This window comes from Pseudomonas moraviensis subsp. stanleyae, from assembly GCF_036283065.1.
In the GTDB taxonomy this organism is placed as follows: domain Bacteria; phylum Pseudomonadota; class Gammaproteobacteria; order Pseudomonadales; family Pseudomonadaceae; genus Aquipseudomonas; species Aquipseudomonas stanleyae.
Genome location: NZ_JAADJI010000010.1, coordinates 114677 through 170843 on the forward strand (window position 1 = coordinate 114677; position 56167 = coordinate 170843).

At 61.0% G+C, this 56167-nt stretch carries 56 protein-coding genes (2 of these 56 cut by a window edge); 30 read left to right on the plus strand and 26 right to left on the minus strand.

Annotated elements, in window-relative coordinates; all coding sequences use genetic code 11:
• Window positions 1–565 carry the 5' portion of a ferredoxin--NADP reductase gene (locus GXB78_RS19060; RefSeq protein WP_329516577.1) on the minus strand. It extends 212 nt beyond the left edge of the window, so only the first 565 of its 777 coding nucleotides appear in the window; its start codon is at window positions 563–565; the stop codon falls past the left edge of the window.
• 313 nt (window positions 566–878) lie between these two features.
• On the opposite strand from GXB78_RS19060, the gene GXB78_RS19065 reads away from it, so the two are divergent.
• Both GXB78_RS19065 and GXB78_RS19070 read left to right on the plus strand, forming a co-directional pair.
• Window positions 879–1589: an autoinducer binding domain-containing protein gene (locus GXB78_RS19065; protein ID WP_329516578.1), complete on the plus strand. Its 711-nt coding sequence runs from the start codon at window positions 879–881 to the stop codon at window positions 1587–1589.
• Window positions 1590–1763: 174 nt separating this feature from the next.
• Window positions 1764–2888, plus strand: a complete 1125-nt coding sequence (locus GXB78_RS19070) for a class I SAM-dependent methyltransferase (protein WP_329516579.1) — start codon at window positions 1764–1766, stop codon at window positions 2886–2888.
• 69 nt (window positions 2889–2957) lie between these two features.
• Here the strand turns inward: GXB78_RS19070 and GXB78_RS19075 are convergent, their stop codons facing one another.
• From GXB78_RS19075 to GXB78_RS19085, 3 genes are all read right to left on the minus strand, one after another.
• Window positions 2958–3125, minus strand: a complete 168-nt coding sequence (locus tag GXB78_RS19075) for a DUF2474 domain-containing protein (RefSeq protein ID WP_016773090.1) — start codon at window positions 3123–3125, stop codon at window positions 2958–2960.
• Between the two features lie 76 nt (window positions 3126–3201).
• Complete coding sequence (gene cydB, locus GXB78_RS19080) at window positions 3202–4209, minus strand: cytochrome d ubiquinol oxidase subunit II (protein ID WP_042610525.1); 1008 nt, start codon at window positions 4207–4209, stop codon at window positions 3202–3204.
• A 3-nt stretch (window positions 4210–4212) separates the two neighbouring features.
• Complete coding sequence (locus tag GXB78_RS19085) at window positions 4213–5658, minus strand: cytochrome ubiquinol oxidase subunit I (protein ID WP_329516580.1); 1446 nt, start codon at window positions 5656–5658, stop codon at window positions 4213–4215.
• A 392-nt stretch (window positions 5659–6050) separates the two neighbouring features.
• Between GXB78_RS19085 and GXB78_RS19090 the strand changes: the two genes are divergently transcribed.
• The 3 genes from GXB78_RS19090 (at window position 6051) to GXB78_RS19100 (ending at window position 7966) form a co-directional block, all read left to right on the plus strand.
• Window positions 6051–7286: an MFS transporter gene (locus GXB78_RS19090; RefSeq protein WP_329516581.1), complete on the plus strand. Its 1236-nt coding sequence runs from the start codon at window positions 6051–6053 to the stop codon at window positions 7284–7286.
• Window positions 7287–7385: 99 nt separating this feature from the next.
• Complete coding sequence (locus tag GXB78_RS19095; protein WP_038861219.1) at window positions 7386–7664, plus strand: type II toxin-antitoxin system RelE/ParE family toxin; 279 nt, start codon at window positions 7386–7388, stop codon at window positions 7662–7664.
• A gap of 14 nt (window positions 7665–7678) precedes the next feature.
• Window positions 7679–7966 (plus strand): HigA family addiction module antitoxin, encoded by a 288-nt coding sequence (locus GXB78_RS19100; RefSeq protein WP_016773085.1) that lies wholly within the window; start codon window positions 7679–7681, stop codon window positions 7964–7966.
• A 4-nt stretch (window positions 7967–7970) separates the two neighbouring features.
• On the opposite strand, the gene GXB78_RS19105 is transcribed toward GXB78_RS19100, so the two are convergent.
• Together GXB78_RS19105 and GXB78_RS19110 are read right to left on the minus strand one after the other, a co-directional pair.
• Window positions 7971–8522, minus strand: a complete 552-nt coding sequence (locus GXB78_RS19105) for a DJ-1 family glyoxalase III (protein WP_329516582.1) — start codon at window positions 8520–8522, stop codon at window positions 7971–7973.
• 67 nt (window positions 8523–8589) lie between these two features.
• Window positions 8590–9036 carry a DUF4879 domain-containing protein gene (locus GXB78_RS19110; RefSeq protein ID WP_329516583.1) on the minus strand — a complete coding sequence of 149 codons (447 nt, stop codon included), beginning with the start codon at window positions 9034–9036 and terminating at the stop codon, window positions 8590–8592.
• A gap of 220 nt (window positions 9037–9256) precedes the next feature.
• Here GXB78_RS19110 and GXB78_RS19115 point away from each other — a divergent pair, with 220 nt between their 5' ends.
• The 4 genes from GXB78_RS19115 to GXB78_RS19130 all read left to right on the plus strand — a co-directional run bounded on the left by GXB78_RS19115 (window position 9257) and on the right by GXB78_RS19130 (window position 13199).
• A complete protein-coding gene (locus GXB78_RS19115; RefSeq protein WP_329516584.1) occupies window positions 9257–10552 on the plus strand; it encodes an NCS2 family permease in 1296 nt (431 codons plus the stop codon).
• A complete protein-coding gene (gene trmA, locus GXB78_RS19120; RefSeq protein WP_329516585.1) occupies window positions 10549–11628 on the plus strand; it encodes a tRNA (uridine(54)-C5)-methyltransferase TrmA in 1080 nt (359 codons plus the stop codon). The genes GXB78_RS19115 and trmA overlap by 4 nt, the downstream gene beginning before the upstream one ends.
• A gap of 270 nt (window positions 11629–11898) precedes the next feature.
• Complete coding sequence (gene aroQ / locus GXB78_RS19125) at window positions 11899–12339, plus strand: type II 3-dehydroquinate dehydratase (protein WP_042610534.1); 441 nt, start codon at window positions 11899–11901, stop codon at window positions 12337–12339.
• 5 nt (window positions 12340–12344) lie between these two features.
• Window positions 12345–13199, plus strand: coding sequence for a shikimate dehydrogenase (locus GXB78_RS19130; protein ID WP_329516586.1), 855 nt, complete (start codon window positions 12345–12347; stop codon window positions 13197–13199).
• Between the two features lie 117 nt (window positions 13200–13316).
• Here GXB78_RS19130 and GXB78_RS19135 read toward each other — a convergent pair whose 3' ends face one another.
• On the minus strand, window positions 13317–13994 hold the full coding sequence (locus GXB78_RS19135) for a TetR/AcrR family transcriptional regulator (protein ID WP_042610536.1): 678 nt from the start codon (window positions 13992–13994) through the stop codon (window positions 13317–13319).
• Window positions 13995–14096: 102 nt separating this feature from the next.
• Window positions 14097–15998 carry a 3-dehydroshikimate dehydratase QuiC gene (gene quiC / locus GXB78_RS19140; protein WP_329516587.1) on the minus strand — a complete coding sequence of 634 codons (1902 nt, stop codon included), beginning with the start codon at window positions 15996–15998 and terminating at the stop codon, window positions 14097–14099.
• Between the two features lie 352 nt (window positions 15999–16350).
• On the opposite strand from quiC, the gene GXB78_RS19145 reads away from it, so the two are divergent.
• Window positions 16351–17688: an MFS transporter gene (locus GXB78_RS19145; protein ID WP_329516588.1), complete on the plus strand. Its 1338-nt coding sequence runs from the start codon at window positions 16351–16353 to the stop codon at window positions 17686–17688.
• Window positions 17689–17810: 122 nt separating this feature from the next.
• Here the strand turns inward: GXB78_RS19145 and GXB78_RS19150 are convergent, their stop codons facing one another.
• Window positions 17811–18689, minus strand: a complete 879-nt coding sequence (locus GXB78_RS19150; RefSeq protein ID WP_101160797.1) for a DMT family transporter — start codon at window positions 18687–18689, stop codon at window positions 17811–17813.
• 386 nt (window positions 18690–19075) lie between these two features.
• Here GXB78_RS19150 and ypfJ point away from each other — a divergent pair, with 386 nt between their 5' ends.
• Window positions 19076–19960, plus strand: coding sequence for a KPN_02809 family neutral zinc metallopeptidase (gene ypfJ, locus GXB78_RS19155; protein ID WP_056790569.1), 885 nt, complete (start codon window positions 19076–19078; stop codon window positions 19958–19960).
• Window positions 19961–20914, plus strand: a complete 954-nt coding sequence (locus tag GXB78_RS19160; protein WP_329516589.1) for an alpha/beta hydrolase family protein — start codon at window positions 19961–19963, stop codon at window positions 20912–20914.
• Window positions 20915–21047: 133 nt separating this feature from the next.
• Here the strand turns inward: GXB78_RS19160 and GXB78_RS19165 are convergent, their stop codons facing one another.
• From GXB78_RS19165 to GXB78_RS19175, 3 genes are all read right to left on the minus strand, one after another.
• The gene (locus tag GXB78_RS19165) at window positions 21048–21641 is read right to left on the minus strand and encodes an HAD family hydrolase (RefSeq protein WP_329516590.1); all 594 of its coding nucleotides are present in this window, start codon (window positions 21639–21641) and stop codon (window positions 21048–21050) included.
• Window positions 21638–22507, minus strand: a complete 870-nt coding sequence (tesB, locus tag GXB78_RS19170; protein WP_329516591.1) for an acyl-CoA thioesterase II — start codon at window positions 22505–22507, stop codon at window positions 21638–21640. The genes GXB78_RS19165 and tesB overlap by 4 nt, the downstream gene beginning before the upstream one ends.
• 111 nt (window positions 22508–22618) lie before the next feature.
• Window positions 22619–23188, minus strand: coding sequence for a GNAT family N-acetyltransferase (locus GXB78_RS19175; protein ID WP_329516592.1), 570 nt, complete (start codon window positions 23186–23188; stop codon window positions 22619–22621).
• A gap of 82 nt (window positions 23189–23270) precedes the next feature.
• Here GXB78_RS19175 and GXB78_RS19180 point away from each other — a divergent pair, with 82 nt between their 5' ends.
• Window positions 23271–24191 carry a histone deacetylase family protein gene (locus GXB78_RS19180; protein ID WP_329516593.1) on the plus strand — a complete coding sequence of 307 codons (921 nt, stop codon included), beginning with the start codon at window positions 23271–23273 and terminating at the stop codon, window positions 24189–24191.
• Between the two features lie 307 nt (window positions 24192–24498).
• The gene (locus tag GXB78_RS19185) at window positions 24499–25740 is read left to right on the plus strand and encodes a TIGR03862 family flavoprotein (protein WP_329516594.1); all 1242 of its coding nucleotides are present in this window, start codon (window positions 24499–24501) and stop codon (window positions 25738–25740) included.
• A 483-nt stretch (window positions 25741–26223) separates the two neighbouring features.
• Here the strand turns inward: GXB78_RS19185 and GXB78_RS19190 are convergent, their stop codons facing one another.
• Together GXB78_RS19190 and yedA are read right to left on the minus strand one after the other, a co-directional pair.
• On the minus strand, window positions 26224–27564 hold the full coding sequence (locus GXB78_RS19190) for a DEAD/DEAH box helicase (RefSeq protein ID WP_329516595.1): 1341 nt from the start codon (window positions 27562–27564) through the stop codon (window positions 26224–26226).
• 52 nt (window positions 27565–27616) lie between these two features.
• Window positions 27617–28552 (minus strand): drug/metabolite exporter YedA, encoded by a 936-nt coding sequence (gene yedA, locus GXB78_RS19195; protein WP_329516596.1) that lies wholly within the window; start codon window positions 28550–28552, stop codon window positions 27617–27619.
• Window positions 28553–28715: 163 nt separating this feature from the next.
• On the opposite strand from yedA, the gene GXB78_RS19200 reads away from it, so the two are divergent.
• Complete coding sequence (locus GXB78_RS19200; RefSeq protein WP_329516597.1) at window positions 28716–29171, plus strand: Lrp/AsnC family transcriptional regulator; 456 nt, start codon at window positions 28716–28718, stop codon at window positions 29169–29171.
• 129 nt (window positions 29172–29300) lie between these two features.
• Here GXB78_RS19200 and GXB78_RS19205 read toward each other — a convergent pair whose 3' ends face one another.
• The 3 genes from GXB78_RS19205 to GXB78_RS19215 all read right to left on the minus strand — a co-directional run bounded on the left by GXB78_RS19205 (window position 29301) and on the right by GXB78_RS19215 (window position 31391).
• Window positions 29301–29906 (minus strand): 3'-5' exonuclease, encoded by a 606-nt coding sequence (locus tag GXB78_RS19205; protein ID WP_329516598.1) that lies wholly within the window; start codon window positions 29904–29906, stop codon window positions 29301–29303.
• Between the two features lie 35 nt (window positions 29907–29941).
• The gene (locus GXB78_RS19210; RefSeq protein WP_329516599.1) at window positions 29942–30421 is read right to left on the minus strand and encodes a LabA-like NYN domain-containing protein; all 480 of its coding nucleotides are present in this window, start codon (window positions 30419–30421) and stop codon (window positions 29942–29944) included.
• A 208-nt stretch (window positions 30422–30629) separates the two neighbouring features.
• Window positions 30630–31391, minus strand: a complete 762-nt coding sequence (locus tag GXB78_RS19215; RefSeq protein WP_329516600.1) for a DUF2076 domain-containing protein — start codon at window positions 31389–31391, stop codon at window positions 30630–30632.
• 177 nt (window positions 31392–31568) lie between these two features.
• Between GXB78_RS19215 and GXB78_RS19220 the strand changes: the two genes are divergently transcribed.
• Both GXB78_RS19220 and GXB78_RS19225 read left to right on the plus strand, forming a co-directional pair.
• Entirely contained in the window at window positions 31569–32243 is a 675-nt protein-coding gene (locus GXB78_RS19220; protein WP_016773061.1) for a YciC family protein, read from the plus strand.
• Window positions 32244–32318: 75 nt separating this feature from the next.
• Window positions 32319–33398, plus strand: a complete 1080-nt coding sequence (locus GXB78_RS19225; RefSeq protein WP_329516601.1) for an endonuclease/exonuclease/phosphatase family protein — start codon at window positions 32319–32321, stop codon at window positions 33396–33398.
• Between the two features lie 11 nt (window positions 33399–33409).
• Here the strand turns inward: GXB78_RS19225 and GXB78_RS19230 are convergent, their stop codons facing one another.
• The 3 genes from GXB78_RS19230 to hrpB form a co-directional block, all read right to left on the minus strand.
• A complete protein-coding gene (locus tag GXB78_RS19230; protein WP_329516602.1) occupies window positions 33410–33835 on the minus strand; it encodes a hypothetical protein in 426 nt (141 codons plus the stop codon).
• 13 nt (window positions 33836–33848) lie between these two features.
• Window positions 33849–34421: a hypothetical protein gene (locus tag GXB78_RS19235; RefSeq protein ID WP_329516603.1), complete on the minus strand. Its 573-nt coding sequence runs from the start codon at window positions 34419–34421 to the stop codon at window positions 33849–33851.
• Window positions 34422–34552: 131 nt separating this feature from the next.
• Window positions 34553–37072 carry an ATP-dependent helicase HrpB gene (gene hrpB / locus GXB78_RS19240; protein ID WP_329516604.1) on the minus strand — a complete coding sequence of 840 codons (2520 nt, stop codon included), beginning with the start codon at window positions 37070–37072 and terminating at the stop codon, window positions 34553–34555.
• A 364-nt stretch (window positions 37073–37436) separates the two neighbouring features.
• Here hrpB and GXB78_RS19245 point away from each other — a divergent pair, with 364 nt between their 5' ends.
• Both GXB78_RS19245 and GXB78_RS19250 read left to right on the plus strand, forming a co-directional pair.
• The gene (locus tag GXB78_RS19245) at window positions 37437–37856 is read left to right on the plus strand and encodes a polyribonucleotide nucleotidyltransferase (RefSeq protein ID WP_329516605.1); all 420 of its coding nucleotides are present in this window, start codon (window positions 37437–37439) and stop codon (window positions 37854–37856) included.
• A gap of 12 nt (window positions 37857–37868) precedes the next feature.
• Window positions 37869–38777: a cation diffusion facilitator family transporter gene (locus GXB78_RS19250; RefSeq protein WP_329516606.1), complete on the plus strand. Its 909-nt coding sequence runs from the start codon at window positions 37869–37871 to the stop codon at window positions 38775–38777.
• Between the two features lie 153 nt (window positions 38778–38930).
• On the opposite strand, the gene GXB78_RS19255 is transcribed toward GXB78_RS19250, so the two are convergent.
• Entirely contained in the window at window positions 38931–39866 is a 936-nt protein-coding gene (locus GXB78_RS19255) for a DUF6515 family protein (RefSeq protein ID WP_329516607.1), read from the minus strand.
• 451 nt (window positions 39867–40317) lie between these two features.
• Between GXB78_RS19255 and GXB78_RS19260 the strand changes: the two genes are divergently transcribed.
• Together GXB78_RS19260 and GXB78_RS19265 are read left to right on the plus strand one after the other, a co-directional pair.
• The gene (locus GXB78_RS19260) at window positions 40318–40797 is read left to right on the plus strand and encodes an Lrp/AsnC family transcriptional regulator (RefSeq protein ID WP_007909658.1); all 480 of its coding nucleotides are present in this window, start codon (window positions 40318–40320) and stop codon (window positions 40795–40797) included.
• Between the two features lie 280 nt (window positions 40798–41077).
• Window positions 41078–41287, plus strand: a complete 210-nt coding sequence (locus tag GXB78_RS19265; protein ID WP_016773053.1) for a DUF2788 domain-containing protein — start codon at window positions 41078–41080, stop codon at window positions 41285–41287.
• Here GXB78_RS19265 and GXB78_RS19270 read toward each other — a convergent pair.
• From GXB78_RS19270 to GXB78_RS19290, 4 genes are all read right to left on the minus strand, one after another.
• On the minus strand, window positions 41282–41917 hold the full coding sequence (locus GXB78_RS19270; protein ID WP_329516608.1) for a pseudouridine synthase: 636 nt from the start codon (window positions 41915–41917) through the stop codon (window positions 41282–41284). The genes GXB78_RS19265 and GXB78_RS19270 overlap by 6 nt on opposite strands.
• 72 nt (window positions 41918–41989) lie before the next feature.
• Entirely contained in the window at window positions 41990–43489 is a 1500-nt protein-coding gene (gene amn / locus GXB78_RS19275) for an AMP nucleosidase (protein WP_329516609.1), read from the minus strand.
• A gap of 183 nt (window positions 43490–43672) precedes the next feature.
• On the minus strand, window positions 43673–45322 hold the full coding sequence (locus GXB78_RS19285; RefSeq protein ID WP_329516610.1) for an acyl-CoA dehydrogenase family protein: 1650 nt from the start codon (window positions 45320–45322) through the stop codon (window positions 43673–43675).
• 95 nt (window positions 45323–45417) lie between these two features.
• Window positions 45418–47769: a 7TM diverse intracellular signaling domain-containing protein gene (locus GXB78_RS19290; protein ID WP_329516611.1), complete on the minus strand. Its 2352-nt coding sequence runs from the start codon at window positions 47767–47769 to the stop codon at window positions 45418–45420.
• Between the two features lie 346 nt (window positions 47770–48115).
• On the opposite strand from GXB78_RS19290, the gene GXB78_RS19295 reads away from it, so the two are divergent.
• From GXB78_RS19295 to GXB78_RS19310, 4 genes are all read left to right on the plus strand, one after another.
• Window positions 48116–48913 carry a hydroxymethylpyrimidine/phosphomethylpyrimidine kinase gene (locus tag GXB78_RS19295; protein ID WP_129999758.1) on the plus strand — a complete coding sequence of 266 codons (798 nt, stop codon included), beginning with the start codon at window positions 48116–48118 and terminating at the stop codon, window positions 48911–48913.
• A gap of 18 nt (window positions 48914–48931) precedes the next feature.
• A complete protein-coding gene (gene thiE, locus GXB78_RS19300; RefSeq protein ID WP_329516612.1) occupies window positions 48932–49555 on the plus strand; it encodes a thiamine phosphate synthase in 624 nt (207 codons plus the stop codon).
• Between the two features lie 15 nt (window positions 49556–49570).
• Window positions 49571–50854 (plus strand): glutamate-1-semialdehyde 2,1-aminomutase, encoded by a 1284-nt coding sequence (hemL, locus tag GXB78_RS19305; protein WP_329516613.1) that lies wholly within the window; start codon window positions 49571–49573, stop codon window positions 50852–50854.
• 224 nt (window positions 50855–51078) lie between these two features.
• Window positions 51079–51633 (plus strand): tetratricopeptide repeat protein, encoded by a 555-nt coding sequence (locus GXB78_RS19310; RefSeq protein WP_101160577.1) that lies wholly within the window; start codon window positions 51079–51081, stop codon window positions 51631–51633.
• A gap of 123 nt (window positions 51634–51756) precedes the next feature.
• On the opposite strand, the gene GXB78_RS19315 is transcribed toward GXB78_RS19310, so the two are convergent.
• On the minus strand, window positions 51757–52086 hold the full coding sequence (locus GXB78_RS19315) for a DUF1820 family protein (protein ID WP_016773045.1): 330 nt from the start codon (window positions 52084–52086) through the stop codon (window positions 51757–51759).
• 132 nt (window positions 52087–52218) lie between these two features.
• Between GXB78_RS19315 and miaB the strand changes: the two genes are divergently transcribed.
• The 5 genes from miaB to lnt form a co-directional block, all read left to right on the plus strand.
• Window positions 52219–53547 (plus strand): tRNA (N6-isopentenyl adenosine(37)-C2)-methylthiotransferase MiaB, encoded by a 1329-nt coding sequence (miaB, locus tag GXB78_RS19320; protein ID WP_329516614.1) that lies wholly within the window; start codon window positions 52219–52221, stop codon window positions 53545–53547.
• A gap of 214 nt (window positions 53548–53761) precedes the next feature.
• A complete protein-coding gene (locus GXB78_RS19325; RefSeq protein WP_329516615.1) occupies window positions 53762–54760 on the plus strand; it encodes a PhoH family protein in 999 nt (332 codons plus the stop codon).
• On the plus strand, window positions 54753–55247 hold the full coding sequence (gene ybeY / locus GXB78_RS19330; protein ID WP_329516616.1) for an rRNA maturation RNase YbeY: 495 nt from the start codon (window positions 54753–54755) through the stop codon (window positions 55245–55247). Before GXB78_RS19325 ends, ybeY begins: the two co-directional genes overlap by 8 nt.
• Before the next feature lie 5 nt (window positions 55248–55252).
• Window positions 55253–56092 (plus strand): HlyC/CorC family transporter, encoded by an 840-nt coding sequence (locus GXB78_RS19335; RefSeq protein WP_007909641.1) that lies wholly within the window; start codon window positions 55253–55255, stop codon window positions 56090–56092.
• Window positions 56093–56107: 15 nt separating this feature from the next.
• Window positions 56108–56167: the 5' end (the start) of an apolipoprotein N-acyltransferase gene (gene lnt, locus GXB78_RS19340; protein WP_329516617.1), read on the plus strand. 1464 nt of this gene lie beyond the right edge of the window; only the first 60 of its 1524 coding nucleotides appear in the window; its start codon is at window positions 56108–56110; its stop codon lies off the right edge, out of view.

Consider the following 56167-nt stretch of genomic DNA (forward strand, 5'->3'; position numbering starts at 1 on the left):
AATGTGCTTCGCGGGTCACCGTCGGAATGAATTGCAGCTTGTGGACGTGTTCGCTCAGATAGTCACGTTGCGCCAACCCGGCGATCAACTGCTGATAAGCCAGCTCCCGCGCTTCGCGCACGCTGTAAACCAGAATGATGCGCTCGAATCTCTCCCAGACCTCGAAGTCCTGCAGAATCGACAGAAACGGCGCCACCCCGGTGCCGGTAGACAATAACCACAGGTCTCGGCCATCGACAAAGCGATCCAGCGTCAGATAGCCGAACGCCTGGCGCTCTACCATCAAGCTGTCGCCGACCTGGAGACGGCTCAGCTCACTGGTGAATTCGCCGCCCGGCACGACAATGGAAAAGAACTCGAGAAACTCGTCGAACGGCGATGACACCATCGAATAAGCGCGCCACACCGTGCTGCCATCGGCCTTGGTCACGCCCAGACGGGCGAACTGGCCGGCACGGAAGCGAAAGCCGGGATCGCGGCTGGTGCGCAGCGTAAACAGGTTCGGCGTCAACGGTTGCACATCGAGCAAGGTCTGGGTGGTGTACTTCTCGGCACTGGCAGTCATGAGGCACTCCTTGAAACGATTGCCGACAGTGTCCCGCAAAATCGTGTTGCCAAACACTCGTGATTGGTAATGGTATTAACGGAATCTACGTTGTGCATTCGATATGTTGTCAAGGTTGGATTTAGAGTAATAACTTAAGATGGCAATCAAAATATAACGGCTTGTATTGCTAAGAACGCTTTATGAAAAACCCCCAAGTATCAATCTCGAAATAATGTAAGGCGATTCGCAGGAAAGATCCTACACTTCGACTCGTGCCGGATCTTTTGGATCCATCAGGCGCCCCGCTATCAGGATATAGAGGCAAAAGCTCATGGAAACGTGGAAGGAATCACAACTCAAACAACTGACATTCGCCAAGGGAATAGAGGCGGCTTATCCGATATTGCTGAGATTCGCCGAAAACCTGGGATTTAACTTTTGCGCCATCGCGGTCACCTCACCCAATCGCGAAGTTCATCTGAACGCATTGCAAATCAATAACTACCCGAAAGAATGGAACGTTCAGTACAACAACGAGAACTACCGGAATATCGATCCGGTAATAGCGCATTGCAATCATTCTATATTGCCAATCGTCTGGGAAGAAAGAGTTTTCACTGATGCGCCCGAGTTGTGGCAGGCGTTGAAAAACAACGGACTGCAGCATGGCTGGTCGCAAGCGTTTCATGACGAAGCCAGCGGTTTGTGCAGCATCATCAGCCTGGCCCGGACCCACTGCCCGATCAGCCCGCTCGAACTTTATGAGCATTACGGTTATCTGTTCTTCGCCAACCGACACTTCAGCGAATTGTATGCGCGCGCCGTTCCCATACAGACCAAGCCCAGCAGGCCCAGGCTATCGTCCCGGGAGCTGGAAATCATGAAACTGTCCGCCATGGGCAAGACCGCTCACGATATTTCGCGAATCCTCAGCCTGAGCGAACGCACCGTTAACTATCACGTGCAAAACGTCATCGAAAAATTCAACGTCTGCAACAAGATTTCCGCGGTGATTGCGGCCGCCCGGGCCGGAATCATCTGACAGCTGAACGTTATCGCGCGGTAATCCTGCAAGTATTTGCGCGCAAAAAAACGTACCATTCAGGCCTTTCCGAGTGATGACGCATACCGCTTGCATCGCAGTCCACTCGGTCGGATCCCGTCGCACGACAAGCAGGCCACGGGATATCTGCCGAATATCCTGAGTCCCCGCCCCATGCCTTTGCTCGAAACGCCTTTCGCCCAACTCGACCTGATCCGCCAGCCTGAACAGCAGAATGAACCGCTGCAAGCATTCGACGCGGCAGACGAATACCTGCTCAATCATCTCGCCAGCGAACAACTGGCGAGCAGCACCCGCGTGCTGGTGCTCAATGACAGCTTTGGTGCCTTGGCGATCAGTCTGCTGGGCAAGGTCGAAGTCAGCAGCAGCGGCGACTCGTTCCTGGCTTTCGTCGGGCTGGAAAAAAACCTGCTGCGCAACGGCCAGGCGTTCGATGCAATCCGTCCGATTCCGGCCAGTGAGCCCTTGGTCGGGCCCTTTGATCGAGTGCTGATCCGCGTTCCCAAGACGCTGGCGCTACTGGAGGAGCAGTTGATCCGCCTGCAAGGGCAACTTGCTCCCGGCGCCCAGGTGATCGCCGCCGCCATGGTCAAGCATCTGCCGCGCGCTGCCGGTGATCTGCTCGAACGCTATATCGGCCCTGTGCAGGCGTCGCTGGCCGTCAAGAAAGCCCGACTGCTGATCGCTACGCCTGAAAGCAAAGTGCCCGCGACATCGCCCTACCCGACTCGTTATCGCCTCGACGAACCGGCGATCGAGCTGCTCAACCACGCCAACGTATTCTGCCGCGAAGGTCTCGACATCGGCACTCGCGCTTTTCTGCCGCATCTGCCGAAAAACCTTGGCAGCGCCCGAGTTGCCGATCTCGGTTGTGGCAACGGTGTGCTGGCAATTGCCAACGCGTTGCAAAACCCGGATGCGCATTACACGCTGGTCGATGAATCGTTCATGGCGGTGCAATCGGCGGCCGAGAACTGGCGCGCGGCATTGGCCGATCGCGAAGTCATCGTGCGCGCTGGCGATGGTCTGGCCGGGCAGGCGCCGCAGTCGCTGGACGTAGTGCTGTGCAATCCACCGTTCCATCAGCAGCAGGTAGTCGGCGATTTCCTCGCCTGGCGCATGTTCCAGCAGGCGCGCGAGGCACTGGTGGTCGGCGGTGCGCTCTACATCGTCGGCAACCGCCACCTGGGCTATCACAGCAAACTGGCGCGCCTGTTCCGCGGTGTCGAGCAAGTGGCGGCCACGCCGAAATTCGTCATCCTCAAGGCGCGCAAATAAATTCCGGGGAAAAAAACCCTCCGTGAGGAGGGTTGCAACCCGTACCCGAAGGCGCCGGGGCGGGATGTTTCAGTGGGTGGTCAAACCTGCGGCATTCATGAACATGCGCATCAGGCTGGCGGCGATGAACAACACGCCGACACTGCCGACCCAGATCAAGGCCAACCAGCCGAGCCGCTGCCACAGCGGTTTTTTTTCGGCTTCTTCAATGTCGTGCAGGGAATGTTTGCCGGTCATTTTTTCAAACCTCTTCAAAATTGATGGCGCCGCTGGCGACGCCATCGCGGGCAAGCCCGCTCCCACAGGGTTTCGCTTAGTGGTAACCATCTTCATGGGTGACCTTGCCGCGGAACACGTAGTAGCTCCAGAAGGTGTAGCCCAGGATGAACGGGATGATGAACAGTGTGCCCACCAGCATGAAGCCTTGACTTTGCGGCGGCGCGGCGGCGTCCCAGATCGAGATCGACGGCGGCACGATGTTCGGCCACAGGCTGATGCCCAGGCCGCTGTAGCCGAGGAAGATCAGCACCAGGGTCAGCAGGAACGGCGTGTAGTTGGCATTGCGTGCCACCGCACGGATCAAGCCATACAAGGTGACCAGCACCAGAATCGGCACCGGCATGAACCACAACAGATTGGGCATGCTGAACCAGCGCGAGGCAATTTCCGGGTGGGACAACGGCGTCCAGATACTGACAATGCCGATCACCGCCAACAGCACAAACGCCAGCGGCCGCGCCAGATCATGCATCTGTTCCTGCAACTTGCCTTCGGTCTTCATGATCAGCCAGGTACAGCCGAGCAAGGCATAGGCCACCACCAGCGCCGCGCCGCAGAACAGCGTGAACGGCGTCAGCCAGTCCAGAGAACCACCGGCGAACTGGCGGTTGACCACCGGCAAACCATCGATGAACGCGCCCAGCGCCACGCCCTGAAAGAACGTCGCGGCGATCGAACCACCAATGAAGGCCTTGTCCCACAGGTGACGTTTTTCATCCTTGGCCTTGAAGCGGAACTCGAAAGCCACGCCACGAAAGATCAGGCCCATCAGCATGAAAATCAGCGGCAGGTACAGCGCCGACAAAACCACCGAATACGCCAGAGGAAACGCACCGAACAACGCTGCGCCACCCAGCACCAACCAGGTTTCGTTGCCGTCCCAGACTGGCGCAACCGTGTTCATCATCACGTCGCGGTCGGTCTTGCCGGGCACGAACGGAAAAAGGATGCCGATGCCCAGATCGAAACCGTCCATGACCACGTACATCATGATGCCGAAGATGATGATCACGGCCCAGATCAGCGGAAGATCAATACCCATGAGTCAAATCTCCTTGGTCAAGCGAGTGTTGTCTTCGTGCTCGCCCTCGGCCGGATCGTCGGCTGCGGACAACGGACGCGCCGGGGTGCGTTTCTTGCCTGGACCACCGTCCGGCGTTTCGCTGCCTTCGCTGATCTTCGGCCCTTTGCGCACCAGACGCATCATGTAGCCGAGACCTGCGCCGAACAGCGCGAAATAGATCACGACGAACATGACCAGGGTGATGCTCATTTGCATGAAACTGTGGTTGGACGAAGCGTCTGCAGTGCGCATCAAGCCGTACACGACCCATGGCTGACGGCCGATTTCCGTGGTGAACCAGCCGGCAAGAATCGCGATCAGGCCGGACGGCCCCATCCACAGTGCCAGATGCAGGAACGGCCGCGAGGTGTACAGCGAGTCACGCTTGCGCAGCCACAGACTCCACAGACCGGTGAAGATCATCAGGAAACCGAGGCCGACCATGATGCGGAACGACCAGAACACGATGGTCGAATTCGGCCGGTCTTCCGGCGGGAATTCCTTCAGTGCCGGCACTTGCTTGTCCAGCGAGTGCGTGAGGATCAGGCTGCCGAGATACGGAATCTCCACGGCAAATTTGGTGCGCTCTTCTTTCATGTCCGGCCAGCCGAACAGGATCAGCGGCGTCGCTTCGTCACCATGGTTTTCCCAGTGGCCTTCGATCGCAGCGATTTTTGCCGGCTGATGCTTGAGCGTGTTGAGACCGTGGAAGTCGCCGATCACTGCCTGGATCGGCGCGACGATCAGCGCCATCCACATCGCCATTGACAGCATGGTGCGGATCGCCGGGTTGTCCCTGCCGCGCAGCAAATGCCAGGCTGCCGAAGAGCCCACGAAGAATGCCGTCGCGACGAACGCGGCGGTGGCCATGTGCATCAGGCGATAAGGGAATGACGGGTTGAAGACAATCGCCAGCCAATCGGTCGGAATCACCTGACCGTTGACGATTTCAAAGCCCTGCGGGGTCTGCATCCAGCTGTTGGAGGCGAGAATCCAGAAGGTCGAAATCAGCGTGCCGACTGCCACCATCACCGTCGAAAAGAAGTGCAGACCGCGTCCGACCTTGTTCCAGCCAAACAGCATCACGCCAAGGAAACCGGCCTCGAGAAAGAACGCTGTGAGCACTTCATAGGTCAGCAACGGCCCGGTGACGGCACCGGCGAAATCAGAGAATCGACTCCAGTTGGTGCCGAACTGATAGGCCATGACCAGACCGGAAACCACGCCCATACCGAAGTTGACGGCGAAGATCTTCGACCAGAAATGGTAGAGGTCACGGTAGGTATCGTTGCGGGTTTTCAGCCACAGGCCTTCGAGCACCGCCAGGTAACTCGCCAGGCCAATGGTGATGGCCGGGAACAGGATGTGGAACGAGATGGTGAACGCGAACTGAATTCGGGCGAGATCGAGAGCCTCTAAACCGAACATATGGCTTCCTCTGTCAGGTAGTACGGGTAGCGGACCCGGAGGCCTGCACCACTGCCCCCACGGATATGGAGTGCGGCGAATTCGGATTCGTTCTTTTTTTACAACCATCGCAACGCAGGGAGTCTGGCCAACTGGCCGTCAGATCAGTACCGGGCGGGGTCTTGATCTGGATCAAGCAACGTTGAAAGAGTAGTCCCATTTTTGCTAATGAACCGCGTGGTGGTTTGCCGCGTGACAAGTTGTCTCATTGCTCAAGAACTCTGACAGCCGCTGCGCTTGATCGTTGCTGCGCAAATAACCGTTGCCTGGCCAGACGATTTTCCTCTCGTAGCAACTTCCTGTTACAGACTGGTGATAATCTCGCCGTTCACTCGTCCAAGACCTGCCTTCAGATGCCCACTCAAGAGCCCCTGCTGTTACGTCACCATCGTCCGTTCATGGCCTTTTGGCTGGCGCGGATTTTCACCGCCAGTGGTTTCCAGATGCTCACCGTGGCGATTGGCTGGAATCTCTATCAACTGACCGGCAACGTGCTGGATCTGGGTCTGGTCGGTCTGGTCGAGTTTGCCCCGCGGGTGCTGTTCATGCTGCACACCGGGCACGTCGCTGATCGCTATGACCGGCGCAAGGTCGCCGCGCTGTGCCAGTCGTTGCAGGCACTGATTGCCTTGGCGCTGGCCATCGGCAGTGCCAGCGACAATGTCACTCGCGAGATGATTTTCATCCTCGCCTTTCTCCTGGGCGCTGCGCGCTCGTTCGAGATGCCAACGACTCAGGCGCTGCTGCCGAGCATCGTCCCCAGTGCGCTTTTCCCCCGTGCGGTTGCCGCCGCGCAATCGGCGCAACAGTCAGCAACCATCGTCGCCCCGGCTCTCGGCGGCTTGCTCTATGCATTTGGCAGCGTCTGGGTTTACGGCCCGACCGTACTTCTGTATGTGATCGCCTGCACGCTGATGCTCAATCTGCCGGCACGCCAGACGCCGCTGAACAAAGGCAAAGCCACGCTGGATTCGTTGCTGGCGGGAATCCGTTTCATCCGCAGCCGCCCGGACATCCTCGGCGCGATCTCGCTGGACCTGTTTGCCGTGCTGCTCGGCGGCGCCACGGCGTTGCTGCCGGTATTCGCCAAGGACATTCTGCTGACTGGCCCGTGGGGCCTTGGCCTGCTGCGCTCGGCGCCGGCAGTGGGCGCGTTGCTGATGTCATTGTTCCTCGCGCGATTTGCCGTGGAACGCAATGTCGGTCGGGTGATGTTCACCGCCGTCGGCATCTTCGGCGTCGCCACCATCGCCTTCGGCCTGTCGACCTCGTTCTGGTTCTCGCTGGCGGTGCTGGTGGTGCTCGGCGCAGCGGACATGATCAGCATGGTCATCCGCGCCTCGTTCGTACAACTGGAAACCCCGGACGAAATGCGCGGCCGGGTCAGCGCGGTCAACGGCCTGTTCATCGGCGCTTCTAACCAACTGGGCGAATTCGAATCCGGCCTCACCGCCCACTGGTTCGGCACCGTGCCGGCGGTGGTCATGGGCGGAATCGGCACGCTGGTGGTGACCGGGACGTGGATCAAGCTGTTCCCGACATTGGCGAACCGGGACCGGATGCATGTGCCGGTGGAGGAGAAGGTCTGAGTTTTCTGGAAAAACTCACCTGCCAGGCACATATCAAGCGACAACGTGCGGTACATAGTTACCGCACTGGGTGTAATGTATCGCCTTACACTCGCCGCCATGATCAAATCCTTTCAGCACAAAGGCCTTCGTGGCTTCTATGAAACAGGTACGACTCGTGGAATTCGTGCCGACCATGCAAAACGGCTGTCGCGCATGTTGCAGTTCATGGATCGAGCGACGCTTCCCGGGGACTTGGACTTGCCCGGCTGGCGCCTGCATCCTTTGAAAGGTGAGCTGAGCGAATATTGGTCGCTCAGCGTTTCAGGCAACTGGCGAGTGATCTTTCGTTTTGTCGGTTCGGATATCGAATTGGTCGATTATCTGGACTACCACTGACAGGAGGCAGGCTCATGCCCATGCACAACCCGCCACACCCCGGTGAAACCCTGCTGCTGGATGTCTTGCCCGAGCTTGGCATCAGCGTGAGCGAATTGGCCCGGCACCTTGGCTTTGCACGCCCGCACCTTTCGCGCGTACTGCACGGACACGCGCCAATCAGCCCGGATCTGGCAGTACGACTTGAGCGTGCAGGGATTGGCAAGGCGCGCGTGTGGCTAGGTGTTCAAACCGACTACGACCTTTGGCAAGCGGAGCACCGTGAGCAACCAATGATAGAACCCCTTGCAGCCCACGGCTGACCCTTCAGGCCATCAACTCCCCCGCCACCCTCGCCCGCAACGCCTTGCCACTGAGCTGCTCGACCAGGGTCAAGGCAAATTCCAGCGCCGCGCTCGAGCCTTGGGCGGTGATGCAGTTGCCGTCGACCACCACCGGTTGATCAACAAACGTACAGCCCGACAGCTGATGACTGGCGCCGGGCAGGCACGTCATGCGTCGCTGGCGCAGCACGCCTGACGCTTGCAGCGCGACGGCCGGGGCTTCGCCGATGGCGGCGAACAGTCGGCCGGCGCTGGCTTGGTCCTTGAGCAATTGCTGTAAGGGCTGATGCGCCGCCAGATGTTGCGAACCGACGGCGCCGCCCGGCAGGACAATCAGGTCGAAGCTCTGCGCGAGCACATCGACCAGCATGCCGTCGGCGGTGAGGCGGGTGCCGCGCGCGCAGGTCAGCATGCGCCGGCCTTCAATACTGGCGGCAACCACTTCGATGCCGGCGCGGCGCAGCACGTCGATCAGGGTCACGGTTTGCAAATCGTCGATGCCCTCGGCGAGGGCAATCAGGGCTCTGGAAGTCATGGGCGCTTTCCGCTGGGTAGTCAGTAAAGCGTAGTCAGCTTTGTCCCACCCTGTTCGAAGTCAGCCGTTACTTGATGTAAAGCTGAGTCGAGAGCGTGTTGCGCGGAGCGTTGATCGAGGTGTTGCTGAAGCTGAAGGTGCCTTCCTGTTTGCCGGCCAGATCGAAGGTATAGAGAGAACCGACGGTTTTGCTGCCAGGCGTGCATTCAGTGAGGTTGCCATTATCGAAGGCACACACCGGGCCTCGAGTGCCGTTGACCTCGAAGCCATCCAGAGTCACGTGCGGCTGGTTCTGGCCATAGCCGACTTCCAGCACGTAGACCTTGATGTTCGGCCCGCTGTGATTGCACTGGGTCTGCGGCTGGTTATCGGCAATATCTTCCAGACCGCAGGACGGTGACTGCACTTTGATCACCTTCACCTCGCTCAACGGCGGTGCCGATGCCGCGAACACCGGGACTGCCGTCAGCAGTGCTGCAATCCATCCGAAAATCCTGATCCCGCCGTTGCCCATGCCTGCCCACTCCAAAAAATCAGCGCGCAGTATGGCGCAGTTGTCGGCTGCGCAAAACTTCGCCGACGATCGACACCAACATCCGCCAAATTCCTCACGCGGCTGGTATGATGCGCGGCTTTTTCCGGCCCACGACAATTTTCCAGGCGCTTGCGACGGTCTGTGCTTTGCTGTTGAGGTCGATACATTCACGGCGCCACGCGCGCCACGGGGAGCAGACATGCTGGAAAGGCTGTTTCAACTCAAGGCACACAACACCAACGTGCGCACCGAAATTCTCGCGGGCGTCACGACTTTCCTGGCCATGGCTTACATTCTGTTCGTCAACCCGAGCATCCTCGGCGAGACCGGCATGGACAAGGGCGCGATCTTCGTCGCCACCTGTCTGGCGGCCGCCATCGGCTCGACCGTGATGGGCCTGATTGCCAACTACCCGATCGCCCTCGCTCCGGGCATGGGCCTGAATGCCTTCTTTACCTACACCGTGGTTCTGCACATGGGCCACACTTGGCAGGTGGCGCTGGGTGCGGTGTTCATTTCCGCCGTGCTGTTCTTTCTGCTGTCGATCTTCCGCATCCGTGAATGGATCATCAACGCCATCCCGCTGCCACTGCGCTCGGCGATCGCCGCCGGTATCGGCCTGTTCCTGGCACTCATCGCCCTGCACAATGCCGGCATCGTGGTCAGCAACCCGGCAACCATGGTCGGCCTCGGCGATCTGACCAAGCCGGCGCCGATTCTCGCCACCGTCGGTTTCGCCGTGATCGTCGCCCTTGAAGCATTGAAAGTGCGCGGCGCGGTGCTGATCGGCATCCTCGCGGTGACCATCGCCTCGATCGCGCTGAACGTCACCAAGTTCGGCGGCATCCTGTCGATGCCGCCGTCGCTGGCGCCGACCTTCCTGCAACTGGACATCAAAGGTGCACTGGACATCGGTCTGGTCAGCGTGATTTTCGCCTTCCTGTTCGTCGACCTGTTCGACAACTCCGGGACCCTGATCGGCGTTGCCAAGCGCGCCGGCCTGATGGGCAAGGACGGCCACATGCCGAAAATGGGCCGCGCGCTGATCGCCGACAGTACGGCGGCCATGGCCGGTTCGCTGCTGGGCACTTCGACCACCACCAGTTACATCGAATCCGCGGCCGGCGTCAGTGCCGGTGGCCGCACCGGCCTGACCGCCATCGTCGTGGCGATCCTGTTCCTGCTGGCGCTGTTCTTCTCGCCACTGGCGGCCAGCGTTCCGGCCTTCGCCACTGCGCCAGCGCTGCTGTTCGTCGCCGTGTTGATGACTTCCGGCCTTGCGGAAATAGACTGGGATGACATCACCGTCGCCGCGCCGGTCGTGGTCACCGCGCTGGCCATGCCGTTCACCTATTCGATCGCCAACGGCATCGCCTTCGGCTTCATCGCCTGGACCGCCATCAAGCTGCTGTCCGGCCGCGCCCGCGAGCTGAACCCGGCACTGGTGATCCTGTCGATTCTGTTTGTGATCAAGTTGGGTTGGTTCAACGCATGACTTTCGATTCCCAAGCCTACTCCGAACAACTCGACGCCAAGGTCACGCGCTTGCGTGAGCTGCTGGCGCCGTTCGATGCACCCGCACCGACGGTGTTTGATTCGCCGCTGCAGAACTTCCGCCTGCGCGCCGAATTCCGCCTCTGGCGCGAGGGCGGCGAACGGCATTACGCGATGTTCTCTCAGGATGACAAACGTACGCCGATCCTTATCGAAGAATTCCCGATTGCCAGTCTGCGCATCAACCGGTTGATGCCGCAGTTGAAGGCTGCGTGGCAGGCCAGTTCGGCGCTGAGCCACAAGCTGTTCCAGGTCGAATTCCTGACCACGCTGGCCGGCGACGCGATGATCACCCTGTGCTATCACCGTCCGCTGGATGAGCACTGGCACGCGGCGGCGACTCAGTTGTCAGCCGATCTAGGTGTGAGCATCATCGGCCGCTCCAAAGGCAAACGTGAAGTACTCGGCCAGGACTATGTCGTCGAGAAACTCGAAGTCGGCGGTCGCACCTTCAGCTATCGCCAGCCCGAAGGCGCGTTCACCCAGCCCAACGGCACGGTGAACCAGAAGATGCTCAATTGGGCATACGAAGCGCTCGGCGATCGCCGCGACGATCTGCTGGAGCTGTACTGCGGCAACGGCAACTTCACCCTGCCGCTGGCCACCCGCGTGCGCAAAGTGCTCGCTACCGAAATCAGCAAGACTTCGGTCAACGCGGCCCTGAGCAACCTCAGCGAAAACGCTGTGGATAACGTCACCCTGGTGCGTTTGTCCGCCGAGGAACTGACCGAAGCGCTCAACGAAGTGCGCCCGTTCCGCCGCCTGCACGGCATCGATCTGAAGAGCTATGAATTCGGCAGCGTCTTCGTCGACCCACCGCGCGCCGGCATGGACCCGGACACCTGCGAACTGACCCGGCGTTTCGACAACATCCTCTACATCTCCTGCAACCCGGAGACCCTGGCCGCCAACATCGCCCAGTTGCATGACACCCACCGCATTACCAAGTGCGCATTGTTCGACCAATTCCCGTGGACCCATCACATGGAATCCGGTGTGCTGCTGACCCGGCGTTGATTGCGGGTAGCGGATACGGAAAAGCCGTCGTGATTGACGGCTTTTTTGTGGGTGCTCAAAAAGATCGCAGCCTTCGGCAGCTCCTACAGATAACCGCGTTCCACATGTAGGCGCTGCCGAAGGCTACGATCTTTTGATCTGTGCGATCACCGAACATAAAACGCCCGTGGCATTTCTGTTCAATTGACCGATGTAACCATCTAGTACATTTTATCTCCACAGGCTGAAACCTATCGGCCCATGCCAAAAACAATAAGTGGAGTTACCCCAATGTCCCCTATCGTTCTGGTGCTCAACGGCCCGAACCTGAACCTGCTCGGCACCCGAGAGCCGGCGACTTATGGTCATGAAACCCTGGCGGACATTTCCGCGCTGTGTGGTCGCGCGGCTGACGAGTTTGGCCTGACCGTAGAGTTTCGCCAGACCAATCATGAAGGCGAGCTGCTCGACTGGATTCACGCGGCGCGCGGTCGTTGCGCCGGGATCGTGATCAACCCGGCGGCGTGGACACATACGTCGGTAGCGATTCGCGATGCCTTGGTCGCCAGCGAGCTGCCAGTGATTGAAGTGCATCTGTCCAACGTCCATGCCCGTGAGCCGTTCCGTCATCATTCGTTTGTTTCGGGCATTGCCACGGCGGTGATGTGCGGGTTCGGCAGCCATGGTTATCGCTTGGCGCTGGAACATTTCAGTCAGCGGTTGCGGGGGTGAAGGCCATGTCACGTTCCAGAGTGATACTCGCCGGGCTGATCGGCGCCGGGATTCAGGCTTCGCGCACGCCGGCACTGCATGAGCACGAAGGTGATGCGCAGGGCTTGCGTTATCTGTACCAGCTCATCGACCTCGATCAGTTGCGCCTCGACAGCGCAGCTCTGCCCGACCTGCTGCAAGCGGCCGAGCGGATGCATTACACCGGGCTGAACATCACGTTTCCGTGCAAGCAGGCAATCATCCCGCTGCTCGACGAATTGTCGCCGGAAGCCCGCGGTATCGGTGCAGTGAACACTGTGGTGCTGAAGGACGGCAAGCGTGTCGGCCACAACACCGATTGCCTCGGTTTCGCCGAGGGTTTCCGCCGGGGTCTGACGGACGCTGCCCGCGAACGAGTAGTCCAGATGGGCGCTGGTGGGGCAGGCGCGGCGGTGGCCCATGCGCTGCTCAGTGAAGGCGTACGGCAATTGACGATTTTTGATGTCGATCGCGAGCGTGCCGAGAGCCTGGCAAACAATCTCAATCAACATTTTGGCGCCGGTCGCGCGCAGGCCGGACGGGATTTGCCCTCGGCGCTGGCGCAGGCCGACGGCCTGGTCAACACCACGCCGATGGGCATGGCCAAGCTGCCAGGTACACCGGTGCCGGCCGGGTTGCTGCGCAAGGCAATGTGGGTCGCAGAGATTGTGTATTTCCCGCTGGAAACCGAACTGCTGCGCGACGCCCGGGCTCTGGGTTGCCGCACGCTGGATGGCGGCAACATGGCGGTGTTTCAGGCGGTGAAGGCGTTCGAATTGTTCAGCGGCGTGGTGCCGGATGCGCAGCGCATGCTTGAGCATTTTCAGTGCATGGATGGTTGAACATCAAAGCCGCCCCTGTGGGAGCGAGCCTGCTCGCGAAGGCGTCGATTCAGTCAACGAACAGGGCGACTGACACACCGCTTTCGCGAGCAGGCTCGCTCCCACAGACAGATCGGGTCAGGCCTGCAAGTAGCGCAACACCGATTCGCAGATCATCTCGCGGTGACGCTGCTTGATGGTTTCGTCCGGCAGGTCGATCTGGAAGATTTCCCCCAGCGTGTGGCGGTTCGACACGCGATAGAAGCAGAACGAACTGATCAGCAGGTGCACGTCCAGCGCATCGATGCCACGCCGGAACAAACCTTCGTCCGCCCCCCGTTGCAGAATCCCGCCCAAGGTGTCGAGGATCGTATTGTTCAGCGCCTTGATCGCATCGGAACGCTTCACGTACTCGGCGTTGTGGATATTTTCGATGCTGACGATGCGCACGAAATCGACGTTGCGGTCGTGGTGATCGAAGGTGAATTCCACCAGTCGACGGATCGCCAGTTCAGGCGGCAGTTCGTCCAGATGCAGGCGGTTTTCCGTGCTGCGAATATCGCCGTAAAGCTTCTCCAGCACCTCGACGTACAACTGCTCTTTACTGCCGAAGTAGTAATAGATCATGCGCTTGGAGGTGTGGATGCGCTCGGCGATCGCGTCGACGCGGGCGCCGGACAAACCCTGCTGGACGAACTCGACGATCGCCTCCTGGAGGATGTTTTCGCGGGTCTTTTCCGGGTTGTTCTTGCGACTCTTGCGCGGCACTGCGTCGGACTCGACAGCAGCGGCGGAAAGTTCTGAATTCATGGTCATCGCGGGCTCACGGCCATCACTGCACAAGCTGGCGATTATGGGCCGCGCGGGACAGTGAAGGAAGCCGCGCAGCCTGTGTTTAATCCCGCGTTTACGAATTCCCTACAACTTCGCCTGACGCACCGCGCCGCTGCGGGATTTGGCCATTGCCGCCAGCCTTACTGCAACGTTCGCCGCGCCATACCCGGCGTAACCGTTCTTGCGCTGGATGATTTCGAAGAAGAAACGCCCTTCGAACGGCTCGGTGTAGACGTGAAACAACTCGCCGCCCTGAGCGTCACGGTCGTAAAGCACGTTGTAATAGGCGAGTTCGCTGAGAAATTCATCGTCGAAATCGAAGCGTGCCGCAAGATCGTCGTAGTAGTTCAGCGGGATGTCCAGCAGCGGCACGCCGGCCTCTTTGGCGCGACTGACCTGGGCGAAGATGTCGTCACAATCGAAAGCGATGTGATGCACGCCGGAGCCGCGATAACTCGACAACGCGTGGGAGATCGCGGTGTTGCGATTCTCGGAGATGTTCAGCGGCAAACGGATCGAACTGTCGCGGCTGCGCAGTGCGCGGCTCTTCACCAGGCCGTACGGATCGGGCAGCACCACTTCGTCGTCGGCCTCGAAATCCAGCAGGCTCTTGTAGAACAGCACCCAACTGTCGAGGCTGTCGGCCGGCAGCGCCATGGCCATGTGATCGATACGCTTCAGACCGCCGCCGGTCTGCGCGTCCGGCAACAGATTGAAATCGGTGCCGTAAACGTCGGCGTCCTCATCGACCAGATAAATCAGGCTGCCGTCCGGTGCACGCACCGCCGCCAGCTCCAGTTCATTCGGCCCGACCAGGCCGCGATAAGGCTGCCCTTTATAAGCGACCGCGCGGGCCAGCGCGCTGGCGCTGTCCTTGACTCGCACCGCAGTGGCGCATAGCGACGGACCGTGGGCTTCGAAAAAGCTGTGGGCAAACGAATACGGCTCGGAGTTGAGGATCAGGTTGATATCGCCCTGACGCAGCAGGCTGACACTTTTCGAGCGATGCTGCCCGGCCTTGGCAAAGCCGAGACGTTGCAGCCAGTGACTGAGCTTCGCGCCCAGCGCTTCGTCGACGGCAAATTCGAGAAACTCAACGCCGTTGTATTCGCTGGCCTGCGGCGTTTCGAAAAGAATTTCGCGGTTGGCCACCGGCGGCGCTTCCTGCTCGAGACGCTGGCGGGTTTTCTCTTCCAGATACAGCAGCGAACGCAAACCGTCGGCGGCATTGGCCCGTGGCGGCGCGGCGCGGAATCCGTCGTTGAAAATCTCCAGCGACAACGGCCCGCTATAGCCGCTCTTGATGATCGGCGCGAGAAAACCCGGCAGATCGAATTCGCCCTGCCCCGGGAAACAGCGGAAATGCCGGCTCCACTCCAGCACATCCATTTGCAGAATCGGCGCGTCGGCCATTTGCACGAAGAAGATCTTGTCGCCGGGAATCTCGGCGATCGCACTGGGATCGCCCTTCAGCGACAACGTGTGGAAACTGTCGAGCAGCACGCCGAGGTTCGGGTGATCAGCCTGACGGACGATGTCCCACACCTGTTGATAAGTATTGACGTGACGACCCCAGGCCAGCGCTTCGTAACCGATACGCAAGCCACGGGCGCCGGCGTGCTCGGCCAGCAGTCGCAGATCATCGACAAGAATCTGTTGATCGCCGAGGCTGTCGGCAGAAGCGTTACTGCAGACCAGCACCAGGTCGGTGCCGAGCTCCTGCATCAGGTCGAACTTGCGCTCGGCGCGCTCCAGGTTGCGCGCCAGACGATCGCGGCGGCAGCCTTCGAAATCACGGAAGGGCTGAAACAGGGTGATGGCGATGCCGAGATCGGCGCACATCTGTCTAATTTCCCGGGGACTGCCGTCGTAGTACAGGAGGTCGTTTTCGAAAATCTCCACACCGTCGAACCCGGCGGCGGCAATGGCTTCGAGTTTTTCCGGCAGGGTGCCGCTCAAGGAAACGGTGGCAATGGAACGCTGCATGTTTCAACTCCCGGACTGCGCCGCTTTTGTGTAGGAGCTGCCGAAGGCTGCGATCTTTTGATGTTGCTTTTCAGATCAAGATCAAAAGATCGCAGCCTTCGGCAGCTCCTACAAGGGAATGGTTTTTTATAGTGAGGGAAATTATTGGCTGCATCCCTGCGCGCAGCAATTTAAAGTGTACTACCCGGTTAGTTTTGCGTGCGATTATCGAACACTAAGGCGATTTGGCGAATTGACGATTTTTTGTTCACTGCCCAACATCGGTTGCACATCGAGTCCGGCCACTAACCACCGGACAAGGTGTTCGGCCGTAAAGAACACCAAATAACAAATCCAAAAACGGGTGGAACACATGATTCCTTCACAGACTTCCCGCATGGCTCCGGCCATGAGCACTGCCACGGGTGGCATTGGTGACAAGATCCGCGGCGCCATGGCCGTCGGCAAAACCCGCTGGGGCATGCTGGCGCTGGTGTTTTTTGCCACCACCCTCAACTACATCGACCGCGCCGCGCTCGGCGTCATGCAGCCGATCCTCGCCAAGGAAATGAGCTGGACGGCGATGGACTACGCCAACATCAACTTCTGGTTCCAGGTCGGCTATGCGATCGGCTTTGTCCTGCAAGGACGGCTGATCGACCGCGTCGGCGTCAAGCGCGTTTTCTTCTGCGCCGTGCTGCTCTGGAGCCTGGCCACCGGCGCCCACGGCCTGGCGACCTCGGCGGTCGGCTTCATGGTCTGCCGCTTCATCCTCGGCCTCACCGAAGCGGCCAATTACCCGGCCTGCGTGAAAACCACGCGCCTTTGGTTCCCGGCCGGCGAGCGTGCAGTGGCTACCGGCATCTTCAACGCCGGCACCAACGTCGGCGCGATGTTCACGCCGATGCTGCTGCCACTGGTCCTGCATGTGTGGGGCTGGCAAGCGGCGTTCCTGTGCATGGCCGCGCTCGGCGGCATCTGGCTGCTGTTCTGGGGCTTGAAGTATTTCAATCCGGAAGACCACCCGACGGTGAAACAGTCGGAGCTCGAATACATCCAGCAGGAAGTCGAACCGGAACAGGCCCGCTTGCCGTTCAGCAGGATCCTGCGCATGCGCGGCACCTGGGCCTTCGCCCTCGCCTACTCGCTGACCGCGCCGGTGTTCTGGTTCTATCTGTACTGGCTGCCGCCGTTTCTCAACCAGCAATACAACCTCGGCATCAACGTGACGCAGATGGGTATTCCGCTGATCATCATCTACGTCACGGCTGACTTCGGCAGTGTCGGCGGCGGGATTCTGTCTTCGTTCCTGATCGGTCGCGGCATGAATTCGATCAAGGCGCGGTTGCTGTCGATGTTGCTGTTTGCCTGCTGCATCATCGGCGTGGTCATGGCTGCCGGCTCGGCGAATCTGTGGGTTGCCGTCGCCGCGATCTCGCTGGCGATCGGCGCGCATCAGGCCTGGACCGCGAACATCTGGAGCCTGGTAATGGACTACACGCCCAAGCACATGATGAGCACGGTGTTCGGCTTCGGCGGCATGTGCGCGGCGATCGGCGGGATGTTCATGACCCAAATCGTCGGCCACATCCTCACCGTTACCAACAACAACTACACGGTGCTGTTCACGCTGATTCCGGCGATGTACTTCCTCGCACTGACGTGGATGTACTTCATGGCACCGCGCAAGATTCCGACCGTCACCGAATAACCTGCCTGCATCGCCCCTGTAGGAGCTGCGGAACGCTGCGATCTTTTGATCTTGCTGTTTAAGATCAAAAGATCGCAGCCTCGTTTCACTCGTCAGCTCCTACAAGGGATCTTTGCTCCCCCTCAGCGCCGGCTCTGCTGCCACGCCGCCGCCAATCCGCTGCAGCAGATCACCGCAATACCAATCACCGTCAACCCGCTCGGCGTGTGATTGAACAGCAGCCAGCCCAACAACCCGGCAAAGACGATCTGGCAATAGCCGAACGGCGCCAGCAAGGCCGGGGCTGCATGGCGGAAGGCCTGGGTCAGAAACAGATGCGCTGTCATCCCGCAGCTGCCAAGCGCCAGCATCAGCGCGGCGTGCGTCAACGTCGGCACTTGCCAGAAGAACGGCACCAGCGCGCTCATCACCAGGGTATTGCACAGGCCAGCGAAGAAGTTGCTGGTGGTCGGGCTGTCCACTTCGGCGAGCTTGCGCGTCAGCAGTTGGTAGAAGCAGAAAAACAGCGCCGAACAGAACGGCAGCAAGATCGCCGGAGTGAACAGTTCGCCGCCCGGGTGGACGATGATCAGCACGCCGATGAAACCGCAGATCACCGCGATCCATTGCCCGCGCGTCACCCGTTCCTTGAGCAGCGGCACCGACAACGCGGTGACCAATACCGGTGCAAGAAAGTTGACCGCGGTGGCTTCCGCCAGCGGGATGTACAGCAGCGCCGTGGTGAAAAACAGGCTGGTGCCGAGCAGGCACAGTGCGCGTGCTAGCTGCCATAACGGTTTTTTGGTGCGCAGCACACGCAAGCCAGACTGCGGCAGGAAAATCCCCGCCATCAACAAGGTGTGCACCACATAGCGCGCCCACACCACCATCACGATCGGATAAAAACCGGAGAGGTATTTCGACAGCGCGTCATGACTGGAAAACAGGAACGTCGCCACGACAATCAGCAAGATCCCCTTGAAGGGCTGGTTGACACCGGAGAGCGGGGTGCTGACGGTCATTGGCAATCTCTGAAAAATACCCGGGCGAGCGTTCGCGCTGGCGGCAATCGGTGTGGCAATCATAGTCGGCAGAGCTTTCAGCAACCGCACAGGTTGCAACTTTCTTCGCCGGGAAACCGCCGTTGAGCAGAACCAAGAGGCAAGATTCCCGCCACTTCCGCGCCCGGCAAGTCTGCAACATCACAGACTGCCGTCGAAACAGCCGGTTCATGAATTCGGCGGAAGAAGTTCCGCTCGGGATTGAATTCACGGCCCTCTCGACCGTCAATACCAGGCCCGCACCATGCGGGCGCGCGTGAATGGACGGACGACCGGACTGGCGCCACACTCACACAACGGCAACACTCATCACCTGACTCATTACCCGCAATAAAGAGGATTCCCACATGCTATGGAAAAAAGGCCGACGCAGTGACAACGTCGTCGACGCCCGGGGTGATGATGCCGGCGGTGGCGGCGGCATGCGCTTCGGTGGCGGCAAGGGCCTGAGCCTGACCGCCATCGTGCTGATTGTCGGCATCGGCTGGCTCACCGGCCAGGACCCGCTGCAGATTCTCGGCCAACTGACCGGGCAGATGGAGCAGCCGGCGCCCACCTCGCAAACCCGCCAGGCGCCACCGGCCAATGATGAACAGGCCGAGTTCGTCCGCTCGATCCTCGGCGACACCGAAGACACCTGGGGTCCGATCTTCCAGCAGGCCGGACGCCAATACAAAGACCCGACGCTGGTGCTGTTCAGCAACCGGGTTAACTCGGCGTGCGGCATGGCCACTTCGGCCACCGGCCCGTTCTATTGCCCGGCCGACCAAAAGGTTTATCTGGACATGGCCTTCTTCCAGGAAATGTCGCAGCGCTTCAAAGCCGCCGGGGATTTCGCTCAGGCCTACGTGATCGCGCACGAAGTCGGCCACCATGTGCAAACGCTGCTCGGCGTCTCGGCGAAGATGCAGACAGCGCGCCAGCAAGGTCGGCAAATGGAAGGCGACGGCGGCCTGCTGGTTCGTCAGGAACTGCAAGCCGACTGCCTCGCTGGCGTCTGGGCGTACAACGCGCAGAAACGCCTGAACTGGCTGGAGCCCGGCGACATCGAAGAAGCCTTGAACGCCGCCAATGCCATCGGTGATGATCGCCTGCAACAACAGGGTCAGGGCCGCGTGGTGCCGGACTCGTTTACCCACGGTACGTCGGCGCAAAGGGTGCGCTGGTTCAAAACCGGATTCGCGCAAGGCCAGGTAAGCCAGTGCGACACCTTCGCGGCGAAAACCCTGTAAATGCATAAATGGCTTGTGGCGTTACTGTTCATCGCCGGCACCGCGCAAGCGGCCGGCGTCGATGCGATCAGCCCCGGTCGCCTGCAACTCAAGGCCGGGGAAATGGCGGTGGGCATCGGCCCGGCGCCGGAGAAGATCGAGCGCGTGCTGATCGTCATTCACGGTCGCCTGCGCAACGCCGAGACCTATCGCAAAAGCGCGGAAAGCGCCGCCGAACTCGCCGGGCAGACCGCACACACGCTGGTGATCGCTCCGCAGTTTCTCAATGAAAGCGACGTCACCCTGTATTCCTTGCCGCCGACGGTGCTGCGCTGGCAGGGCAACGAGTGGATGGGCGGCGGCTTGTCCACCGGGCCGAATCCGCTGAGTTCCTATGCTGCGCTGGATGAAATCGTTGCGCGGGTCAGCGACCGCAAACAGTTTCCGGACGTGAAGCAGATCGTGATCTTCGGCCACTCCGGCGGTGGTCAGGTGGTGCAGCGCTACGCCTTGCTGGCAAAGGATCAGCCGGCGCTCAAGGCCAACGGCATTCGCTTGCGCTATGTGGTGGCCAATCCTTCGTCTTATGCGTACTTCAACGAGCAGCGGCCGGTGGCGTTCGATCACGGGCAATGCCCGGGTTTCAATCGCTGGAAATACGGACTGGCGGACATGCCGGTGTATGCAGGCGGGCAAACGCCGTTGCAGGTTGAAAGCAGCTACGTCAAACGCGAGGTGATATATCTGATCGGCCAGCAGGATGTCGACCCGGAACATCCGGCCTTGGACAAGAGCTGCGCGGCGGAGGCCCAAGGGGCTTACCGCTTGATGCGCGGCAAGCTGTATTTCGGCTATCTGCTGCGCCGGCATCCTGAGGGGGTCAATCAGCGGCTGATCGAAGTGCCCGGGGTCGGGCATGACGGGGATGGCATGCTGACTTCGGCGGAGGGGCAGAAGGCTTTGTTTGATCAGTGAGTTGTTTGGTGAATCTACCGGCCTCTTCGCGAGCAGGCTCGCTCCCACATTTGGAATGAATGCCACATTTGGAATGCATTCCCCTGTGGGAGCGAGCCTGCTCGCGAAGGCGTCCGATCAGACAACCTGGTTTTCAGGCTGACAGCATCCGCCGCAACTCAACACAATCCTTCGCATGCCAATCGGTCAACTCCGGCCACGGGTTATCCGGCAGATTCACCAACACCGTCCGCGCCCCCGCCGCTCGTCCGCAATCCAGATCAAAGCGGTAATCGCCGACCATCACCAGGTCACTCGCTCGCACTTGCCAGGCTTCGGCCAGTTTCAGCAAACCGCCGGGATGCGGCTTTGGCGGCGCTTCGTCGCGCCCCAGCACATCCTCGACCGCAAAGCAGTCGGCCAACCCGATCGCCTCCAGCGTGACATGCGCCAGCTCCCGCGCATTGCGCGTGAGAATGCCGAGGCGATAACCGCGTGCGTGCAGGTCACGCACCAGCTCCACCGCGCCGGTGGCCGGGGTCGAGCCCAGCGCCAGATCGCGTTCATGTTCGAGCAACCACGCATGCTTGGCCGCTGCTTCATCCGCTGGCAATGCGGCGAGATGGCTGAGGATGTCGTCCTCCGGCGGAATCGCCAGCGCCACGCGAATAGCCGCGAAATCATGCACGGCCACGGTCAGCGTGCCGTCCATGTCGAACACCCAATGACGAACCTCGGTGAGGCTCATGCCCAGTCCTTGCGATGGCGAATCAGGCCTTCCTGAGTCACCGAAGCGAGCAGTTGCCCGGCGCGGTTGAATACGCTGCCACGAGAAAAGCCGCGCGAATTGCCGGCCCACGGGCTGTCCATCGCGTAGAGCAACCAGTCATCGGCGCGTAGATCGTTGTGGAACCACAGCGCGTGATCGAGGCTGGCCACCTGCATGTCTTTCTGCCAGACCGACTTGCCATGGGGCAACATCGACGTGGTCAGCAGGCCGAAGTCCGAGGCGTAGGCCAGCAGATATTTGTGCAGCGCCGGAATGTCGGCCAGTGCGCCGTCGGCGCGGAACCACACGTACTTCACCGGATCGGCCGGTTGCGGGTTGTACGGGTCTTTTTCGGTGACCGGGCGTACTTCGATCGGTTTCGGGCACAGCAGCTTTTCGCGCATGTGCTCGGGGATCAGGTGCGCGCGCTGCTGGGTCAATTCCAGTTCCGAGGGCAGGTTTTCCGGGCCGACCACCACGGGCATCTGGCCCTGATGCTCGAAGCCTTGCTCGTCGTACTGGAACGAAGCGCTGCAAGTGAAGATCGGGTGGCCCTTCTGGATCGCCGTGACGCGGCGGGTGCTGAAGCTGCCGCCATCACGCACGCGATCAACCGAATACACCACCGGCAACTTGGCATCGCCCGGGCGCAGGAAATAACCGTGCAGCGAGTGCACGTGGCGCGCTTCTTCCACCGTCTGACTGGCCGCCGACAGCGACTGGCCGAGCACCTGACCGCCGAACAACTGGCGGAACCCCAGATCCTGGCTGCGGCCACGGAACAGGTTTTCTTCGATCGGCTCCAGGGTCAGCAGATCGACCAGATCTTCCAGCACTTGGCTCATTCAGACTCTCCTCACACAAAGCAATGGCCGCGCAGTCTTGGCTGCGGCGGACGATTCAGGTTCTGGCACGGGCCAAATACGATGGCGGCCATTGTAAACGTCCGTGTCGGCTTATTCATGCAAGGTTTGCAGCCATTGTTCGCGGCTGATGCGATACAGGACATGTCGGCGCAACGGGTGATCGAGCGCAAGCTTTGGGTGATCGAAATCGTCCTGCGGATCGTGGTGCATGCCGATCGCCTGCATGACCTTCTCCGACTGAGCATTCTGCTCGGCGGTGAACGAGACGATTTCCTCCAGTTTCAAGCGGTCGAAGCCGGCGCGCAGAGCGGTCCACGCCGCTTCACTGGCGTAGCCCAGGCCCCAATGCTCCTTGGCCAGACGCCAGCCGATCTCCACCGCCGGGGTGAACGGCGCATCGAAGCCGACCACGCCGAGCCCGGTGAAACCTATGAACTGGCCCGTGTCCTTGCGCTCCAGCGCCCACAGGCCGAAGCCGTGCTCGGCAAAATGCCCGCGCACGCGGCCGATCAGCGCGGCACTTTCCAGCCGGGTCAACGGCGCCGGAAAATAGCGCATCACCTGCGGATCGGCGCACATCGCCGCGAATGTCGGCAAATCCTCGTCCTGCCACTGCCGCATCAACAACCGCGCGCTTTGCAGCTCCAGTATCGGCTCCATCGTCCCCTCCATTTCCATGCCGTTGAGTCTACATCGCTGGTAGGATCGTTCACTCTTTCACAGGTTCTGCGCGAAACAAGCCATGCCCTTGCCGTTGATCTATCACGAAGACTACAGCCCCGAGTTTCCTGCGGATCACCGCTTTCCCATGGACAAGTTTCGTCTGTTGCGCGATCACCTGGTCGACAGCGGCCTGACCCGCGACGCCGACCTGCTGCGCCCGCAGATCTGCCCAAACGACATCCTCGCCCTCGCCCATGACCGCAGCTATATCGAACGCTACATGAGCGGCGAGTTGTCCCGCGAAGACCAACGGCGCCTCGGCCTGCCGTGGAACGAGGCGCTGGCGCGGCGCACCGTACGTGCGGTGGGCGGTTCGATCCTGGCGGCAGAGAAAGCCCTTGAGCATGGCCTGGCCTGTCATCTGGCCGGCGGCACCCATCACGCCCATTACGATTACCCCGCCGGGTTCTGCATCTTCAATGACCTGGCGATCATCAGCCAGTACCTGTTGCAGAGCGGCCGGGTCAATCGCGTGCTGATTTTCGATTGCGACGTGCATCAGGGCGACGGCACCGCGCGGATTCTGCACGACACACCAGAGGCGATTACCGTTTCCCTGCACTGCGAGAAGAATTTTCCCGCACGCAAAGCCGAAAGCGACTGGGACATTCCGCTGCCCAAGGGTATGGGCGATGCCGATTATTTGACCGTCGTCGATGACACGCTCAACTACCTGTTGCCGCTGTATCAACCGGATCTGGTGCTTTATGACGCCGGCGTCGATGTGCACAAGGACGATGCCCTCGGTTATCTGCAATTGACCGACGCGGGTGTAGCCGCGCGCGATGAACGGGTGATGCGCCATTGCCTGGGCCGCGACATCCCGGTGGTCGGGGTGATCGGCGGCGGCTACAGCAAGGACCGCCACGCCCTCGCCCGCCGCCACGGCATTCTTCATCACAGCGCGCAACGGGTCTGGGATTCACACGGCTGTCACTGAAACATGCTGCGTTACCCACAATCGCTGTGGAACTGCCTGTGGATAACCTGCGCGAAAGGGACTGCAGGCCATGCTGGGCATGGGGGACAGCGCACTGTTTATTTTTTAACCACACCCGAAACACACCGCAGTCCCTGTGGGAGCGAGCCTGCTCGCGAAAGCGTCAGCACCCACAACATCCAATTAACTGACCCACCGCCTTCGCGAGCAGGCTCGCTCCCACATGGGGTCTTCAACATGGGGTCTCCCATAGGGTTCAGCGCTGTTAGAATGCGCGCCTTGTCCCGCCATACCGCAGCGCATGCCCATGACCCAGAGTTCCGTCCCCGCCAACACCCACGTCGCCATCATTGGCGGTGGCCCCGCCGGCCTGATGGCCGCCGAAGTGCTGAGTCAGGCCGGAATCCGCGTCGACCTTTATGACGGCATGCCCTCGGTCGGGCGCAAATTCCTGCTGGCCGGGGTCGGCGGCATGAACATCACCCACTCCGAAGCCTACCCGGCGTTCCTCGCGCGCTACGCCGAACGCGCAGCGCAGATCGCCCCGCTGCTGCGCGCGTTCGATGCCGATGCGCTATGCCAGTGGATTCATGAACTGGGCATCGAAACCTTCATCGGCAGCTCCGGCCGCGTATTCCCCACCGACATGAAAGCCGCCCCGCTGCTGCGCGCCTGGCTCAAACGCCTGCGCGACAGCGGCGTGGTTATCCACACCCGCCATCGCTGGCTCGGCTGGGACGCCGACGGCGCGCTGCGCATCGCCAGCGCGGAAGGCGAAATCAGCGTAAACCCCGACGCCACCCTCCTCGCCCTCGGCGGCGGCAGTTGGTCGCGGCTGGGCTCGGATGGCGCGTGGATGTTGCCGCTGGAGCAGCGCGGCGTGGATTTGGCGCCGTTGCAGCCAAGCAATTGCGGCTTCGAGGTGCAAGCCTGGAGCGAGCTGATGGTGAGCAAATTCGCCGGCGCGCCGCTGAAAAACATCGCCATCGGCTTGAACGACGATATCCCGCGTCTGGGCGAATGCGTGATTACCGCAACCGGGATTGAAGGCAGTCTGATCTACGCCCTGTCGGCGCCGATTCGCGAAGAGATCAATCGCTATGGCGCAGCGGTTATCCACATCGACCTGCTGCCCGGCCGGCCTGTGGATAAATTGCACACGGCGCTGAGCAAACCACGCGGCTCGCGCTCAATGGCCAAGCATCTGCACAGTCAGGTGGGGATTGATGGAGTCAAAGCGGCGTTGTTGCGCGAGTTGACCGATGCCGAAACGTTCGCCGATCCGGCGCGCTTGGCGCTAGCGATCAAGGCATTGCCGCTGACCCTGGTGAAAACCCGTCCGCTGGACGAAGCGATCAGCAGTGCCGGTGGCGTGCGGTTCGAAGCGATGGATGAGCGATTGATGCTCAAGGTGTTGCCGGGGGTGTTTTGTGCCGGCGAGATGCTTGATTGGGAAGCGCCGACCGGAGGGTATTTGCTCACCGGGTGTTTTGCCAGCGGGCGCGCGGCGGGGATTGGCATTCTGGAATGGTTACGGCGCGGGAACTGAGTCGCCCCTGCCCCTCACCCCAGCCCTCTCCCCAAGGAGAGGGAGCCGACCGAGGTGTCTGGCGTCATGCATCGACCTGAACAATCTTGTCGATTATGGATTCACAACTGATATATCAGGTCGGCGTAACTCACAAGCATCCCCCAATCAGTCCCCTCTCCCTCCGGGAGAGGGAGCCGACCGAGGTGTCTGGCGTCATGCATCGACCTGAACGATCTTGTCGATTATGGATTCACAACTGATATATCAGGTCGGCGTAACTCACAAGCATCCCCCAATCAGTCCCCCTCTCCCTCCGGGAGAGGGAGCCGACCGAGGTGTCTGACGTCATGCATCGACCTGAGTGATCGTGTCGATTATGGATTCACAACTGATATATCAGGTCGGCGTAACTCACAAGCATCCCCCAATCAGTCCCCTCTCCCTCCGGGCGGTCCGACGTTTCGGGAGAGGGTTAGGGTGAGGGGCTTTTGATTTTTGATCTCAAGGCTTGCGCTTGCGCGGCCCGGTATTGAACACCGGCACTTTGCGCACTGGCTTGATCGATGGCTCCGGTGCCGAGGTCTCGCCGCTGTCGACCCACTTGCCCAGATTGCGTTTTCCACCGCCACCACCCGACGCTTTCGGCTTCTTCGGTTTCTTCGGCTTCTTGATCACCTGACCGCTGGCATCGGTGTCCGGCACGCGGTGCTCGGGTTCGAAGTCCGGTTCGTTCTGGCGCTTCAATGTCTGCCGCGTCAGCATCTCGATCGCCGAGAGCATGTTCACTTCATCGGCACACACCAGCGAGATCGCCTCACCGGTAGCACCCGCGCGGCCAGTGCGGCCGATGCGGTGAATGTAATCCTCGGCGACGATCGGCAGATCGAAGTTGACCACCAGCGGCAGATCTTCGATGTCCAGACCACGGGCGGCAACGTCGGTCGCGACCAGAATCTGTACTTCGCTGAGCTTGAAACGGTCCAGTGCGCGCTGGCGGGTTGCCTGCGGTTTGTCGCCATGGATGCCGTCAGCATTCACACCGAGGCCCTGAAGTTTTTCCACCAGCGCATCGACGCCGTTGCGGGTCTTGGCGAACACCAGCACCTGCTTCCACTTGTTCTTGCGCATCAGGTGCACGAACAGTTCGGCCTTGCGCTTTTTGTCCACGGTCACGATCCACTGCTTGACCGTGTTGGCAGCGACGTTGCGCGGGCTGACTTCGACGCTCAGCGGATCGTTGAGCATCTGCCCGGCAAGCAGGCGGATGTCATCGGAGAAGGTCGCGGAGAACAACAGGGTCTGGCGCTTTTTCGGCAGCATGCGGTAGATATTCGCCAGTTCTTCGGAGAAGCCCAGATCGAGCATGCGATCGGCTTCATCCAGCACCAGCGTTTGCAGCTGATCCAGTTTCAGCGCGTTCTGACGGAACAGGTCGATCAAGCGACCGGGCGTCGCCACCAGCACATCGACGCCGCCGCGCAGCTTCATCATCTGTGGGTTGATGCTGACACCGCCGTACACCGCATAAGTGCGCAGTGGCAGGTTTTCCGCATACTGGCGCACGGCTTCGTGGACCTGTTCGGCCAACTCGCGGGTCGGCACCAGAATCAGCGCACGCGCCGAGTTGGCGTTGACTTTCGGCCCTTGCATGGCCAGCAACTGCAGCAGCGGCAAGGCGAAACCGGCGGTTTTGCCGGTGCCGGTCTGGGCTGCTGCCATCAGGTCGCGACCGGCCAGCACCGCCGGAATGGCTTGCGCCTGCACCGGCGTCGGGGTCTGGTAGCCGAGCGTCTCGAGGGAGCGCAGCAAGGGTTCGATCAGGCCAAGGGAGGCGAAAGTCATGGGAGTACCGTAGGAAAAAATCACGCGGGGATGCAATGCCGCGCAGTTTACCCTAATTCGTACGCGCTTCCGTCGGAACGGCTTTCGCCTCCTCCACCGGTGGCTGCGCCGGTCGACGCCACTGCGGCAGGCTGATCAGCAGCACAGCGCTGATGATCACCAGCATCGCCAGCGCTTCTTCGATACCGATGGTCTCGCCAACAAACACCACGCCGAGCAACACCGCCACCGCCGGGTTTACGTAGGCATAACTGGTCGCCGCCGCCGGGCGCACGTGCTTGAGCAAATACATGTAGGAATTGAAAGCGATGATCGAGCCAAAGAAAATCAGATAGGCCAGCGCCAACCAACCCTCGATCGGCGGCATGGCTTGCAGGTGCTCGCCGCTCAGCGCGCTGCCGATCAGCAAGACCACGCCGCCAACGAGCATTTCCACCGCACTGGCCATCGCCCCCTGCGGCAACGGCAGGTATTTGCTCCACACCGAACCGAACGCCCAGCTCGCTGCGGCGAAGATCAGCAACACCGCGCCGAGCGGACTCGATTGCAAATTGGAACCCATGTTGAGCATGGCAATACCGATAATCCCCAGCGCGACCCCGGCCCATTCCAGACGGGTATTGCGCGCGCCCCAGAAATAGCCGAACAACAAGGTGAACAGTGGCACCGTCGCCACCGCCAGCGCCGCAACGCCCGAAGCCACGCCGGTGTGCTCGGCGACGCTGACCGCGCCATTACCGAAACTGAGCAGCAGAATGCCGACCAGCCCCGCCGCTTTCCACTGCGCCCAGGTTGGCGCCGGAGCCCCGCGCCAGCGCAGCCAGGCGTACATCAAGCTGCCAGCAATGACGAAACGCACCCCGGCCAGCAACAGCGGCGGCCAGTATTCGACGCCGATGCGGATCACCAGATAGGTCGACCCCCAAATCACGTACAGCGCAAAAAACGCAGCGATCAACGGCAGGGAAAAACGGCGCAAGGCAGGCATGGGCAGCTCGACAGTCAGATTTCGGTGGACGGTTTATTCTAGAAAGGCTGTCAGGCGAAAATAAGTTACAAAACCTGTTTATCGCGCCGGTACACTTTTGAAATCACGGAGATCGTCGGGTTAAACCACGATTTCGAAAGTCCGCCCATTTCAGGAGTTCGCCTTGGACAAATACGACCGCATGCTGCTCAGCGCCCTGCTGGAAAACGGCCGCGCGTCCTACGCCGACCTGGCGCGCAAGGTTAACCTCTCCGCCCCCGCCGTCGCCGAGCGCGTGGCCAAACTTGAAGCGGCCGGGGTGATCACCGGGTATCAGGCAAAAATCGACCTGGCGAAAATCGGCCTGCCGATCCAGTGCGTGATCGAACTGCGCCTGAACCAGCACGGCAACCAGAAGACTTACGACGAACTGATCAAAATCCCGCAGATCACCGAATGCCACCGGGTCACCGGCGACCCGTGCGTGATCATGCAAGCGGCAGTGGCCTCGATGCCGGAGCTGGAAGAGTTGATCAATCGGGTGGCGAAATTCGGGTTCAGCAAGACGTCGATTGTGCTTTCAAGCGCAGTCGAAAAGCGTGTGCCATTGGGCCATATCGAAGGCAACGGCAAATCCTGACAACAATGATTCCCCCTGTGGGAGCGAGCCTGCTCGCGAAAACGGTGTATCAGACAACATCCATGTTGAATGAAAAACCGTATTCGCGAGCAGGCTCGCTCCCACAGGGGGTTTGTACTGGATTCGGGATCAGCGATAACGCTGCAGGTGTTCGCCCACTTTGGCGGCAGGGACTTTCTGCAATTTGCACAGCAGGTCGTGATTCAACTCGCGCACCCCGTGCTTGCCCCGCAACTCTTCCGCCAGATGCGCCATCAGATTGGCCGCCATCTCGGCGTCGGCCATGGCCCGGTGAGCCTGGCCCGTATGCGGCAGGCGCGCGAACGTGGTGAGCGTGCCGAGCTTGTGATTTGGCGCCGCCGGCATGAGGCGTCGCGCCAGTAGCAGCGAACAGGCGAAGTTCTGCAAGCGCGTGCGTTTGATTCGCCCCAGTTCGAAATCCCAGAACTTCTGATCGAACGAGGCGTTATGTGCCAGCAATGGCGTGCAGCCGACGAACTCGTTGACCTCTTCCATTACCCGCTCGGCGGGCGGCGCGGTGCGCAGCATGGCGTTGCTGATGCCGGTCAGTTGTTCGATGAACGCGGGGACGCGCACGCCGGCGTTCATCAGGCTCTGGTAACGCTCGACGATGCGGCCGTTTTCCAGCATGACCACGGCAATTTCCGTGGCGCGGCAGCTGCTGTTCGGCGACAGGCCGGTGGTTTCAAAGTCGATGACTGCAATGCGTTCCAAACCGGGGTGTACTCCGTTCAAATCTATTGTTCAGCTCAGCTCTTGAGCAGCAGTGCGCCTTCGATCGGCACGTAGCGGCTGGCGGCGCGGATCAGCGAGTTGGCGGTCAGGCCGGGTACGCCGTAGGCCACCGCTTGCACGCCGTGCTTGTTGATGATGCGCTCGAGCAACATGTCGAAATCGCCGTCACCGGAGGCCAGTACCACTTCGTCGACATGGTCGGCGGCGTCCATGATGTCGAGCGTAATGCCCACGTCCCAGTCGCCCTTGGCCGAGCCGTCGCTGCGCTGGATGTAGGGCTTGAGCTTCACCGTGAAACCGAGGTTGCGCAGGATCTGCTGGAACTGCTGCTGCTTGCTGTCGCCACGGTCGATCGCGTAAGCATAGGCCTCGACGATTTGCCCGTGCTTGCTGATGTCCGCCCAGAGTGCTGCGTAGTTGAAGTGGCAACCATAGGCCTGACGCACGGTGTAGTAGAGGTTCTGCACATCGGCGAACACTGCGATTTTTTTCACCGGAGTTCCTGTGAGCGCGCGAGCGCACGAAGCGGGGTCAGGCGATCAGGCCCGAAAAAGGCGCTCAGTATGCCAGTAAATAGCGGTGTGGCGAGGGAGCTTGCTCCCGCTGGACTGCGCAGCAGGCCCTTCTTTTCAAGAGAAAGGGCCGCTACGCGCCCCGGCGAAAGCAAGCTCCGTCGCTACAAGGGTCGGTGCTGACCGTTGGTCAGACGAAGGAGTCATCGTCATCGAACAACGACGAATTGTCGCTGCTGTAATCGGCGTCGCTGAAACCGCCCTGGTCATTGCCCGAGAAGCCGTTGTCAGCCACGCGCGGCTCGTCGCCCCAGCCGTTGTTGCTCTGGTCGGCGACCTGCGCCGGTTCTTCCTTGATCACCTCGACAATTTCTTCCGGTTGCTGGTTGTGGTGGAACAGGCTGCTGATGCCCTGCGCCAGCATCACACCACCGGCCACGCCCGCAGCGGTTTTCAGCGCGCCGCCGAGGAAGCTGTTGGCCGCCGGCGGGGCTGCCTGCTGCGCATAGTTGGGCGGCGCGGCGCCGAAGTTCTGTTGCGGTGCCGCAGCCTGGTAGCTCTGCTGCGGCGCCGGTTCGCGCCAGCCGCCGGCAGATGCGGGCGCTGCGCTCTGGCTCGGCGCCGGACGCGAATTGCCGCCACCGAAGATGCTCGACAGAAAGCCACCGCCAGCGCTTGCTGCCGGAGCGCTGCTCTGCGCCTTGGCCGATTGCAGCTCAGCCTGCAGACGCTGGACCTGCTGGGTCAGCTGCTTGTTCTGCTCGTCGAGGCTTTTCAGCGCGGCCTCTTGCACCAGAATCGCCTGGGTCATGAAATAGCCTGCCGCCGGTTGGCGTGTCAGGTGTTCCTTGATCCGCGCCTCGGCCTGGGCGTCGCGCGGGGCTGCCTCCGTTTCGGCCTGTTGCAGCCGGGAAAACAGTCCATCGATCAGGGTTTGCTCTTCGCTGTTCATGGCGACCTCGTAGATTGCCGGTAATAACGTGCCCACGCCCACTTTAGGCGCGGTGCTCTCCTGTAATGGAGACGGTGACAAAACGTTTCAATGACCTTTACCGAATGTTTACGTTTGTGTCGCCCCGCGTTGCATCGGTTAAAGTGAGCCACTGTTTTCGACCTGCGATACCGACTGATGAATGCCCTCGAAGTACTGCGCGACTCTTTGTATTTTTTCAAACGCCATCTGGGCAGCATCGTGCAGTTGTGCCTGCCGCTGGTGATTGTCGAAGCTTTCTTGCAACAGGCGGTCGATCACGCCACCGGGCCGGACACCTTTGCCGGGGTCAGCATCATCGTCGGCCTGCTGGTATATCCGCTGTACACCGCCGCGCTGATCCTGTTCCTCGACGCGCGCAGTCGTGGCGAGTCGCCGCGCAACCGTGACCTGCTGGCGATGGCCGCAACCCTGTGGCCGCGCTTCGCGGTGCTGACTGCGCTCAATACCTTGCTGATTCTGCTTGGTCTGTCATTGTACTTCCTGCCGGGCCTGATGCTGATGGTCATGCTCGCCTTCGCCGAATACCTGCTGGTGCTGCGCGGCCTCGGGCCGTTGCAGGCGATGAAGGAAAGCCTGCGTCTGACGCGCGGACATTTCTGGCGCATCCTGCTTTGTATCCTCTGCGTGATGACACCGTTGTGGCTGCTCAAGGGCGCGACGCTGGCCGTGTACCCCGAGCCGCAGAATCCGCTGATTGCCGGGCTGATCGACAGCGCTCACAGCTTCCTGCAACTGTTCACCAGCGTGGTGCTGTTCCGCCTGTTCATGCTGATCAGCGAATTGCCTGACAAACGTAACGGCGCAGTCTGACCGCGCCATGCTTGGGCTTCGCCGCTGCCGTCAGGTATGCTCGGGGCCACTTTCTGTAACGCTATAAGCCGAGCCATGACCCGTCTGCTGCGCTACACCCTGCTGCTCGTTGTCCTCGCGATCGTCCTGCTCGGCACGCTGCTGTTCAGCCTGACCTGGCGCCCCGACGGCCGCGAAACCCTACCGGTCAGTTGCAGCACCACGGCGCCGACGCTGGTGCCCGGGCAAGCGTTGAAAGTCATGACATGGAACGTGCAGTTCCTCGCCGGCAAGCGTTACGTGTTCTGGAACGATCTGGCCGAGGGCGACGATGAAGCGCCGACCGCCGAAGACATGGCCTTCAGCCTCGACGAAGTGGCGCGGGTGATCCGCGACGAACAACCCGATGTGGTGCTATTGCAGGAGCTCGACGACGGCGCCAAGGCCAGCGATTACCAGAACCAGCTCAAACTGTTACAGGAACGCGTCGCCGATCTGTATCCATGCAGAACCAGCGCCTTCGACTGGAAAGCCGATTATGTGCCCGAGCCCCACATCTACGGCAGCGTCGGCCGCCAGTTGGCCACGCTGAGCCGCTATCGCATCGAACACGCCGAACGCCTGCAACTGCCCGTCGCCCCGAGCAACTTCATCAGCCGCCAGTTCCAGCCCAAAGACGCTTTGCTCGCAGTCAAACTGCCGCTCAGCGATGGTGGACAACTGACCGTGTTCAATACCCATCTGCAGCGCGCCAGCGAGGCGGACGGCAATGTGCAGGCGCAAGTGGCTGCGGTGGCCAAAGTCCTCGACAAATATGAAAGCCAGGGCCTGCCCTGGCTGATCGGTGGCGATTTCAATCTGTTGCCGCTGGGCCAGTACCGGCGCCTGCCCGTCGAGCGGCGCGCGCCCTACTCTGCCGACAGCGAACTGCATCTGCTGTGGGACAAGTACCCGATGATCCCCACCAACAACGAAGCCGGCGGTATCGACCGGGCCAAATGGCTGACCCATTACCCCAACGACCCCGGCCTCAACGGACCGGATCGCACGGTCGATTATCTGTTCTACAGCCCGAAGCTCAAACGCGTGCAAGCGCAGGTGCGACAGGACGATACCTTGCGCATCTCCGATCACTTGCCGGTGATTGCGCGTTTCCTCCTGCCCGCTGCGCCCTGAGCGGTTTGTTCTTATAGGCCGGGCGGAACGTAGCCCGGAACATAGCGAACGTTAGCGCACTTGCCATGCAGTATCCGCCCGTCTTCGATCAGGAACTGGGCGATCTTCTTCTGCTGATTGACCTTCGCCTGCAACTTGCAGGTAGAACTATGGCCGACCTGTTGGTAGTGCTCGGTGTACATCATGCCGTTGCCGGTATGCGTCATCGAAGTGCCGGCCGCCTCGGTGGAGGTCCAGCTCGCGGACTTGTGCCAGGTCAGCACGGCCAAGGGCTCGCCGTTCGGACCGGTTTCCTTTTGCATCGAATCAGGAGTGCCGAACAGGTCCAGTGCTTCCTGCATATCGCGGCCCTCCCAGCGGCTTTGCGCGATGGTCGAACAGCCGCTCAAGAGCAATCCTGCCAACAGGGTTGCCAGCCATAAACGTGTGTAAGTCATTGGAGGCCCCGGCTTATTTCTTCAGTTCGAGCAGGCTGTCGATGTTGTCCATCATCTGGCTCTTTTGTTGAATCGGCGCGAGCTTGAAGAACATCTGCTGCAACATCTCGATCATTTGCAGGTATTCCATCTTCCCCACGGCGGCCATGTCGTTTTTCGCGCGACTGCCCGGCGCACAGGCAAACTTCAGTGCCTGCTGGACCCAGAACTCTTTCGGGGTCTGCCATTGGTTGGCAACTTTCAGATGACGCATGGTGTAGGCAAGGCGCTCGATGGACTGGCCATTGATAAAACGTACCTTGCCTGTAGCGCACTGGGCTTCGAGGTTGTAGACGTCGATCATCGGTTTGCCCGGCTCTTCATACACCAGGGTCACCGCGACCATGGTCGCGCCTTTGGTTTTCTGCGAAGGCACTACCGACGTCGCATCGGCGACGTACATGATGTTTTTCTGGGGCACGCCGTTGCCGTAGATAATCCACCAGTCGCCAATCGGATTGGGCTCTTCGGCCAGGGCCGGACTGGAGGCGGCCAATAGCGCAGCCGACAAGAAGATCAGCTTCTTGAGCTTGAAAAAAGAGGTCATGAGGCAGTTCCGTTCCTTGGGCACAAGTTGCCAGGCAACAAGGCTTGTTATTGTTCAGGCGGCGATTTTGCGAGCCTGAACAAACAAGGGCAATTAGCACGGATGGGCTAATGGCGCGCTGCCATTGCAGGTCAGGTGCCCCGTGGTTTTGCCCGTGCGGTAGCTTCGGCGACCAAGGGATCATCCGGCCAATAGTGCTTCGGATAACGCCCCTTCAGATCTTTCTTCACCTCGGCATAGGTGCTGCGCCAGAAGTTGGCCAGATCCTGGGTGACCTGCACCGGCCGTCGCGCTGGCGAGAGCAGATGCAGCTTTACCACTTGCCTCCCGCCGGCAATCCGAGGCGTATCGGCCAGACCAAACAATTCCTGCAAGCGCACCGCGAGAATCGGTGGATGTTCGCTGTAATCCAGTCGAATCGATGAGCCCGACGGCACGCTCAAATGATGCGGCGCCAGCTCATCGAGTTTCTGTGGCAGCGGCCACGGCAGCAGGTTGCGCACGATGCTCGACAGGTCGATGCTGGCGAAATGGCTGAGCCTCGAGACCTTGCCCAGATACGGCAGCAACCAGCCTTCCAGCGTATTCAGTAGCGCTGCGTCGCTGACATCCGGCCACTGGCTGTCGTCCTGGGTGCCCAGATCGAGCTGGCGCAACAGCGCCACCCGCGCCTGCCACTGACGCAGTTCCGGCGTCCACGGCAGCAACTCCAGACCCTTGCGCCGCACCAGATTGACCAGCGCCTGACTGCGCGCGTTTTCATCCAGACCGGTCAACGGCTCGCGGCTGAGAATCAGCTCGCCGACCTTGCGCTGGCGCTCGGCGCGCAGCACGCCTTCGCGCTCGTCCCAGTCGAGTTGATCGACGCTGCGCACTTGCTCGGCGAGCACCGAGTCGAACAGCGCCGGATCGAAATCCGCCGCCAGGTAAATGCGCTCTTCGCGCTGGCCCTGACGGCTGCCGAGGTCGGCGATGACGATCCACTCGTGCTTCATCAGGCTGTCGGCCTCAGCGAACAGCGCGGCGCGACCGTTGGCCAAACGGTATTCGGCCCCACCGGCACGCCGTTGCTGGGCGACGCGATCCGGGTAGGCCAGCGCCAACAGCGCGCCGAGCCAGCGCGGATGCTCGGCATCGCTGACCGGTTCGCTCGGCTTGCCGCGCAGATAGCCGCGATATTGCCGGGCCAATTGCCGGGCGCGCTGCACCCCGCCCTGCGCGCCACGACCGGCGCGCTCTTCGCCGGAAAGCAGGACCAATCGGCTGTGCAAATCCGCGCCAGCGCCGCGCAGGATATCGCGCTCGCCGAGCAGCGCCGCCACATCGCAGGCCATGGCCGCCAACCCCAGCGCCTGACCGCGCAACAGCAAGTGCGCGATGCGCGGGTGCGCTGGCAGTTCAGCCATGGCCTGACCGTGAGCCGTCAGCGTGTCGCCGTGCAAGGCGCCGAGCCGTTGCAGCAAATCCTGCGCTTGCGCATACGCGGCGGCCGGCGGCACATCCAGCCAGACCAGTTCGCCCGGGGCCACGCCCCAGCGCCCCAGTTGCAAAGCGAGGCTGGCCAGATCCGCCGAGAGAATTTCCGCGCTGCCATAAGCCGCCAGTTGTTCGTGCTGATCCTGCGACCACAGGCGATAACACACACCCGGCTCCAATCGCCCGGCGCGGCCGGCACGCTGGGTGGCGCTGGCCTTGGAGATGCGTTGAGTGTCGAGGCGGGTCATGCCGCTGCCCGGGTCGAAACGCGGCACCCGCGCCAGCCCGGCATCGATGACCACGCGCACGCCGTTGATGGTCAGGCTGGTCTCGGCGATGTTGGTTGCCAGCACCACTTTGCGTTGGCCGGACGGCGCCGGATCGATCGCCGCGCGTTGTGCATTGAGGTCGAGTTCGCCATGCAACGGGCAGAGCAAGACGTCTTTGCGCTCGCCGATGGCATCGGCCAATTGCATATGCACGCGGCGGATTTCTGCTTGCCCCGGCAGGAACACCAACAGGCTGCCGGTCTCGTCGTGCAGCGCTTCGAGCACGGTTTGGGTAACGCGCTGGTCGATGTATTCACCCGGCTGAAACGGCCGGCCCCAGCGCATCGTCACCGGATACATCCTGCCTTCGCTGCGCAGGATCGGCGCGTCATCGAGCAACCCGGCGAGGCGCTCGCCTTCGAGGGTGGCCGACATCAGCAGAATCTTCAGCGGCTGTTCAGCGCGAAACAGCTCGCGACCGTTCAGACTGAGGGCCAGCGCCAGATCGGCGTCGAGACTGCGCTCATGAAATTCGTCGAAGATCAGCAGACCCACGCCGTCCAGCGCCGGGTCGTCCTGCAAGCGCCGGGTGAGAATGCCTTCGGTGACCACTTCGATACGCGTTTTCGGGCCAACCTTGCTGTCGAGGCGGATGCGATAACCGACGGTTTCACCAACGTGCTCACCCAGCTCGCTGGCCAAACGCTCCGCCGCCGCCCGTGCGGCCAGACGCCGAGGCTCAAGCATGACGATGGTCTGCCCGGCCAGCCAGGCTTCGTTGAGCAAGGCCAAGGGCACGCGGGTGGTTTTACCGGCGCCGGGCGGTGCTTCGAGCACGGCTTCGTGGCGTGACGCGAGGGCTTCACGCAGGGCGGGTAAAACATCGTCGATCGGCAAAGAAATCATGCTGGCTCCCCAGGGCGTGCCCACAGTAAATTGCGAGTCGCGTTAAAGCTGTGAGCGTGCCAGGCAAGGCGCGGGACGCGGGTAAGGGTCGTTTCCTTGCCAAGTCCCGCAACGCAGCATGGTGCGCTCACAGCTTTAGCCCGGAGGGCCGAACCCCGATAGAATTCATTAGCCTTCACGCGGTGTCGATCTGGAGAAAACAACTTCAATCCTCAACGTATTTCAGTAGGGGTGAGACGAGGCCGCAATTTACTGTGGGTACGCCCTGCCCGCCGCGAGTATAACGGCGAACTGCAAGGCGTTCGTCAGGGTCTTAACTTCACTCGACGAAGCTTCGTTCTTAGATGAATCAGGAGATTTCCCCATGCGCTTACCCTCTCGCCTGATCGGCGGTGTTCTGGTCGCCACCCTGCTCACGCAAATCGCCGCATGCGGTTCGATTTTCTACCCGGACCGCCGTGGCCAGATCGACGGCAAGATCGACCCGGCGATCGCCGCGCTCGATGCCGTCGGCCTGCTGTTCTACATCATTCCCGGGCTGATCGCGTTTGCCGTCGATTTCGCCACCGGCGCGATCTATTTCGAACCGGGCCACACCGCGCAGGTCGATCCGGCCAGGCTCAAGCAAGCCATCGGCCCGGACGGTCAGGTCGACAATCACAAGTTGCAGGCGATTCTTGAAAGCGAGTTGGGCCGAGATTTCCCACTCGACGACCCGCGCCTGATTCAACACAAAGGCAGCACTCAACAACTGGCGATGTACGGCCTGCAACCCGCCGCTTAACAAGGACGTTCAATGACCTCCAGCCCCGAACACGCCCGTCTTCTGCGGCTGGCGACCCGCGCTTCGGTGGCGGTCGCCTGCACGCTGATCGTCGCCAAGGCTATTGCCTGGTGGCTCAGTGGTTCAGTGAGCATGCTCGCCGGCCTCACCGACTCGGCGCTGGATGGCGTCACCTCGATGCTCAATCTGCTGGCGGTGCATTACGCGTTGCGCCCGGCGGATGACGATCACCGTTATGGCCACGGCAAAGCCGAATCGCTGGCCGGGATGGCGCAGGCGTTATTCATCGGTGGCAGCGCGGTGTTGATCGCGTTTCAGGCCTACCAGCGCTTGCACACGCCGGAGCCGCTTGGCGCGCCGTGGCTGAGCATCGGCGTGATCGTGTTTTCGCTGCTGCTGACCGCCGCGCTGCTGATGTTGCAGCATCGGGTGATCACGCAGACCGGCTCCAACGCCGTACGTGCCGACTCGCTGCATTACCGTTCGGACCTGCTGCTCAACGGCAGCATCCTGATCGCGCTGGTGCTGGCGGGTATGGGCTTCGCGCAACTGGATGCGTGGTTTGGCCTGGGGATTGCCGCGTACATTTTCTGGAGCGCGATCCAGATCGCCCGGGAAAGTTTTTCGGTGTTGATGGACGAGGAACTGCCGACCGATGTCAGCCAGCACATGCTCGAACTGGCCTGCAGCGTGCCGGGCGTGCTCGGCGCACATGACCTGCGCACGCGGATTTCCGGCAATCACTGGTTTGTACAATTGCATCTGGAACTGCCGGGGGAACTGACCCTGTCAGTCGCCCATGGCATCAGCGATCAAGCGGCGGCGGCAATACACAAGGCCTATCCGAAGGCCGAAGTGCTGGTGCACGCCGACCCTGTAAAAGCAGCCACAAGCGACAATCCCCTAGCTTCGAGCCTCTAGTTTCAAGCTTCAAGCCTCAAGCTTGTAGCTTGTAGCTTGTAGCTTGTAGCTTGTAGCTTGTAGCTTGTAGCTTGCAGCTTGCAGCTTGCAGCTTGCAGCTTGCAGCTTGCAGCTTGCAGCTTGTGGCTTGTAGCTTGCAGCTTGCAGCTGCCCCTATCTGACCTGATAACCGCGACTGCTCAGGCAGTTGCCCTGCGCCTGGCGATAAGCCTGAACCACCTCTGGCGCGGGTTGATAAGTCGCGGTGCGCGGATCGAAACCGCTTTGCTGCACCGCGTACTGCGAGCACTGGTAACCGTCCTGCTGCACTTGCTGCGGTGACTGGCCGTTGGCCGGGTAGGCTTCCACGTCATAGCCTTGGGATTGTGGTTGCGGCTGTTGCTGCACCGGCGGCTCGACCACCACGTAATCCTGCGTCGCCTCCTGATAGGCGTAATACGAGCCGGCGGCGAGGAACAGCAGCGAACCACCGATCCACACTTCACGGGCGTAATCCGGCAAATACTGGATGCGAATCCCGCGCGGCGGCTGCACGACGATGTAGCGCGGGCCTTGCGGGCGATACCAATAGCCGCCGGAATAGAAGTAATCCTGACCGCGATAAGGCACGCGGTAATCACGATCCGGGAAGCGGTCGATCACATGCCCCGGTCGATATTGCGGGCCGGGGCCCCAGCCATTGCCATGACCGTTCGGCCGTCCCGGCCAGCGGTTGTCATCGGGACGCGGCTGCGTCTGCCATTGCTGATGATGGTTCCCGTTCTGCGGGCGCTCGTCGCGGTAGTAACCCTGACGCGGCTCCTGAGTCTGGTGCACGGCGTCGGGCCGCGGCTGGATCGGCAAGTTGTTGCCCAGTTGCCGAGGCGGTTGCGGACGATCATCGGCACGGTTGCGGTTCTGCCATTGACCGTCATTGTTGGGCGGCTGGCCGTTGTGTTCGAACTGACGGCTGTTGTCGCCACGGATGATCCCGTCGTTTTGCGGCCCGTTGCCCGGCCCGCGATTCTGCGGCTCATCCGCCAGCGCTTGCGCACCGACCCCCACACACAGCAAACCAACACCGGCCAGACGCCAGATGCGCGAATTCATGCTTTTCCTCATTGTGGGAGCCTGTCGTTGAGAGGGCCTGTTGCTGAGACTCGAAACTGGCCAACCGGGTTCTGCCACAGGTTATCAGTCGCGCGACTTATTTATTGAGGGGCCCACATGAAATCGCAGGCAAGAAAAAAGGGAGACCCGTCGGCCTCCCTTCTGCAGATACTTCGTCCTGGCTCGACGCTTTTGACGTCGGCTCACCTCACGCCGTCTTCTGGACAGTGTGCAGCTCGGGGGCCGGCACATCCCCGGTGGGGGTGGCGGCCGCGGCGGGCCTGATTGGGCGGGCCGCGTGGACTGTGTTACCGAGCAGTGATTCTGGTGATAAGAATAGGCCTGAGGCTGCGACAGATGATTGCGAAAATTGCTCAATTAAACACTGCTTGCGCAATTTTTAACCCTGGATAGATAATCCGCCGCAATAGTTACGACCAAGGACAGATTGATGAGCAAACTTGACCGGTATGACCTGAGTATTTTGGCGGAATTGCAGCGCGACGCCCGTATCTCCAACCAGGAACTGGCCGAGCGCATCGGTCTGTCGCCCTCGCCTTGCTCGCGCCGGGTCAAGCAGCTGGAAGACGATGGCTATATCTCGCGCCAGGTGGCGCTGCTCGATCGCAAGATGCTCGGGCTGAGCCTGACCGCGTATGTGCTGATCGGCATGGACCGGCATACGCCCGAGCGCTTCGAGAATTTCGAAGCGGCAATCCGCACATTGCCGCAAGTGCTGGAATGCAGTCTGGTGACCGGAGTGGATGCCGACTACCAGTTGAAAGTGGTGGTGCCGGATATGGATCACTATCAGAAATTGCTGCTGGGGCACCTGACCCGGATTGAAGGGGTTACGAGTGTGCGGTCGAGTTTTGTGTTGAATCAGGTTTTGAACAGCACGGAATTGCCGCTGACACATTTGCGTAGCTGATCAAAAGCCCCTCACCCCAGCCCTCTCCCGGAGGGAGAGGGAGCCGACCGCAGGGTCTGGCGATATACATCGACCTGAAATCCCGAGTCGATTGTGGATTCGCAACAACTGGATCAGGTCGGCATCGCTCATCAGCATCCCCCGATCGGTCCCCTCTCCCTCTGGGAGAGGGCTAGGGTGAGGGCAACAGTTCTGGATCAGACCCAGATCAATGCCACCCCACCGACCATGGCGTATACTCGCCGCCGCCCTTTCAGCCCTGTCCGCGCCGGAGATCGCAATGGATCCAGCACTGTTCGAAGAGTGGATGATGACCGGTCTGGTCAGCATCCTGATCATTTTCATGGGTTTCATCGTCTGGGACCTGGCGAAGAAGTCCAAGGCCGGGCGCTTTGGCTCGTTCATTCTGTTTTTCGTGCTGGGCCTGGGCGTGGCCGCGTTCATCATCAAAAGCGTGGTGATCGGCCTGATCGAATCCGGCGCCTTATAAGCGCGCCGGCACTTCCCGCCACTGGCCCTGATCAAGCCCTTCGATGGTCCAGTCGCCAATCCTGACCCGCACCAGACGCAACGTCGGCAGCCCGACCGCCGCCGTCATGCGCCGTACCTGACGGTTGCGCCCTTCGCGAATCACCAGTTCCAGCCATGAAGTCGGTATGGTCGCGCGAAAGCGTACCGGCGGATTGCGCGGCCACAACTGCGGCTCAGCCAGTTGCCGCGCCTCGGCGGGCAAGGTCATGCCGTCATTCAGCTCGACGCCATCGCGCAGGCGCTGCAACTGCTCGGCCGTCGGCTCGCCCTCCACCTGCACCCAATAGGTCTTCGCCAGTTTGTGTTTCGGATCGGCGATGCGCGCCTGCAACTGGCCGTCGTTGGTCAACAGCAACAAACCTTCGCTGTCGCGATCCAGACGTCCGGCCGGATAAATCCCCGGCACATCGATGTAATCCTTGAGCGTCGCGCGCCCTTCACCGTCGCTGAACTGCGTCAGCACATCGAAGGGTTTGTTGAACAGGATCAGTTTCGGCTCGGCCGGCGGCGCTTTTGCAACACGGCGTGGCGAGGACGATTGCGCTTTCACACCTGGACGGCGCGAAGGTGGACGTGGGGGACGGGACATGGCGAAAAGAACATCTAACGGTCAGGGCTGTTAATGCTAGTGCCCCGACCGCCAAATGACCACGACTAAGCGTTAACGGAACGGCGGCTCGTCGAAGCTGCGCAGTTTGCGCGAGTGCAGCGAGTTGAGTTCGGTGCGCAGCAGATCCACCGCTTCGATACCGATTTTCAAATGCTGGCTGACCGCACGCTCATAGAAGGCGTTGGCCGAGCCCGGCAGTTTGATTTCGCTGTGCAGCGGCTTGTCCGACACGCAGAGCAACGTGCCGTACGGCACCCGCAAGCGATAACCCTGCGCGGCGATGGTGCCGCTTTCCATGTCCACCGCCACTGCCCGGGACAGGTTGATCAGCGGTCGTTCCTGAGCCCAGCGCAATTCCCAGTTGCGGTCGTCGTAGGTCAGAACCGTGCCGGTACGCAGGCGTTTCTTCAGGTCGTCGCCCTTCTCACCGGTGACGTTCGCCGCTGCCTGTTGCAGGGCAAGCTGCACTTCGGCCAGGGCCGGGATCGGAATATTCGGCGGCACCACGCGATCAAGAATGCCGTCGCGACGCATGTAGGCGTGAGCCAGCACGTAGTCGCCGATGGTCTGCGACTGACGCAGACCGCCGCAGTGGCCGATCATCAGCCAGCAATGCGGACGCAGCACAGCCAGGTGATCGGTGATGTTCTTGGCATTGGACGGGCCGACGCCGATGTTGACCAGCGTGACGCCGTGGCCGTCGTTGGCGATCAGGTGATAGGCCGGCATCTGGTAACGGTGCCAGACCACACCGGCAGCGATCGCCGAGGCTTCGCCGTGGTCCATGCTCTTGTCGATGATCACGTTGCCCGGCAGGACCATGCGCACAAAACGCGGGTCGTTGCGCAGTTGCTCCAGGCCATGGACGATGAACTGGTCGACGTAGCGGTGATAGTTGGTCAGCAGGATCCACGGCTGCACATGGCGCCAGTCGCTGCCGGTGTAATGCACCAGACGGCGCAGGGAAAAGTCCACGCGCGCGGCGTCGAACAGCGCCAGTGGCAGCGGATCGGTGTTTTCCCAGTCGTAGAGGCCGTCGGCAATGCCATCGGTAGCGGCGGACAGATCGGTACTCGGGAACACCCGCGCCAGCACCGCCGCGGTGACACCGGAACCGGCCAGTTCATCGCCCTGCTCGACCACGTACGGATAAGGAATGTTCTGTTGGCTGACACCGACTTCGACGGTCACGGTGAAGTCGTGCATCAACGGCGTCAGTTGTTCGAGCAGGTATTTGCGAAAAGCGGCCGGGTGGGTGACGGTGACGCTGTAAGTGCCCGGCAACTGCACCTTGGCGTAAGCGCGGGTGGTCTGCGGCACTTCGCCCTGGCAGTGGTAGGTCAGACGCAGTTCGGGATAACGAAACAGGGCACGCTGTTCGGCGTCGGGCTCGACGCGGTCCTTGAGGTAACGCTTGAGCGCGGAATTCAACGCAGTGGTGGCCCGCTCATGCAGCTCGGCCAGACGATCTACGGCTTGTTCGGCGGTTTGAACGACAATAAACGCTTCGGTCACGATCAGCTTCCTGTGTTCTGACTTGCAGAGCTTCATCTTGCCTGCATCGTGGACGCACGGGAACAGTGGCGTTGTGGCGACACTTAAATCTGCAGATCAATGATGTCCCCCTGTGGGAGCGAGCCTGCTCGCGAATGCGGTGGATCATCCAATAAAGATGTCGACTGACACACCGCTTTCGCGAGCAGGCTCGCTCCCACAGGGGGGATTTGAGGTGGGTCAGAAAAGCTGTGGGGTCGAGCGGGCGACGATGGCTTCGACGTCCAGCCCACGGGGCAATGCGCCGTAGACCCGGCCTCCACCGCTCAGGCGACTGGCAATGAAGGCATCGCTGACCACCGAGTTGCCCGCCTCCAACAAAAGCTTGGCCTGCAACCCAAGCGCAATGTCCTCGGTCAACTGCCGCGCCCGATACTGAATGTCACTGGTGTCCTTGAACTGCGCCTGCAACTGCTGGATATGCGCGGCCAGACGCTTGTCGCCATGGCCGTCGCCCAATTCGCTGAACAGCACATCGAGCACGCCCGGCTCTTTCGACAATGCACGCAGCACGTCGAGACACTGCACATTCCCCGAACCTTCCCACGTCGAATTCACCGGCGCTTCGCGGTACAGGCGCGGCAGGATGCTGTCCTCGACATAGCCGGCGCCGCCCATGCATTCGGCGGCTTCGTTGATCATTCCCGGCGCGCGCTTGCAGATCCAGTATTTGCCCACCGCTGTCACCAGCCGCGCGAATTGCGCTTCATGGCGATCATTCAGGTTATCCAGCGCCCTGCCCATGCGCAGACTCAGGGCCAGCGCGGCTTCGCTTTCCAGCGCCAGATCGGCCAGCACGTTTTGCATCAGCGGCTGCTCGCTGAGCAATTTGCCGCCGACTTTGCGATGAGCGCAGTGATGGCTGGCCTGGGTCAGCGCCTGGCGCATCAGCGAACTGGAACCGACCATGCAATCGAAACGGGTCATCGCCACCATCTCGATAATGGTCGGCACGCCGCGCCCTTCTTCGCCGACCATCCACGCCAGTGCGCCACGAAATTCCACTTCGCTGGAGGCGTTGGACTGGTTGCCGAGTTTGTTTTTCAGACGCTGGATGTAGAACTGATTGCGCGTGTCGTCCGGGCGATGACGAGGGAGGAGGAAGCAGCTCAAACCCTTGTCGGTCTGCGCCAGCGTGAGGAAGGCGTCGCACATCGGCGCCGAGCAGAACCACTTGTGCCCGACCAGTTCGTAAGCCTGCCCCGGACCGCTGGCGCCGACCGGATAAGCCTTGGTGGTATTGGCGCGAACGTCGGTGCCGCCCTGCTTTTCGGTCATCGCCATGCCGATGGTCACGCCGGCCTTGCGCGCCATGCCGACGTTGCGCGGATCGTATTCGGTGGCGAGGACTTTCGGCAGCCACTGTTCAGCCAGGTCCGGCTGCAAGCGCAGGGCCGGCACGCTGGCGAAGGTCATGGTCAACGGGCAACCGCTGCCGGCCTCGGCCTGACTGTGCAGATAGGTCATCGAAGCGCGGGCAACATGGGCGCCGTTCTGCGGGTGCGCCCACGGCAGCGAGGTCAGGCCATGTTCAACTGCCGTACGCATCAACTCGTGATAAGCGGGGTGAAACTCGACCAGATCAATGCGATGACCGTAGCGGTCATGACTGGCGAATACCGGTTTGTTCTGGTTGGCGAGAAACCCCGCTTCCATCAAAGGCCCGCCCGCCAGTGCGCCGTAGGCGTCGATCCGCGACTCGGCCCAACCGGCGCCAAAACGCCGCGACCACTCCTGCAGCGGCAGGTCGATGCGGTACAGGTTGGTGCCGTCCAGCGACGGCGGCTGATTGGTGACTTCGTGGGTTTCGGCGAACTGATGCAGGTTCATGACGGCGCTCCTTGTTCAGCAATGGCACCAGTTAAGCACTGGTGCTTTTTTGAACAAAGTGTCATACGTGCCGTTTTTGCGGCGCTTTTACCCCATCAGCAACTGAGCACGCGGCGCTGCAACGCAGCCTGCAGATCCTCGAATTTCACCGGTTTATGCAGATAGTCGATGGCCACGCCCGGGGCGCATTGCTGGCGGTCAGCACTCAACGCCAACATGAATACCGGCAGGTGCGCACAGCCCGGCAACGCATGAATCTGGCAGCACAGCGATGCGCCTTCGTGGTTGGGCAACTGGCAATCGATCAGCACCGCATCGAAGCTTTCCCGTTGCAGGCAGTCCAGCGCGGCGGCGCCGTTGTCAGCGCTGCGCACACGGAAACCGAGCTTGAGCAACATGCCGCGCATGACCAGTTGATTGACGCTATTGTCATCCACCAACAGCACCGTGCAATCCTGCGGCGCCCGAATGCAATCGCGGGTCGGCTGATCCGCAGGCGCTTCGATCAGCGGCAGTTCGAATTCGACATCGAGCTGGAAACGGCTGCCGCGTCCGGGCTCGGAGCGGTGGGTGAGTTTGCCGCCGAGCAATTCGACCAGTTGCCGACAGATCGCCAGACCGACACCGAGGCCGCCGTATTCGCGGGTCATCGAACCGTCGAGCTGGAAGAAGCGCTGGTACAGGGTGGCCTCGCCAAGATCGGTGAAACCGATACCGGTGTCGATCACCGCAAACGACAGCGCCATGCGGTTATCCGTCGACGGCCGCCCGGTGACGCGCAGCGCGAGGCCGCCGACACGGGTGAACTTGATGGCGTTGTCGAGCAGGCATTCCAGGCACTGCGCCAGTTTCGCGCTGTCGCCGTGCAAGCGATCCGGCAGGGTTGGCAGTACCTCGACCTTGAAGTCCAGCGACTTGCCCGCCGCATTGCCCTCGAACTGCACACGCAACGCCTCGACCACCCCGCGCAGACTGAAACTGCCCGGCGTGGCCTTGAGCTTGCCGGCCTGCAATTCAGTCAGGGTGAGGATGCCATTGACCATGCGCATCATGTCGCGGGCGGAACCGGCGGCGGTCTGCTGGTACTGCTCCAGTTCGGGGTCGAGGTCGACGGTCTGCATCAGCTCCAGCGAACCGATCACCCCATTCATCGGCGTGCGCAGTTCGTGGGTCAGAGTGGCGAGGAATTCATCCTTGAGCTTGTTGCTGTGGGCCAGTTGCTGGTTGAGCACCTCGAGCTTCTGCCCGGCGTCGTACAAGGTCTGCGCCTGTTGTTCGCGCATGGCGTTGATGCGATCGGCCAGCGCCAGCGACAGCAGCGCGACCTCGATCGCCGAGCCGATCTGGCTGGCGTACATGGTCAGGAACACGTTGGGCAACAGGCCAAGCACCATCAGCGTGTTGACGATGCCGCCGAGCAAAAACGCTGACCAGGCAATGATGAAATAACGCGCCACGCGCAAGCCGCGCCACCAGGCGAGGATCCCGGCGGCAAAGATCACCACGGTGAAGGTCAGCGCCAGTGTGGTCGCCAGGCGCAGGGCCAGGGCGTAACTGGTCATCAGCGACAGGCCGATCACCAGCGCACTGAAGGCAATCAGGCCGATCAGCAAGCGATCCAGCCAGGGACTGTGGGTTTTGGTCTGCAGGAAACTGCGGGCGAACTGGCTGCCGAACAGCCCGGCGCAACCGATGAAAAACGGCGTCGCAGCGTTGGCCCACCACGGGTTGTCCGGCCAGAAATACTCGACCGCCGCACCGTTCACCGACAACTGATAGAGGCCGAACGAGCCGATATAGAAGATGTAATAGAGGTAGCTGGTGTCGCGCACGCTCAAGTAGATGAACAGGTTGTAGACCAGCATACCCAGCAGCACGCCATAAATGATGCCGAGCACATACAGGCGCACCGGTTGGTCTTCGAGGTACGCGGTACTTGACCACAACGTTACCGGCGCCTGGATCGAACCTTCGCTGGCCAGGCGCAGGTACAGCGTCTGCTGCTGATCCGGTTTGAACGGCAAGTCGAACAGGTAATTGTTCTGGCGGATCTCGCGACTGGCGAACGGCAAGGCATCGCCGGTCTGACGCACCAGTCGGTATGCACCGCTGGCGTCGGGCAAATAGAGATCGAGGTGATCGAGGGGCGGATACGCCAGTTCCAGCAGCCAGGTGCGCTGGGCGGCCGGATTGCTCGGGCGGTAATGCAGGTCGATCTTCAGCCAGAACGCCGAGCGCGAGTAACCGGCATTGAGCGTGGCTTTATCGTGGGTTTTGAACTGGCCGGCAGCATCCTGCGCACGGACGTCGGCAATCGTCGTCTGACCGCTCGGGTCTTCGAACACTTGCAGCGATCGGCCCAGTGGCAGGCTCTGGGTGAATTCGTCGAATTCGACAGCGCTCGCCATGAGGGGCAAGCAGAACAGCAACATCAGCAAATAGCGCATTGAAGCCCCAGCGTGGCTCGTCCGGTTGTGTCAGGAAGCCCCCCATTCCCTTTGAGTAGACGTAAAACCGGTATTACCTGTGATTGTTTGGATCCAGCCTAGCATAGCCGTTGATGGCCATTGAGCACCATGGAAATTTTTCCTACAACAGCTCTAGAACGGGCGTTACAGGGCAAAGCAGCGGCCTAGAGCTGTTGCATTGGTCAGGAAGATCGAAAGATCGCAGCCTTCGGCAGCTCCTACTGGGGAATGCGGTCCGATGCAGGAGCTGCCGGAGGCTGCGATCTTTTGATCTTGCTCTGGCACCCACACCCCAAAATCAGCTTTGGTGGTAAGCTCGCGCACCATGAATATCTACAGCTCCCGCCCCGTTGTCCTCTGTCTCTCCGGCCACGACCCCAGTGGTGGCGCCGGCTTGCAGGCAGATATCGAAGCCTTGCTCGCGCAGGGTTGCCATGCGGCTCCGGCCGTCACCGCCCTGACCGTGCAAGACACCGTCAACGTCACTGACTTCCGCGTCCTCGACCGTGAGTGGGTGCTGGCCCAGGCCAATGCCGTGCTCAACGACTCCGAAGTCGCGGCGGTGAAACTGGGCATGCTCGGTTCGCTGGAAATGGTCGACACCGTTGTCGAACTGCTCTCGGCGCATCCGCATCTGCCGGTGGTCTGCGACCCGGTCCTGCGTGCCGGTGGCGGCGGACGCCTGGGCAAGGACGAGGTCGGTTATGCGATGCGCGAGCGTCTGCTGCCGCTGTCGATCATTGCCACGCCCAATCTTCCTGAAGCGCGGATCCTCGCCGAACTGCCCGAAGGCACAGCTGACGAGTGCGCAGAAAAACTCCTGCCGTTCATCAAAAACCTGCTGATCACTGGCGGCCACGGCGACGAAACTGAAATCCACAACCGCGTGTACAGCCGCGACGGCCTGCGCGAAACCTTTATCTGCCAGCGTCTGCCGGGCAGCTATCACGGCTCCGGTTGTACGCTGGCCAGCGCCCTCGCCGGTCGACTGGCCCAGGGCGAACACTTGGCCAGTGCCGTGCGCAGTGCGCTGGATTACACCTGGCGGACTCTGCGCGATGCCGAACAACTGGGCAAAGGCCAGTTCGTACCGCGTCGCCTGCCGCTGGATTTCTGCTCGTAACGTCGTGAGGTCTGCCCGATGAAACTACGTGGCCTGTATGCCATTACCGACAGCCAGTTGCTGGCCGGCAAGTTTCTGTCTTACGTGGAGGCGGCGCTCGACGGCGGCGTCACCCTGCTGCAATACCGCGACAAGAGCAGCGACGAGGCCCGCCGCTTGCGCGAGGCCGAGGCGCTGCGCAATCTGTGCGAACGCTACAAAACGCAGCTGATCATCAACGATGACGCCGAACTGGCCGCGCGTCTCAACGTCGGCGTGCACCTCGGCCAGACCGACGGCCCACTGTCGCCGACCCGCGCCCTGCTCGGTTCGAAAGCCATCATCGGTTCGACCTGCCACGGGCAGATCGCCCTGGCCGAACAAGCCGCCAAAGAAGGTGCGAGCTACGTCGCCTTCGGCCGCTTCTTCAACTCCACCACCAAACCCGGCGCGCCGAGTTGCAGCCTCGACCTGCTCGACGAAGCCAAACGCAAGCTGCACTTGCCGGTCTGCGCGATTGGCGGCATCACCCTCGATAACGCCGCGCCGCTGGTCGAGCACGGTGTCGATCTGCTCGCCGTGGTCCATGGCCTGTTCGGTGCCGAGAGCAGCGCCGAAGTGACCCGCCGCGCCCGCGCCTTCAACGAACTTCTGAAAATCTGATTTGAGAGCCCGATCATGTCTCGTTCCGAAACCCTGTTTGCCAATGCTCAGAAACACATTCCCGGCGGCGTCAACTCGCCGGTACGCGCGTTCAAGAGCGTCGGCGGCACCCCGCTGTTCTTCAAACACGCCGAAGGCGCTTACGTCACCGACGAAGACGATAAGCGTTATGTCGATTACGTCGGTTCGTGGGGGCCGATGATCCTTGGCCACAGCCATCCGGACGTGCTCGACGCCGTGCGCAATCAACTGCAACACGGTCTGTCCTACGGCGCGCCGACATCGATGGAAACCGAGATGGCCGATCTGGTCTGCTCGCTGGTGCCATCGATGGACATGGTGCGCATGGTCAGCTCCGGTACTGAAGCGACCATGAGCTCGATCCGTCTGGCCCGTGGTTTCACCGGCCGCGACAGCATCATCAAGTTCGAAGGCTGCTACCACGGCCACTCCGACAGCCTGCTGGTCAAGGCCGGTTCCGGCGCGCTGACCCAAGGCGTACCGAGCTCGGCCGGCGTGCCGGCAGCATTCGCCAAACACACCCTGACCCTGCCGTTCAACGACATCGACGCGGTGGAAGCGATGCTCGCCGAAGTGGGTGAGGACGTAGCGTGCATCATCGTCGAGCCAGTGGCCGGCAACATGAACTGCGTGCCACCAGCGCCGGGCTTCCTCGAAGGCCTGCGTTCGCTGTGCGACAAGCACGGCGTGGTGCTGATCTTCGACGAAGTGATGACCGGTTTCCGTGTCGCCCTCGGCGGTGCCCAGGCGCACTACGGCGTGACGCCGGACCTGACCACGTTCGGCAAGATCATCGGCGGCGGCATGCCGGTGGGCTGCTTCGGTGGCAAACGCGAGATCATGCAGCGCATCGCCCCGCTCGGCCCTGTGTATCAGGCAGGTACGCTGTCGGGTAATCCGCTGGCGATGGCGGCCGGCCTGACGACTCTGCGTTTGATCAGCCGCCCGGGTTTCCACGCCGAATTGACCGACTACACCACGCGCCTGCTGGATGGCCTGCAAGAACGCGCCGATGCTGCGGGCATTCCGTTCGTGACCACCCAGGCTGGCGGCATGTTCGGTCTGTATTTCAGTGGCGCCGACGAGATCGTCACTTTCGACGACGTGATGGCCAGCGACGCGGCACTGTTCGGGCGCTTCTTCCACTTGATGCTGGAAGGTGGTGTGTACCTGGCGCCGAGTGCCTTCGAAGCCGGTTTCACCTCGATCGCCCATGGCGAAGCCGAGTTGCAACTGACGCTCGACGCTGCCGAGCGCGCCTTCGCCGCATTGAAATAATTGCCGCACCGCTGACGTTGGCTATGGCCAGCGTCAGCTTTTACCTACATCCGCTCGGTTTTTCCGACGCATCTGCGAAAAAGCTGCCTGAATCCGGCGATATATTCCCCATGCAGCAGAAAAACGAGTAAAGACTTTGTAAGGTTGGCCTCGCTTATTTCATAATGCGCGCTTATTGGATCCCTCGACGGGTCCGCGTGCCCTTCAGAGGTAAGTCGATTCCCATGAACCGCACCGGCCGCACCCTTGCATTGGGCTGCCTGTTGCTCCTTCAGCCCCTGCTCGCGCATGCACAAGCAGGCGGCAACTCGTTGTTGATCCCGGCGATGGGTCGTTGCACCCTCAATACTCAGCCGCAAGACGTCACGCAGGCACTGGCCGCCTGCCAGAAAGCGGCGGATGAAGGGGACGCGCAAGCGCAATACGAGTTGGGTGAGTTCTACTACGACGGCAAGAACGCGCCGCGCGACCTCAATCAAGCCCTGAGCTATTTCGAAAAGGCCTCGTTGCAAGGCCACGCCCAGGCGCAATACAAGCTCGGCAGCATGTTCTTCCACGGTGAAGGCGTGCAGGCCAACAATATCCAGGCGTACATCGTGCTGAAGATGGCCGCGGTCAACGGTGCCGAAGAGGCGCTGGACACGGCCGACGAAGTCTCGGAAAAGATGTCCCGCGAAGATCTCGAAACCGCCACTCAGGTGCTCGGGCAGATTTTCCGCAAATACCTGATGGAACTGCAGAGCGCCGATGGGCGTACGCCGTTTTCGCCTCTTCCCTGATTTTTGCGCCGACCTTTCTGGCCTCTTCGCGAGCAGGCTCGCTCCCACAGTAGTTCTCCAGTGTTCAGAAGATCCCTTGTGGGAGCGAGCCTGCTCGCGAATGAGGCGACGCGGTCTTGAAGCTTACTTCTCAGGCATCGGCATCGGAAACGGCATGACATTGCCGACCGCGCCACGGGCTTCGCTGATTTTCGGCGTGCCCAGACGTTCCACTTCGTCAATGCGCACGATCGAATGCATCGGCACAAAGCTGCGCACCACGCCTTCGAATTGCGCCTTGAGCTTTTCTTCGCTCGGATCGACGACCATTTGCGTGCGCTCGCCAAAGACGAATTCCTCAACTTCCAGGAAACCCCACAGATCACTTTGATAGATCTGCTTGGCGTACATTTCGAACACCTGGCCCTGGTTGAGGAAAATCACCTTGTAGATTGGAGCTTCGCGTTTGGTCATGGCGGGCGGATAACATCGGGGTAAAAATGAGGGCGCGAACTATAGCATAGCCACCGGACGCACAGCGGTAGGAACCCGACGGCTTGTTCCCTATAATGCGCGGTTCTTTGAATCACGTGACGACCCGAATCCATGGCCAAGAAGCTTTACATCGAAACCCACGGTTGCCAGATGAACGAGTACGACAGCTCGCGCATGGTCGATCTGCTGGGCGAACATCAGGCCCTGGAAGTCACCGCCCGCGCGGAAGACGCCGACGTGATTCTGCTCAATACCTGCTCGATCCGCGAACGCGCGCAGGATCGCGTGTATTCGCAGCTCGGCCGCTGGCGCGAACTGAAGCTGGCCAACCCGGAGATGGTCATCGCCGTCGGCGGTTGCGTGGCCAGTCAGGAAGGCGCGGCGATCCGCGATCGCGCTCCGTACGTTGACGTGGTGTTCGGCCCGCAGACCCTGCACCGTCTGCCGGAGATGATCGACGCCGCGCGCATTACCAAGCTGCCGCAAGTCGACGTCTCCTTCCCGGAAATCGAAAAATTTGACCACCTGCCCGAGCCGCGTATCGACGGCCCGAGTGCCTATGTGTCGGTGATGGAAGGTTGCAGCAAGTACTGCACGTTCTGCGTGGTGCCGTACACCCGAGGCGAAGAAGTCAGCCGGCCGTTCGATGACGTGATCGCGGAAATCATTCACCTCGCCGAACACGGCGTGCGTGAAGTGACCTTGCTGGGACAGAACGTCAACGGCTATCGCGGCCAGACCCACGACGGTCGTCTGGCGGATCTGGCCGAGCTGATCCGCGTGGTCGCCGCCGTCGACGGCATCGACCGCATCCGCTACACGACGTCGCACCCGCTGGAGTTCTCCGACAGCCTGATCCAGGCCCATGCCGAAGTGCCGGAACTGGTCAAACACCTGCACTTGCCGGTGCAGTCGGGCTCGGACCGGATTCTCGCGGCGATGAAGCGCAACCACACGGCGCTGGAGTACAAATCCAAGCTGCGCAAACTGCGCGCTGCCGTGCCGGGGATCTGCATCAGTTCGGACTTCATCGTCGGTTTCCCTGGCGAGACCGAGAAAGATTTCGAGCAGACCATGAAGCTGATTGCCGATGTCGGTTTCGACTTCTCCTACTCGTTCGTCTATAGCCAGCGCCCGGGCACACCGGCCGCTGATCTGGTCGATGACACGCCGGAAGAACTGAAGAAAGAACGTCTGAACGCACTGCAACATCGCTTGAATCAGCAGGGCTTCGAGATCAGCCGACAAATGGTCGGCTCGATCCAGCGCATTCTGGTGACCGATTATTCGAAGAAAGACCCGGGCGAACTGCAGGGCCGCACCGAGAATAATCGTATCGTCAACTTCCGCTGCGACAATCCCACGCTGATCGGCCAGTTCGCCGACGTGCACATCGACGCCGCGCAACCGCACTCGTTGCGTGGCTCTTTAATTCAATAACGCCGCATTTCTCCTGTGGGAGCGAGCCTGCTCGCGAAGGCGGCCTGTCAGACACATCAATGTTGAATGTGTCGCCGCCTTCGCGAGCAGGCTCGCTCCCACAGGTAAAGCGCAGCGGCGCTGATCGGCTGAGATATTTAAGAGCTTTCGCACCCACGCCACTGGCGTTATCCTTGATTTCATCCTAATTGCCCCAGGGCGGCTAAATACGACCTTGAACGCACCCATCGAACCACATCGTTTTCTCCTCGAGCCTTTTGAGGCTCGCCGCTTCGCCAATCTGTGCGGGCAATTCGACGAGCATCTGCGCTTGATCGAACAGCGCCTGGCCATCGAGATCCGCAATCGCGGAAACCAGTTCGAGCTGATTGGCGACCCCAAACTCACCACGTCCGCGGAAAACCTGCTGCGCCGCCTGTACCGGGAAACCAAGGGTACCGAGCTGTCGCCAGACCTGGTGCACCTGTTCATCCAGGAATCGGCCGGCGCGGATCTCGACAATCCGGCCCCTGCCGAACCGACCGTCGCCCTGCGTACGAAAAAAGGCATGATTCGCCCACGCGGCTTGAATCAGCAGCGCTACGTGAAGGAAATCCTCGGCAACGACATCAACTTCGGCATCGGCCCGGCCGGTACCGGCAAGACCTACCTGGCCGTGGCCTGCGCGGTTGATGCACTGGAACGCGAGCAGATCCGCCGCATCCTGCTGGTGCGTCCGGCGGTCGAAGCGGGTGAAAAACTCGGCTTCCTGCCCGGCGATCTGTCGCAGAAGATCGACCCGTACCTGCGCCCGCTGTATGACGCGCTGTACGAAATGCTCGGCTTCGAATACGTCGCCAAGCTGATCGAGAAACAGGTAATCGAAGTTGCACCGCTGGCTTATATGCGCGGTCGAACGCTGAACAACAGCTTCATCATTCTCGACGAGAGCCAGAATACTACCGTCGAGCAAATGAAGATGTTCCTCACACGCATCGGCTTCGGCTCCACCGCCGTCATCACTGGCGACATCACCCAGGTCGACCTGCCGCGTGGCACCAAGTCCGGCCTGCACCATGTGATCGACGTATTGAAAGACGTGCCGGGCATCAGCTTCACTCACTTCCAGCCTAAAGACGTCGTGCGCCACCCGTTGGTGCAGCGCATCGTCGAGGCCTACGAGCGCTTCGAGACCCGTGCCGAAGCCGCGAAGGAAGCCTCGCGCGATGCTTGAGCTGGATCTGCAAATCGCCACCGAGGCCAGCGCGCCCAGTGAAGCCGAGTTCCGCCAGTGGTGCGAACTGGCCCTGCGCCAGCGCACCGCTGATTCGGAAATGACCATTCGTCTGGTCGACGAGGAAGAAGGCCGCGAGCTCAACCACACCTGGCGCCACAAGGATTACGCGACCAATGTGTTGTCGTTCCCGGCCGAAGTGCCCGACGAGTTTCTCGACATCCCGCTGCTCGGCGACCTGGTGATCTGCGTGGCCGTGGTCGAACGCGAAGCCGCCGAACAGGACAAGGAACTAAAGGCCCACTGGGCACATCTGGTCATTCACGGCTGCTTGCATCTGCTCGGTTACGACCATATAGATGATGACGAAGCCGAGGAAATGGAAGCACTGGAACGCGAGTTGCTTGCCGAACTGGGCTATCGCGATCCGTACGCGGACGACGAAACCGAACACTCCCCCATCGTTACAACAAAGGATTCAGAGTAATCGCTATGAGCGAAGATCGATCGAGCAACGGGCAGAAGTCATGGCTGGGTAAGCTCACCCAGGCTTTTGCCCACGAGCCGAAGAACCGTCAGGAGCTCCTCGAGCTGCTGCGTGATGCACATCAGAACAAACTGCTGGACAGCGAAGCGCTGGCCATCGTCGAAGGCGCCATCCAGGTGGCTGACCTGCAAGTACGCGACATCATGGTGCCGCGCTCGCAGATGATCAGCATCAAGGCGACCCAGACACCCCGCGAATTCCTCCCTGCCGTGGTCGACTCGGCCCACTCGCGCTATCCGGTCATCGGCGAAAGCCATGACGACGTGATGGGCGTGCTGCTGGCCAAGGACCTGCTGCCGCTGATCCTCAAGGAGAACGGCGACAGCTTCAACATCAAGGACCTGCTGCGCCCGGCCACCTTCGTGCCGGAGTCCAAGCGTCTGAACGTGTTGCTGCGTGAATTCCGCGCCAACCACAACCACATGGCCATCGTCATCGACGAATACGGCGGCGTGGCCGGCCTGGTGACCATCGAGGACGTGCTGGAACAGATCGTCGGCGACATCGAAGACGAGCACGACGTCGAAGAAGACAGCTACATCAAGCCGCTGCCCAGCGGTGATTTCCTGATCAAGGCACTGACGCCGATCGAGAACTTCAACGAGTTCTTCGACAGCGAATTCTCCGACGACGAGTTCGACACCGTCGGCGGCCTGGTGATGAGCGCGTTCGGCCACTTGCCAAAACGCAACGAAATCACTGAAATCGGCGCTTACCGTTTCCGCATCCTGAACGCCGACAGCCGTCGGATTCATTTGCTGCGTCTGACGCCAATCGCTCGGTAAAAATTAAGGAAAGAAATGCGCTGGACTACCCGCCCCGGCTGGCCCGGTAACCTGCTGGCCGTGGCGGCCGGTGCA

Bases quoted from the DNA above. Each gene is read 5' to 3' on its own strand.
- GXB78_RS19160 (WP_329516589.1), top strand. From the start codon at position 19,961: ATGCATAAATGGCTTGTGGCGTTACTGTTCATCGCCGGCACCGCGCAA.
- GXB78_RS19150 (WP_101160797.1), bottom strand. From the start codon at position 18,689: ATGACCGTCAGCACCCCGCTCTCCGGTGTCAACCAGCCCTTCAAGGGG.
- GXB78_RS19185 (WP_329516594.1), top strand. From the start codon at position 24,499: ATGACCCAGAGTTCCGTCCCCGCCAACACCCACGTCGCCATCATTGGC.
- ybeY (WP_329516616.1), top strand. From the start codon at position 54,753: ATGCTTGAGCTGGATCTGCAAATCGCCACCGAGGCCAGCGCGCCCAGT.
- thiE (WP_329516612.1), top strand. From the start codon at position 48,932: ATGAAACTACGTGGCCTGTATGCCATTACCGACAGCCAGTTGCTGGCC.
- GXB78_RS19180 (WP_329516593.1), top strand. From the start codon at position 23,271: ATGCCCTTGCCGTTGATCTATCACGAAGACTACAGCCCCGAGTTTCCT.
- GXB78_RS19260 (WP_007909658.1), top strand. From the start codon at position 40,318: ATGAGCAAACTTGACCGGTATGACCTGAGTATTTTGGCGGAATTGCAG.
- GXB78_RS19085 (WP_329516580.1), bottom strand. From the start codon at position 5,658: ATGTTCGGTTTAGAGGCTCTCGATCTCGCCCGAATTCAGTTCGCGTTC.
- GXB78_RS19235 (WP_329516603.1), bottom strand. From the start codon at position 34,421: ATGACCTCTTTTTTCAAGCTCAAGAAGCTGATCTTCTTGTCGGCTGCG.
- GXB78_RS19095 (WP_038861219.1), top strand. From the start codon at position 7,386: ATGATCAAATCCTTTCAGCACAAAGGCCTTCGTGGCTTCTATGAAACA.
- GXB78_RS19310 (WP_101160577.1), top strand. From the start codon at position 51,079: ATGAACCGCACCGGCCGCACCCTTGCATTGGGCTGCCTGTTGCTCCTT.
- GXB78_RS19100 (WP_016773085.1), top strand. From the start codon at position 7,679: ATGCCCATGCACAACCCGCCACACCCCGGTGAAACCCTGCTGCTGGAT.
- GXB78_RS19110 (WP_329516583.1), bottom strand. From the start codon at position 9,036: ATGGGCAACGGCGGGATCAGGATTTTCGGATGGATTGCAGCACTGCTG.
- cydB (WP_042610525.1), bottom strand. From the start codon at position 4,209: ATGGGTATTGATCTTCCGCTGATCTGGGCCGTGATCATCATCTTCGGC.
- hemL (WP_329516613.1), top strand. From the start codon at position 49,571: ATGTCTCGTTCCGAAACCCTGTTTGCCAATGCTCAGAAACACATTCCC.
- GXB78_RS19220 (WP_016773061.1), top strand. From the start codon at position 31,569: ATGAATGCCCTCGAAGTACTGCGCGACTCTTTGTATTTTTTCAAACGC.
- GXB78_RS19165 (WP_329516590.1), bottom strand. From the start codon at position 21,641: ATGAGCCTCACCGAGGTTCGTCATTGGGTGTTCGACATGGACGGCACG.
- quiC (WP_329516587.1), bottom strand. From the start codon at position 15,998: ATGCAGCGTTCCATTGCCACCGTTTCCTTGAGCGGCACCCTGCCGGAA.
- hrpB (WP_329516604.1), bottom strand. From the start codon at position 37,072: ATGATTTCTTTGCCGATCGACGATGTTTTACCCGCCCTGCGTGAAGCC.
- GXB78_RS19245 (WP_329516605.1), top strand. From the start codon at position 37,437: ATGCGCTTACCCTCTCGCCTGATCGGCGGTGTTCTGGTCGCCACCCTG.
- amn (WP_329516609.1), bottom strand. From the start codon at position 43,489: ATGAAGCTCTGCAAGTCAGAACACAGGAAGCTGATCGTGACCGAAGCG.
- GXB78_RS19145 (WP_329516588.1), top strand. From the start codon at position 16,351: ATGATTCCTTCACAGACTTCCCGCATGGCTCCGGCCATGAGCACTGCC.
- GXB78_RS19135 (WP_042610536.1), bottom strand. From the start codon at position 13,994: ATGACCATGAATTCAGAACTTTCCGCCGCTGCTGTCGAGTCCGACGCA.
- GXB78_RS19175 (WP_329516592.1), bottom strand. From the start codon at position 23,188: ATGGAGCCGATACTGGAGCTGCAAAGCGCGCGGTTGTTGATGCGGCAG.
- GXB78_RS19250 (WP_329516606.1), top strand. From the start codon at position 37,869: ATGACCTCCAGCCCCGAACACGCCCGTCTTCTGCGGCTGGCGACCCGC.
- ypfJ (WP_056790569.1), top strand. From the start codon at position 19,076: ATGCTATGGAAAAAAGGCCGACGCAGTGACAACGTCGTCGACGCCCGG.
- GXB78_RS19265 (WP_016773053.1), top strand. From the start codon at position 41,078: ATGGATCCAGCACTGTTCGAAGAGTGGATGATGACCGGTCTGGTCAGC.
- GXB78_RS19290 (WP_329516611.1), bottom strand. From the start codon at position 47,769: ATGCGCTATTTGCTGATGTTGCTGTTCTGCTTGCCCCTCATGGCGAGC.
- GXB78_RS19230 (WP_329516602.1), bottom strand. From the start codon at position 33,835: ATGACTTACACACGTTTATGGCTGGCAACCCTGTTGGCAGGATTGCTC.
- GXB78_RS19225 (WP_329516601.1), top strand. From the start codon at position 32,319: ATGACCCGTCTGCTGCGCTACACCCTGCTGCTCGTTGTCCTCGCGATC.
- GXB78_RS19285 (WP_329516610.1), bottom strand. From the start codon at position 45,322: ATGAACCTGCATCAGTTCGCCGAAACCCACGAAGTCACCAATCAGCCG.
- miaB (WP_329516614.1), top strand. From the start codon at position 52,219: ATGGCCAAGAAGCTTTACATCGAAACCCACGGTTGCCAGATGAACGAG.
- tesB (WP_329516591.1), bottom strand. From the start codon at position 22,507: ATGAGCCAAGTGCTGGAAGATCTGGTCGATCTGCTGACCCTGGAGCCG.
- yedA (WP_329516596.1), bottom strand. From the start codon at position 28,552: ATGCCTGCCTTGCGCCGTTTTTCCCTGCCGTTGATCGCTGCGTTTTTT.
- GXB78_RS19105 (WP_329516582.1), bottom strand. From the start codon at position 8,522: ATGACTTCCAGAGCCCTGATTGCCCTCGCCGAGGGCATCGACGATTTG.
- GXB78_RS19090 (WP_329516581.1), top strand. From the start codon at position 6,051: ATGCCCACTCAAGAGCCCCTGCTGTTACGTCACCATCGTCCGTTCATG.
- GXB78_RS19075 (WP_016773090.1), bottom strand. From the start codon at position 3,125: ATGACCGGCAAACATTCCCTGCACGACATTGAAGAAGCCGAAAAAAAA.
- GXB78_RS19065 (WP_329516578.1), top strand. From the start codon at position 879: ATGGAAACGTGGAAGGAATCACAACTCAAACAACTGACATTCGCCAAG.
- GXB78_RS19190 (WP_329516595.1), bottom strand. From the start codon at position 27,564: ATGACTTTCGCCTCCCTTGGCCTGATCGAACCCTTGCTGCGCTCCCTC.
- GXB78_RS19270 (WP_329516608.1), bottom strand. From the start codon at position 41,917: ATGTCCCGTCCCCCACGTCCACCTTCGCGCCGTCCAGGTGTGAAAGCG.
- aroQ (WP_042610534.1), top strand. From the start codon at position 11,899: ATGTCCCCTATCGTTCTGGTGCTCAACGGCCCGAACCTGAACCTGCTC.
- GXB78_RS19295 (WP_129999758.1), top strand. From the start codon at position 48,116: ATGAATATCTACAGCTCCCGCCCCGTTGTCCTCTGTCTCTCCGGCCAC.
- GXB78_RS19130 (WP_329516586.1), top strand. From the start codon at position 12,345: ATGTCACGTTCCAGAGTGATACTCGCCGGGCTGATCGGCGCCGGGATT.
- GXB78_RS19315 (WP_016773045.1), bottom strand. From the start codon at position 52,086: ATGACCAAACGCGAAGCTCCAATCTACAAGGTGATTTTCCTCAACCAG.
- GXB78_RS19215 (WP_329516600.1), bottom strand. From the start codon at position 31,391: ATGAACAGCGAAGAGCAAACCCTGATCGATGGACTGTTTTCCCGGCTG.
- GXB78_RS19115 (WP_329516584.1), top strand. From the start codon at position 9,257: ATGCTGGAAAGGCTGTTTCAACTCAAGGCACACAACACCAACGTGCGC.
- GXB78_RS19255 (WP_329516607.1), bottom strand. From the start codon at position 39,866: ATGAATTCGCGCATCTGGCGTCTGGCCGGTGTTGGTTTGCTGTGTGTG.
- GXB78_RS19070 (WP_329516579.1), top strand. From the start codon at position 1,764: ATGCCTTTGCTCGAAACGCCTTTCGCCCAACTCGACCTGATCCGCCAG.
- trmA (WP_329516585.1), top strand. From the start codon at position 10,549: ATGACTTTCGATTCCCAAGCCTACTCCGAACAACTCGACGCCAAGGTC.
- GXB78_RS19335 (WP_007909641.1), top strand. From the start codon at position 55,253: ATGAGCGAAGATCGATCGAGCAACGGGCAGAAGTCATGGCTGGGTAAG.